Raw genomic sequence first — 56,782 nt, 5'->3', positions numbered from 1 at the left:
TCCGAAAGAAGAGTTTCAACAAGTTTTTGTAAAAGACTTAATGATTTCATCAGAAAAAGTAGCTCATGTTCAAATTAGAAATAGTTTGGAGCATGCTTTGCTTGTTTTGGTAAAATCCGGTTATTCGGCAATTCCAGTATTAGATCCGATGTACAAATTGCATGGATTAGTAAGTACAGCAATGATTTTGGACGGTATTTTAGGGCTAGAGCGTATTGAGTTTGAAAAATTAGAGGATATGAAAGTAGAAAGTGTAATGAAGGGTGACATTCCACGTCTGAAGTTACAGGATTCATTTTCAAAAGCACTAGAGGTGACGATTGATCATCCGTTTGTATGTGTTGAGAACGATGAAGGATATTTTGAAGGGATTTTGACGCGCCGGGCAATTTTAAAATTACTAAATAAAACAGTAAGACGATTTAATCGATAATGTTGGAAAAGGCGACTTCAATTGAAAGAAGAAGTCGCTTTTATCGTTCAGTTGTAACGAAAGAAGGGGAAAACATTGCAAATTGATGATTTTCAGATGATGGTTATCTTAGCACAAGAGTTAAATATGCGAAAGGCTTCTGAGCGTTTATTTGTATCACAACCAGCGCTTAGTCAAAGGCTTCAATCGATGGAAAAACAATGGGGGATGAAGTTTTTTATTCGCTCTCAAAAAGGACTAACGATTACACCTGAAGGCGAGAAGGTGGCGAATTATGCTAAAGATATGTTGCAAAGAGAGGAAGCAATTAAGAGCGAATTAGCAACTTTTCAAACAGAAACATACGGTACGTTAAAGATTGCTGTTGCCTCTGTCATTGGACAATATTGGTTGCCGCCAGTTTTAAAAATGTTTGTACAAAAGTATCCATTTGTAAAAATTTCTCTCTTCACAGGCTGGAGCAGTGAAGTACAAAATCATTTTTACGAAGGTGATGTTCATGTTGCAATTTTGCGAGGGACACAAGAATATAAAGGATATAAACAACAATTGTTTGAAGATGAGTTGTATTTAGTTGATACGGAAATTAAGGATATTTCCATGTTAAAAGACACCAATAGACCGTTCATTCAATTTAAAAGTGATTCGACATATTATGGACAAATCCAAAATTGGTGGTATGGTTTATTTTCTAATCCCCCTAAACGTACGATTGTTGTCGATCAAATTGAAACATGTAAGCAACTTGTTTTAAATGGTATTGGTTATGCACTTTTGCCCTCTACTGTTTTAAAAGAAGTAAGGGAAAAGACATATAAAACTCCAGTACAACTGACGAGAGAAACGTGGTTATTAACAAGTGAATCGGCTCGACAATTAAAACAAGTGCAGGCGTTTTTAGATATTATTGAAGAAATTCAAGCGGAAAAATAAGATTATTTTCTTGCGAGGAGTCTTTTCGTTTGGTAGAGTAACAGTATAAATGGATTTAGGAGGCAACAAGCATGAAAATGATGGATGCAAACGAGATTATCTCGTTTATTCAAAAAAGTGAGAAGAAAACTCCTGTAAAGGTATACATAAAAGGGGATTTAAAAGAAATTACATTCCCAGAAACAGTACAAGCATTTGTAAATAAAAAATCAGGCGTATTATTTGGAGAATGGTCTGAAATTAAGACAATCCTTGAAGAAAATAAAAAACATGTTGTAGATTACGTTGTAGAAAATGATCGTCGTAACTCGGCAATTCCAATGCTTGACTTAAAAGGTATTAAGGCACGTATTGAACCAGGTGCTATTATTCGTGACCAAGTTGAAATTGGTGATAATGCAGTTATTATGATGAACGCAACAATTAACATTGGTGCTGTAATTGGTGAAGGTTCAATGATTGATATGAATGCAGTGCTTGGTGGGCGTGCAACGGTAGGTAAGAACTGTCACGTTGGAGCTGGTGCTGTACTTGCAGGCGTTATCGAGCCACCTTCTGCAAAACCAGTTATCGTTGAAGATGATGTTGTAATTGGTGCAAACGTAGTAGTTCTAGAAGGTGTTACAGTAGGTAAAGGTGCAGTTGTTGCAGCTGGTGCAGTTGTAACAGAAGATGTACCACCATACACAGTTGTTGCAGGAACGCCAGCGCGTGTTATTAAAGAAATTGACGAAAAAACTAAAGCAAAAACAGAAATTAAACAAGAGCTTCGTCAACTGAATCCAGAAGAATAAAAAAGAAAGCGTAAGGGCTTGTAGGCTCTTACGCTTTTTATCAATGGTGGTGAAACGATGATGATAAATAAATTTATTCAAATGCGCAGAGATTTACATCAAATTCCAGAGCTTGGTTTTCAAGAATGGAAAACACAGCAATATATTTTAAACTATATAAATACCCTTCCGAGTGAGTATATGGAAGTAAAGACATGGAAAACAGGTGTCATTGTAAAAGTACATGGCCGTAATCCAGAAAAAACAATTGGTTATCGTGCTGATATTGACGGACTTCCAATTACGGAAGAGACAGGATATGAATTTGCCTCATTACATGAAGGGATGATGCACGCATGCGGGCATGATATGCATACAACAATTGGTCTTGGGTTATTAACAGCTTTTGTTACAGAGCGAATTGATGATGATCTTGTTTTTATTTTTCAACCAGCTGAGGAAGGGCCGGGTGGTGCTCTTCCACTATTACAAAGTGAAGAGTTAGAAGCATGGAAACCAGATATGATTCTTGGGCTTCATATTGCACCAGAATATCCAGTTGGATCAATTGCGACAAAAGAGGGATTGCTTTTTGCGAATACATCCGAGTTATACATTGATTTGAAAGGGAAAGGTGGACATGCAGCATATCCGCATACAGCAAACGATATGATTGTTGCCGCAAGCCATCTTGTCACACAGCTACAATCTGTTATTAGTCGCAATGTGAATCCGCTAGATAGTGCAGTTATTACAATCGGAAAAATTACTGGTGGAACAGTACAGAATATTATTGCAGAAAAGGCTCGTTTAGAAGGAACGATTCGTACATTATCTGTTGAATCTATGAAACGAGTAAAGGGACGAATTGAAGCAATTGTTACTGGAATCGAAACGTCTTTTGAGTGTACAGCGCATATTGATTACGGAGCGATGTATCACCAAGTATATAACGATGAAACGTTAACGAAGGAATTTATGGGGTTTACGGACGAACATACAGATATGAATGTTATCACTTGCACAGAAGCGATGACAGGAGAAGATTTCGGATATATGCTGCGTGAGATTCCAGGTTTTATGTTTTGGCTCGGTGTCGAATCTGAGTATGGTCTACATCATGCGAAAATACAGCCGGATGAATCAGCAATTGAAAAAGCGATTCTATTTTTAACAACATACGTAAAATGGAAAGGGAACAGGGTGTAATGCCTGTTCCTTTTTTGTATAATAAAATTTTCGTGGTCTATATATACCCATTTTAATTTTTCGACATCTTTGTCTAGCTCTGCCTTCTAGAACCTTAGCCAACGGGCCTAAACAGTCGGCTTCGCCTTTCTTTATGATCCAGCTCCAGCGGCTAGAACAGTCGGTGGCTTCGCGTCTTCCGCCGAGGCAAAAAGCACCTCTATGTCAGAAGCTCCATCCCCCTCTTGTTCTGAGCGATCCGCTTCCGCTTTTCTTTATAAGTCGCTGCTATGCAGAATACAACATACATGCCCGTTACTTGCTTTCTCCTTTTGTTTTAAACCTTGCATGTGGCAGAAAAAGGCCCTGACCGCTTCTATGCATGGCCAGATGCTCTCGCCCACCTAAAAAGAAAGAGGGTTTTATGTCGATTTTTTAATTTGTATTTATATAGTACATTTTTTTTGTAATTCTAGCACAATACTTTATAATGGTAGGTGGGGAAAAGAGTTAATAGTTAGTTATTTTATAATGATTATTAAATGATATTGACTAAAAACTAATTTTTCCTATATAATACAATATATGACTAAAAAATTAACGGAGGTTGGTACATATGGCAGAACGTATGATAGCAAAACAAGCTCCACGCTTTGAGATGGACGCTGTTATGCCAAACAAAGAATTCGGTAAAGTAAGCCTTGAAGAAGTTATGAAACAAGACAAATGGACAGTGCTTTTCTTCTATCCAATGGATTTCACTTTCGTATGTCCGACAGAAATTATCGCTCTTTCTGATCGTTATGATGAGTTCGAAGATTTAGATGCAGAAGTAATTGGTGTATCAACTGACACAATCCATACTCATTTAGCGTGGATTAACACTGATCGTACGAAAAACGGTTTAGGTGAGTTAAAATATCCATTAGCTGCTGATACAAATCATGTAGTATCTCGTGAATATGGCGTATTACTTGAAGAAGAAGGGATCGCACTTCGTGGTCTATTCATCATTAGCCCAGAAGGCGAATTAATGTATCAAGTTGTACATCATAATAACATTGGACGTGAAGTTGACGAAGTAATCCGTGTTCTTCAAGCGCTTCAAACTGGCGGACTTTGCCCAGCAAACTGGAAACCAGGTCAAGCGACTTTAAACGTTTAATTTTTGAATGAGTGAACAAGGTCTAGCAAATTGTTGTTAGACCTTTCTCTACATATATAAGGGGGAAATGTTATGAAATTACGTGAACCAATGCCTTCCTTAGAAGGAGCAACGACTGTACTAAATGGAGAAGTAGTCAAGGAAGCGCTAATTGGCGATAAACCAACATTGATTCATTTTTGGTCTGTTAGCTGTCATTTATGTAAAGAAGCAATGCCGAGTATTAATGAATTCCGTGATAACTATAAAGATAAATTAAATGTAATTGCTGTACATATGCCGCGTTCAGAAGAAGATTTAGATCTTGAAAAAGTGAAAGCGGTGGCAGAGGAGCACGGTATTGTACAGCCCATTTTGGTAGACAATAAGCATGCGATTACAGACTCTTTTGAGAATCAATATGTACCAGCATATTACGTGTTTGATAAAAACGGTGTATTGCGCCATTTCCAAGCGGGCGGTAGTGGTATGCAAATGTTAACAAAACGAGTAAATCGCGTTCTTGATGAAGCTGAAAAAACAGCTGAATAAAGGAAAACCTCCCTTGTAACAGGGGGGTTTTTAGTTTACATTTTATATGAAAATTGTGTAAAATCAATATGGTACATAGAGAAAAAGGTAGGGGATAGTGTGCAAATCGGAAGTACTATACTATGTTTCTTTTTATATACATATGTAATTGTAGCAGCAATTTATTTTGGTGTTAGTTTTTATACATATTGTATAGCGAAAAAAGAAAACTATACGAACACATATGAGTGGGTGAGAGAGTATTTATCACCTGTAGCAGAAATTATGAATGCATTCGCTCTATTCTTATTTGTTGGATTAATCGCTTTTTCAACGAGTTTAGTAGGAAATAAAATGACTTTATTTATCCTTGGGGCCATTATTTTTATGTTATTAGGAATTCGAATTGGTAATATGGTGTTTTGGAATAAGGCATTGGTGGAAGGGTATACTGGCATATGTATTCCAGGGTTGTTAGCTGCAATTGTTACGAATATAGAGCATGAGTATTATCAGCTTCATTTTTGGTTAATTATTATTCTAACAATTGTATCGGTCTTATACATAAGCGCTACTTTTTTAACGTACTGCGCACATAAACGAGAAGACAGGAATGCGGTATTATTCTTTCGAAAGTGGGCTCTATTTTGGAGCGTTCCAACTATGGTTGTTATAGGAGCGATTGCTATTGTTGTGAACGGGTATGAGATAGTAGGGTGGCAAAAGATGATTGAAATGTGGTGGGTGTTCATTGTTTCTTTTGTTGGCTTTTTAGGAGCGACCCATTATTTATTTCATCAGCACCACTATCAGTTTGCGATATTATTTGCTTTTATAAATTTACTATTTGCTTTTTTTGGACAAGAAACTTTAATATTTGTATTTCAAACGTTCAGTTCATTTGGAAATATATTTATCTTTGGTATGTTAGTATGTATGCTTACTTTTTATTTACAGCAATTTTTTTATATTCAAAAGCAGAAATAAGAATGGAGAGGCAATCAATATAGCATTTGTACCGAGGATGACCCTTACCTCAAGAGTGTGAGGAATTTGAAGAAGATAGATATAACTGCTGGTGTGTGCCTGTTTGATGAGAGCTTTCCTTTTCATCATTGGAAATAAAAAACAGCGATATAAGTTTCACTTTATAAAATATGCTACAATGATAGTTGTTCCTGATGTAAAGAGAGCAAAACCTTCACATCGCGTTTTTGAAAAGTTAAAGAGGATAGGTGGGAGATAAAGAAATTCCACCGATAAAAGTTTTATTTGATACGATTTGATATTACTGGAGGAATTTGTGTGAGTACGAAAGAAAAAGAATTTGCTGTTATTGGTCTTGGACGATTTGGTGGTAGTATTTGCCGGGAATTAGCGCAATTAGGAATGGAAGTTATGGCGATTGATATGGATGAAGAGCGTATAAATGAGTTTGCAAATATTGCATCTCATGCTGTAATTGCGGATTCTACAGATGAGATGGTATTAAAAAGTCTTGGTATTCGAAACTTTGATCATGTAGTTATTGCAATTGGAGATAATATTCAATCAAGTATTTTAACAACGCTTATTTTGAAAGAACTAGGTGTAAAAAATATTACTGTAAAAGCACAAAATGATTATCATGAAAAAGTTCTTCGAAAAATTGGAGCAGATCAAATTGTTCACCCTGAGCGCGATATGGGAAAAAGAATCGCCAATAATATTGCCTCAAGTAGCGTTTTGGACTATTTAGAACTTTCAGATGAACATAGTATTGTTGAGATTATTGCAAGCGAAAAGATTAATGGTCATTCATTGATCGAATTAGATATTCGTGCGAAGTTTGGATTGAACATTGTAGCAATTAAGCGTGGGAAGGAAGTTCTTGTTTCACCGCGTGCGACAGAAAATATTCAAATGGGAGATATTTTAATCGTTATCGGTCACGATAATGATGTAGATCGCTTCGAAATGTTTTTAGCGAAATGATAAAAAGGACAATGCCCATCGCAGCATTGTCCTTTTTATTTAAATTTCCATAATGATTGGTAAAATCATTGGTCGACGTTTTGTTTTTTCGTATAAGAATGGAGCCAATGTATCTGTAATTTCATTTTTGATCTCAGACCATTGTGTCGTTTTGCGCTCCATTACTTTTTCTAAATGATTTGTAATTAATGTTTGTGCATCGTTAATTAAATCGCTACTTTCACGCATATAAACGAATCCACGAGAAATGATATCTGGTCCAGCCGCTACTTTGAAATCCTTCATATCGATGCTAACAACAACGATAACAAGTCCCTCTTCCGAAAGAATACGACGATCGCGAAGTACGATGTTACCGATATCACCAATACCATTTCCGTCGATATAGACAGAACCAGAAGGAATTTTTCCTGCGATTGTTGCTTCATCTTCACGAAGTGCAAGTACATCTCCATTATCAATTATGAAGCAATTTTCTTCTGGGATACCACAATCATTTGCTAATTTTGCATGCATACGTTGCATACGATATTCGCCGTGAATTGGCATAAAATATTTTGGTTTAATGAGACGTAACATTAGTTTCTGTTCTTCTTGTCCACCGTGTCCGCTTGTATGAATGTCAGTCAATGGTCCATGAATGACTTCAGCACCTGCACGATATAGCATGTTAATTGTGCGGCTTACACTTACTGTGTTTCCAGGGATTGGAGAAGAAGAGAATACAACAGTATCACCAGGAATAATTTGAATTTGACGGTGTGTACCGTTAGCGATGCGAGATAATGCAGCCATTGGTTCACCTTGACTTCCTGTACATAAAATCACAACTTGATTTGCTGGTATGCGATTTAGTTGTGATGGTTCAATAATTGTATCTTTCGGACAGCGAATATAGCCAAGATTTTGTCCGATTTCCATTGCTGCTTCCATGCTTCGACCAAAAACCGCGATCTTTCGATTGTTTGCTACTGCTGCTTCTACAACTTGTTGCAGCCTGTGAATATTAGAAGCAAATGTTGCGAATATAATGCGGCCTTCTACTTTACGGAAAATATCCTGGATGCTGTCACCTACGCGGCGCTCAGACATCGTAAAGTGAGGGACTTCGCTATTTGTGCTATCAGATAGCAAGCAAAGGACACCTTCTTTTCCGATTTCAGCCATCTTTGTTAAATTTGCCGGCTCACCAACTGGTGTAAAATCAAATTTGAAATCTCCTGTATGCACAACCGGTCCTTGTGGTGTCTTCACAACGATACCGTATGAATCTGGAATGCTATGTGTTGTGCGGAAGAAGGAAACGGATGTTTTTTTGAATTTAATCACATCGTCTTCTTTAATCTCATGCAATTGTGCTTTTCGTAGTAATCCGTGCTCTTCTAACTTATTTTTAATCAGTCCGAGCGCTAGTTTCCCACCGTAAATTGGAATGTTTACTTGGCGCAATAAATAAGGAATTCCACCAATATGATCTTCATGACCATGTGTAATAAAGAGTCCTTTAATTTTTTCTTCATTACGTACGAGATACGTGTAGTCAGGGATGACATAATCAATCCCAAGAAGTTCGTCTTCTGGAAATTTGATTCCAGCATCAATAATAATAATTTCATCTTGAAATTGAACAGCATATGTATTTTTGCCGATTTCACCGAGTCCGCCAAGCGCGAAAACAGCAGTTTGGTCATTTTTTAAGAATTTCATAAATTAAACTTTCTCCGCTAATTTAAAATCTGCATATTGCTTTTCATATTCAAGATGAGCACCAGTAACAGGCTGGATAAACTCAATATTATATGCGAACTTGTGTAATTTTGTGCGAACTTCTCTTTCAGACTCAGCTTCTAGATAAAGCACCTTAGTATTTTCACGTACAGGTACTTCTAGCATTTTCTCTTGATAAAATACTTTAAAAATCATTAAAACAATCTCTCCTTGTCTATGTTTTAGGTTATCTTTTACCTATTATAAAGCAAATGGTTATGATTTTCATGTTTTTTCGAATAAGAGTGAAGAAAAAAGCCCGAAATGGGCATGATTTAAGCAATTGTTTTTTTACGAAGCAAATCGTTCCAATATACTTTTAATTTTTTCTTCAGTTTCTTTAGCACGGTTGTCCCTTCCTTTCTTCGCTCAAAACATGCATATAATCTTATTAGAATGCGTAAGAAGAATTAAGTTTTTAAAAATGAACTACTTGTAAGAAAATATTTCGTTCAAATTATAGTATGAGATAGAATAGAAAAGAAAATGCATATGTTGAACCGTAGTACCGTTTTTATTTCAGTATATGCATAGTTAGGCAGGAAGGTTAGATAAGAAGCACTTTATTCATCAATATGTTATACTTTTTTAGTATTTGAAAAAATATTTACAGTATAAAGCGATACGTTTGAATTGATGAAGTAGAAAGGGTTATGTAAATGAATGATAAAATTGTCTTTTTTGATATTGATGGAACGTTGCTAGATCATAACAAAGAAATACCAAAATCCACAAAAGAATCTGTACGTCGTTTGCAAGAAAAAGGTGTACATGTGGCAATTGCAACAGGACGAGCGCCATTTATGTTTGAAGATATTCGTAAAGAGCTAAATATTCATAACTATGTAAGTTTCAATGGACAGTATGTGGTGTTTGAAGATGAGGTTATACATAAAAATCCTCTACACCCTGATGCATTACATGATTTCACGGAATTTTCAGAGCAAGAAGGTTATCCGCTTGTATACTTGGATCATAAAGAAATGAAAGCAACAGTGCCATCACATCAGTATGTAGCAGAAAGCTTTGCTAGCCTTCATATGGATCATCCTGCGTTTGAACCTAGCTTTTATGAAGAACGTGACATTTATCAAACACTTTTATTTTGCAGGGCTGGAGAAGAAGAAAAATTTATTAACGACTATTCAAAGTTTCATTTTATTCGCTGGCATGCTTACTCTATGGATATTATTCCAATGGGAGGATCGAAAGCAAAAGGAATTGAAAAGTTTATTGAAAAGCTTGGCTTCACACGAGAACAAGTGTATGCATTTGGAGACGGGTTAAATGATTTAGAAATGATTGAAACTGTAGGTACAGGAATTGCTATGGGAAATGGACATGAAGATTTGAAAAAACTTGCGAATTATGTAACAAAAGATGTTGCAGAAGATGGTATTCTTCATGGATTGCAGTGGGCAGGGCTATTATAAAGTATAAATATGAGAACCATTTCAATAAAAAGAGTGAGTTTTTACCAACTTCAGTGAAAACTCACTCTTTTTATCTTGTTATTCATAAGTTGCGGGAAATTCCCAATTATGGAAATTTGTTTTATCTTTCTAAAGGTGCTGCATTTTCTGGAATCATAAATGGATTATCTTTATTAATATGGTCATAAAACATAACGCCATTTAAGTGATCAATTTCATGCTGGAATACAATTGCCGATAACCCTTTTAAACGTAGTTTGACTTCTTCACCATCCACTGTGGTTCCTTTTATAGTAATGCGAGTGTAACGTGGTACATAGCCAGGAACTTCGCGGTCCACTGATAGGCATCCTTCGCCCCCTTGTAAGTATGTACGTTCTACAGAGTGACTAATAATTTTTGGATTAAATAAAGCGTAGCTATATAATGTACCATCTTGATCTGTGACATGGACAGCAATCATTCTTTTAGAAACACCGATTTGCGGCGCGGCTAAACCAATTCCGGGGCGTAAATTATATTTTTCAACCATTTCGGGGTTTTGACTGTTAATCACAAATTCGATCATCTTTTGTAACATATGAACATCTTCTTCGCTTGCTGGCAGAGCTATTTCTTCAGCCACTGCTCGTAAAATGGGATTTCCTTCACGAATCACATCGTCCATTGTAAGCATATGCAATCTCTCCTTTCATCTTTAGTCTACCAAAGGTCATGAAAAAAGTCATGACAAAGAACAAGACGAAAAACGCCTTGTTCTTTTATAATTGTTTCATTTTACATTAACAGATGCAAGCGGCACCGACGATAATTAAAAGAATAAACAATACAACGATTAAAGCAAAGCCGTGTCCAAAGCCGCCGCAACCACCATAGCCATACGTAGGATATGCGCCAGTTGAGGGGTAACAAAAAGTGTATCCGTACATGGTGTGACCTCCTTTACCATTTCCGCGAATGCTGCGGTTAGTATAATGTATGGAAGAAAGGAGAGAAATGTATAGTTATTTGCCTAAAAAGAAGGCAGATGCTGTATATTTTTATTAGGATGGGACAAAAGATAAGAGTGAAGTGAAACGTTTACATATTATTCTACGAGCAAAATATCTATGAAAAGGGGACAATATAACAGGAGGTTTTTGTTCACTAATACAGATAGTATTTTGAAAACTTGTATTTGTTAAGAAAATCTTTCTAACCTTTGAAAAAAATCGAAATCAAAGTGATTGACATCATGATTAGAATAGTTGTAAACTTAAAAACGTGATCAAGATTGTATTAATTTGTTTAAAAGAAAACATTAGTACAGATTGTTAGGTACACAAATTATTCAATAACTGACGAATGATGCGTCAGTTTACAAACTTATGCTTTCATTTTAGTGAAGTGCTAATGAAAGCGTTTAAGAATATGGTTCAAGAGAGGAAGAGGTGAACGGAATGGGTACTAAAACAAAAAAGGCCCTATTTAATGTTGATGAGCAAATGAAAGCTATCGCAGCTCAATTTGAAACATTACAAATTTTAAATGAAAAAGGCGAAGTTGTGAATGAAGCAGCTATGCCAAAATTAACTGATGAGCAATTAAAAGAATTAATGCGTCGTATGGTATATACTCGCGTATTAGATCAACGTTCTATTTCTTTAAACCGTCAAGGTCGCTTAGGTTTCTATGCGCCAACAGCTGGACAAGAAGCTTCTCAATTAGCAAGTCATTTTGCTCTTGAAAAAGAAGACTTCATCTTACCAGGATACCGTGATGTTCCACAATTAGTATGGCACGGCTTACCATTATATCAAGCATTCCTATTCTCTCGTGGACATTTCATGGGTAACCAAATGCCTGCAGATGTAAATGCACTTTCTCCACAAATCATTATCGGTGCACAAATCATCCAAACGGCTGGTGTTGCATTAGGTATGAAACTACGTGGTAAAAAATCTGTTGCAATTACTTACACTGGTGACGGCGGAGCGTCTCAAGGTGACTTCTACGAAGGTATGAACTTTGCAGGTGCATTTAAAGCTCCAGCAATCTTCGTTGTTCAAAACAACCGTTATGCAATTTCTACTCCAGTAGAAAAACAATCTGCAGCAAAAACTGTAGCACAAAAAGCAGTTGCAGCTGGTATTTACGGTATTCAAGTAGACGGTATGGATCCATTAGCTGTATATGCAGCAACTGCTTTCGCTCGTGAGCGCGCAGTAAACGGTGAAGGTCCTACTTTAATTGAAACTTTAACATTCCGTTATGGTCCACATACAATGGCTGGTGATGATCCAACTCGTTACCGTACAAAAGATATCGAAAATGAATGGGAACAAAAAGATCCAATCGTACGTTTCCGTGCATTCTTAGAAAACAAAGGCATTTGGTCTCAAGAAGAAGAAGAAAAAGTAATCGAACAAGCTAAAGAAGATATTAAAGAAGCGATTGCTAAAGCTGACCAAGCTCCAAAACAAAAAGTAACTGATTTAATGGAAATCATGTACGAAACAATGCCTTACAACTTAGCTGAACAATATGAAATTTATAAAGAAAAGGAGTCGAAGTAAGCCATGGCTCAAATGACAATGATTCAAGCAATCACTGATGCTTTACGCGTTGAAATGAAAAACGATCCTAACGTACTTGTATTTGGTGAAGACGTTGGTGTAAACGGCGGTGTATTCCGTGCTACTGAAGGATTACAAGCTGAATTCGGTGAAGACCGTGTAATGGATACTCCACTTGCAGAGTCTGGTATCGGTGGACTTGCAATCGGTTTAGCATTAGAAGGCTTTCGTCCAGTTCCTGAAATCCAATTCTTCGGTTTCGTATTCGAAGTAATTGATTCTATTTCTGGTCAAATAGCTCGTATGCGTTACCGTTCTGGCGGACGTTGGACTGCTCCAGTTACAATTCGTTCTCCATTCGGCGGCGGTGTTCATACACCAGAATTACATGCTGACAGCTTAGAAGGATTAATGACACAACAACCAGGTTTAAAAGTTATCATTCCATCTACTCCATACGATGCGAAAGGTCTTTTAATTTCTGCAATTCGTGATAACGATCCAGTTGTTTACTTAGAGCATATGAAATTATACCGTTCTTTCCGTCAAGAAGTACCAGAAGGCGAATACACAATTGAAATTGGTAAAGCTGATGTGAAACGTGAAGGTACAGATGTATCTGTTATCACTTATGGTGCAATGGTACATGCTGCATTAAAGGCTGCTGAAGAACTAGAAAAAGAAGGTATCTCTTTAGAGGTTGTGGACTTACGTACAGTTCAACCATTAGATATTGAAACAATTATCGCTTCTGTTGAAAAAACAGGCCGCGTTGTTGTAGTTCAAGAAGCTCAAAAACAAGCTGGTATTGCAGCTAACGTTGTAGCGGAAATCAATGACCGTGCAATTTTAAACTTAGAAGCTCCAGTTGTACGTGTTGCAGCTGCTGATACAATATTCCCATTCTCTCAAGCTGAGAGCGTATGGTTACCAAACCACAAAGATATTGTTGAAGCTGTTAACAAAGTAATGAACTTCTAATTGTAATTTCATGTGCAAAAGAAGTCAGCACATGCTGATTTCTTTTGCAATTTCTAATAATAATGATATGAATCAGGGGGCTGAATTCCGTGGCATTTGAATTTAAACTACCAGATATCGGTGAAGGTATCCACGAAGGTGAAATCGTAAAATGGTTTATTAAACCAGGCGATGAAGTAAACGAAGACGATGTACTTCTTGAAGTACAAAATGATAAAGCAGTTGTAGAAATTCCTTCTCCTGTTAAAGGAAAAGTACTTGACATTCTTGTAGAAGAAGGTACAGTAGCAGTAGTAGGAGATGTTCTTGTTAAATTTGACGCTCCTGGCTATGAAAACCTTAAATTTAAAGGTGACGATCATGACGACGCTCCAAAAGCTGAAGAAGTAAAAGAAGAAGCTCCAGCAGCAGAGGCTACTCCAGCAGCAACTGAAGAAGTAGTTAATGAGCGCGTAATTGCTATGCCATCTGTTCGTAAATATGCACGTGAAAAAGGCGTAGACATTCGTTTAGTAACTGGTACTGGTAAAAACGGTCGTGTTGTAAAAACTGACATCGATGCATTTGCAAACGGTGGACAAGCAGCAGCAGCACAACCGGAAGCTCCAGCAGCGGCAGAAGCTCCAGCAGCAGCGAAAGAAGAAGCTCCAAAAGCACAACCAATTCCAGCTGGTGAATACCCAGAAACTCGTGAGAAAATGAGCGGTATTCGTAAAGCGATTGCAAAAGCAATGGTTAACTCTAAACATACAGCTCCTCACGTAACATTAATGGACGAAGTAGATGTAACAGAACTTGTTGCTCACCGTAAGAAGTTCAAAGCTGTTGCAGCTGAAAAAGGTATTAAATTAACTTACCTTCCATACGTTGTAAAAGCGTTAACATCTGCATTACGTGAATTCCCAATGCTGAACACTTCTTTAGATGATGCAAATCAAGAGATCGTTCACAAACATTACTTCAACATCGGTATTGCAGCTGATACAGACAAAGGTCTTTTAGTTCCAGTTGTAAAAGATGCTGAGCGTAAATCTATCTTCTCTATCTCTAATGAGATCAATGAGCTTGCAACTAAAGCACGTGAAGGTCGCTTAGCTCCAGCAGAGATGAAGGGTGCTTCTTGCACAATTACAAACATTGGTTCTGCAGGTGGACAATGGTTCACTCCAGTTATTAACCACCCAGAAGTAGCAATCCTTGGTATTGGCCGTATTGCTGAGAAACCAGTTGTGAAAAACGGTGAAATCGTTGCAGCTCCAGTATTAGCATTATCTTTAAGCTTTGACCATCGCTTAATCGACGGTGCAACTGCTCAGAAAGCATTAAACCAAATTAAACGTCTATTAAACGACCCACAATTATTAGTAATGGAGGCGTAATAAACAATGGTAGTAGGAGATTTCCCAATTGAATTAGATACAGTCGTTGTTGGTGCAGGTCCTGGTGGATATGTTGCAGCAATTCGTGCAGCACAATTAGGACAAAAAGTAGCTATTATTGAAAAAGCTAACCTTGGTGGTGTATGCTTAAACGTTGGATGTATTCCTTCTAAAGCATTAATTAATGCAGGTCATCGTTATGAGAATGCAAAACATTCTGATGACATGGGGATTACTGCAGAAAACGTAACAGTTGACTTCACAAAAGTTCAAGAATGGAAAAACGGCGTAGTTAAGAAATTAACTGGCGGTGTAGAAGGCCTTCTAAAAGGTAACAAAGTTGAAATCATTCGTGGTGAAGCTTACTTTGTAGATGCAAACACATTACGCGTAATGACTGAAGAAGCAGCTCAAACGTACACGTTTAAAAATGCTGTTCTTGCAACTGGTTCTACACCAATTGAAATTCCTGGATTCAAATACTCTAAACGTGTTCTTAACTCAACTGGTGCTTTAAGCTTACCTGAAATTCCGAAAAAACTTGTTGTAATCGGCGGCGGTTACATCGGTATGGAATTAGGTACTGCATATGCAAACTTCGGTACAGAAGTTACTGTATTAGAAGCTGGCGATGAAATTTTAGCTGGTTTTGAAAAAGCAATGAGCCAAGTTGTAAAACGCGCTCTTCAGAAAAAAGGCAACGTAACAATCCATACAAAAGCTATGGCTAAAGGCGTTGAAGAAACTGAAAACGGTGTAACAGTTAGCTTCGAAGTAAAAGGTGAAGTACAAACTGTTGAAGCTGATTATGTATTAGTAACTGTAGGTCGTCGTCCAAATACTCAAGAAATCGGTCTTGAGCAAGTTGGAATTAAAATGACTGACCGTGGTCTAATCGAAATCGACGAACAATGCCGTACAAATGTATCAAACATCTATGCAATTGGTGATATTGTTCCTGGACCACCATTAGCTCATAAAGCTTCTTACGAAGGTAAAGTAGCTGTTGAAGCAATTAGCGGTCATGCATCAGCAATTGACTACATCGGAATTCCAGCAGTATGCTTCACTGATCCAGAATTAGCATCTGTTGGTTATACGAAAAAACAAGCAGAAGAAGCTGGAATGACAGTAGCAGTTTCTAAATTCCCATTTGCTGCTAACGGACGTGCATTATCGTTAAACAGCACAGATGGTTTCGTACAGCTTGTAACTCGTAAAGAAGATGGACTTATTGTAGGTGCACAAGTTGCAGGTGCAGGCGCTTCTGATATTATTTCTGAGCTTGGTTTAGCTATCGAAGCTGGAATGACAGCTGAAGATATCGCTCAAACAATCCATGCTCACCCAACATTAGGTGAAATCACAATGGAAGCAGCTGAAGTTGCTCTTGGAATGCCAATTCACATTGTAAAATAATATAAGATAAATAAAAGAACCGCCTCCTAGATATTAGGAGACGGTTCTTTTATTTATATAAATTCATTTTAATTTCTCGACATCTTTGTCTAGCTCCAGCGGCTAGAACAGTCGGTGGCTTCGCATCTTCCACCGAGGCAAAAAGCGCCTCTATGTCAGAAGCTCCATCCCCCTCTTGTTCTGAGCGAGCCGCTTCCGCTTTTCTTTATAAGTTGTTGCTATGCAGAATACAGCATGACCGCTTCTTGCTTTCTCCTTTTGTTTTAAACCCTGCATGTGGTAGAAAAAGGCCTCGACCGTTTCTATGCGCGGCCAGATACTCTCGCCCACCTAAAATGAAAGGGGTTTTTATGTCGTTTTTTTAGTAATTAGTACATACATCCAAATTACTGCCATACAAAATAAAAAATGTGATAATTAGCTAAAAAATAAATCACTTTGCTTCTTCTGCCTGTTTCCTCATATATATGTAATGATTTCTTTTAGCGCCCATATATTGTAATACAATAGGACGTGCGAAAGGAGGCAACGACATGAAAATGACTTTTGTTGCTTTGTTTCATTTTATTATATGGGGCGGATTTTCCATTGTGTTATTATTATCAAGTCGCGATAAAGTACATTACAAAATATTGCTCTTTTTTGTGTTTTTTTATTTGGCTTATGTTATTGCTCATATTATGTTGCACTCCAGAAAAGAGGCAATTTTTTTCACTGTTACTAATAGTTTTCTCTTTTTTATGAGTAAGCTGCTCTTTTTTAGTTAACGTTTATAAAAGTACATTGTTCTTCCATTAAAAAGCTGTAATTCTCCTTCTAATTTTTTGGCTAAAAATCTGCAAAATTCATTAGCTTTTCCTTTATCTCCAAATGTTGCAGTAGACGGTAATGTAATTTGTACAAAAGATTGTTCATTTTCAATGCCTATTCCTACATAAATAGAATGATAGCGTTCATGATTAGATTTTAAATAGAGTGTTGTATCAGAAGTGTCAACCATTTCGTATGGAAAGGCAGTATTTGAGTATGAAAAGCCGAGTTGTTGACCTGTTTGAGCTGTAATTGTTTTATAATAATGAAATAGTTTTTTGACATCGTCTAGTGAAATAGCTTGCTGTTTTGAATTTGGGACGAGTTTAATGAATGCATCTTGCATAATAAACCTCCTAAGGGCATAATATATTACTATTTTAACATTGTTGTAAATTTTTTGACAATTAAAAGGAATCTGACTTTTTTTGTTTAATATGTACAATATGGATAAATCAAGAAGAAAGGAGAGGGACAATGTTTGAAAAATTATATGATGAACATGAAAAAGCAAAAGTCCGCTTTCTTGGTTTTATGACAAATGAGACACGGTATGATTTTGGTGTGGTGTACACAACTATGTTTTTTGGTAAACCTCTTGTTGTTTGTATGCAAACTGGTCGAGCAACTCTCCTTGGACAGGATGATATTGAAAATGTGCACCATTTACAAGATGTCTTTAAACTAAAAACGAGTGAAGAAGCAACAGATCTTGCGCAGTTTTTTAAATTTCTATTGCCACCTACTTCCGTGCATGCTGAATATGAGGAATAATTGTTTAAAAGCAGTCGTAATAATAAATATACGGCTGCTTATTATTTATAAATGTTTCATACTAATGAATTTTAAAAAATAATTAATATGTCACAATTAAAAACTATTGACGAAAAAAGTATAACATATTAAAATAAAGACAGAAAGTTAAGCGGTTACAAAAAATTCTTAGGAATTACAATATTAGGGGGAATTTAAAAATGGGAACTATCGTATGTCAAATTTGTGAGAACACAATTGCGCATTTTGAGGATGAAAAAGTAACAGTATTATACGGAAAATGCGCTTCTAAATGTGAGTGTGAGCATAAAGAGCATACTAAAGCCCAATAAATAAGGAAACGCCTGTATATGCAGGCGTTTTTTAGTGAATTGAAGTTGTGTGACCAATCGTTGCAATAATTGCATCATCTCGAATGGGAATGAGGTCGATTTCTGTTTGCATTTTCTTTGTAGAGGAAAATTGACTCATCATACGACTATCTATACGTGTTAGAAAATCTGTTAAATATGCTGATAAAAAAGCGAAAGGAATACGCCGTTGATTGAGTACATCAATAATTTGATTTTCAGTTTTTACACCGACACCATGCCCATAAAAGAAGAAATTTCCTAAGTAAATTGCATTTTCTCCTTGCCATTCAATTGTTGCTGGGTTTACTTGTGGGTTTTTAAAATAAACAAGGTCGCCAGGAACAACTTCTCCTCCTGTTTTTGTAATTAGTTTCAAATCCTTATCATAGTCCCATGTATATAAGTGAAGATTTGCAAATAAACGATTAAACGTTTCTTCGTCATATAATGCTAACAGTGATTTATAGAAGAGAATAATCATTGCAGTTGCACATTCTGTTCCGTATTTTTTGCCGTTTAGAAAAATATCACGAATAGCAAAAGAGGGTAACACATTAGGTCGAAGTTGAAAGCCACCTAAATGAGTTCTTTCCCAAAATTCAGGATTACAGTAAGATTGCTTAAAGGTACGAAATTGTAATCCGCTATGGAATAACTCTAAAGCGGAAGTAATAATATGAACACGGATATTTATATCGAAACTTAATTCTTGTAATGATTGGAAGTTATATACTTCTTGGTTTCCGGTCATAATTTCTAAAATTTGTTGTTTTTCCGAAAAGAAAGGTTCGTTTTCGTTTTTTATATATGGGTGTACAATGGAACGGCCAATTACAATCATAAAATCCCACCTATATGTTTACATTCTTTTGATTTTGAATTAAAGGGCGGTGAGGCTCTCAGCTTAAATTTTAGAGGAAATTAAGAAAAATACTGCTGAGCTGTATCTAATTGATTCTCACCTACTAATGGAGCTATACACTAATGGATAGTAGCTTTTCATGATAGCAAGGAGAGAACGCGATTCGTAAGAGCCCAATTGGGAAGGGTTTCCGCCTGATGGAAGTTTCACATTATATCGTATGAATAGGCGAATAAAGGGTGCATAGGAAAAATAATATGAAGGCTAGAAGAGGGAAAGAATGAAAAAATCCCACCTCAATGATATGAGGTGGGAAGGAAGTTATTCGCTAATTGCTTTATATTCTTTAATGACACGTAAAGTTTGTAATGTCATGTCTTCAGGACCTTGTACTGGTAATCCTGCTTCTAAATTCTTTTGAATATAGTCTAAATTTTCTTTTGTAATAATTTCACCAGGAGTAAAAATTGGAATACCTGGTGGATAGACCATAACGAAATCTGCTATAATGCGGCCAGCAGCTTCTGCAAAAGGAACAACCTCTGTTTCAGAATAAAAGGCATCGCGTGGAGATAGCGCAAGTACAGGGATTTCCGGAATATCCACTTGTACTTGAACACCTTTTTCTGCTCGATGTTTAAAGGTAGCTGATAAATCATGCAGAGCGTGCACTAGTAAATTTGTTTCTTCTTCCGTATCTCCAAGTGTAACAAGGCAAAGAATGTTATATAAATCGGAAAGCTCAACCTCTATATTATAATGCTGTCTTAACCATAACTCTACATCGTGTCCTGTAATTCCTAATTCTTTTACAGAAATAATGAGCTTTGTTGGATCATAACCAAAAGTTGCATCTGTTCCTAGCAGCTCTTTACCAGGACAATAGAGGTGTTCAATCTCATTTACTTGCTTTCGAACATCTTCTGCTAATTGAATCGTTTTCGTAATAAGTTCTCGTCCTTCTGTTGCAAGACGCTTTCTTGCAACGTCAAGTGAAGCTAATAAAATATAAGATGTTGAAGTTGTTGTAAGCATACTAATAATCGATTGAACATGCTTTACGTTTACAAGCCCTTCTTTTACATTCAAAATAGAGCTTTGTGTTAATGAGCCACCTAGTTTGTGAACACTTGTTGCAGCCATATCGGCACCAGCCTGCATCGCTGACTTTGGCATTTCGTCATGAAAATGAATATGAACACCATGGGCTTCATCCACTAGTACCGGTATATTGTATGAATGTACTAACTTTACAATTTGCTCTAAGTCAGCTGCAAAACCAAAATATGTTGGATTAATAACAAGGAGCCCTTTTGCATCTGGATGTTCTTCAAGCGCTTTTTTTACAGAAGGAATTGTAATTCCGTGTGAAATTCCTAATGTTGGATCAATTTCTGGATGAATAAAAATTGGTTTTGCGCCTGAGAAAATAATCGCTGACATAACAGATTTATGAACATTACGCGGTACAAGGATTTTATCTCCAGGACCACAAACGCTCATCACCATTGTCATAATTGCTCCGCTGGTTCCTTGGACAGAAAAAAATGTATGATCAGCGTCGAAAGCTTTGGCTGCTAAATCTTGTGCTTGCTTAATCATACCTTTTGGATGATGTAAATCATCGAGCGGTGCAATATTAATTAAATCAATTGATAATGCATTATGCCCAATAAATTCGCGGAATTCAGGATCCATTCCTTGTCCTTTTTTATGACCTGGGATATGAAATTGGACTGGATTTCGCTTGCTGTGCTCTTTTAAAGCAGTAAACAATGGTGTTTCGTATTGGGACAATTTATACACCCCTTCTTTTTGGTTAATATTTATTAATTTTGTTTTATGTTTATTCTGTTACACTAATCAATAGCAGAAGAAAAATTCTCACTACTATTTGAAGTATCCCTTTATGTTCTATAAAACAAAAGCATTATATCACCTATAGAAGAAGATGTATAGAAAAATAATAATGGTAATTATCGTTTTTTTATGCAGAAGGAATTATACGTAAAAAATAAAAAGTAGTATAAAATAAAGAATGGTTGTTATGAAAAGGAATTTATGTAGGAAATGTTTAATAGCTGGATTTAGAGATAGAGTATCAACGAACAAAATATGATTAAGAAAAGTGACGGGAAGAGTGGAAGACATCCTGATTAACGGATGATATCTTTACCAATCCAAAATATTATTGGTAAGATTTTGGATCGGTAAAGAAAACGATTAGTGACTAAGCATACGGGTGGAAGTTTCACTTTATCTCGCGTATGATAATGAAGGAGAACAAATTAGAGTGAACTGGAATAGATGAGGTGTTATTATGGAATATCAATATCCAATTAATTATGATTGGTCAACAGAAGAAATGGTTGCAGTAATTAAATTTTATGAAGCGATTGAACAAGCTTATGAAAAAGGGCTGAAAAGAGAAAGTCTGATGAGTTTGTATCGTCATTTTAAAGAAATTGTGCCAGGAAAAGCAGAAGAAAAGAAAATCGACAAAGAATTTCAAGAAGTGAGTGGTTATTCCATTTATCGTACAATTCAAAAGGCGAAAAATTTACAAGAAGAAGATACTGTTAAAATGTAAAAATTTTTTGAAAAATAAAAAATGAAGTGTTATAATGGGATAACAACTAAAAACGGACAATACATGTATTGTCCGTTTTGCTTTATCGATTACAAATTTTATATAAAGGAAGGAGTGAGTGCATCGTTGCTTCAATTTTTTGGATGAACTGTTCATCAGTAAGATTTACAAATTCTTCTGGAGAAATATGAATTCCTACTAATAATTCTGCTTTTTTAACAGTGCCTAACCGCTCAATCATTTCTTGTAGCTCTTCTAATTGAAGAGTATTATGTAATTTTACATCAGGCTTAGTATGGTCAATGGACCAAACGAAATCATTTGGTAAATTTGTTTTTAAATCATTTAAATGTTTTAAAAAGGCATGAGCCGCTTCCATTTTTTGTGGGCACTCATAAATTAAACCAAAGTATATAAAAGCATGTGACCCCCATAGTCCAATTTGAAAATGTGGTAGCATTTTATATCCGCGTTTATTTGTTGAAAATGCAACCCAAGTATCGTTTGGTGGATTGACTTTACGACGTGCATGTTTCGCTACATGATAGAAAAAAGGTTCACCAGTTTCATTTGTTAAGAAATGAGAAATTTGTTCGCCGAGAGCTTCTAACTTCGGATGAATGTTCGTTTTAATTGCAGCCATCCGTTCTTCTAGACCATCTACAGAGAACACAGTGAAGTCCTTTTCTTTGAAAGTTATTGATGTCATGGTTGTTCCTCCAACTCCTAGTTTGTTTTTATTCTAACATAGCTTGTAAAATTCATAAAAAAAGACGCTTATAAAAAAATTTTAGATAAAAATGCAAATTAGTTGCATAGATGATTTATCCCACATAATATAGTATAAAACAAAAAATCAGAAAATTGAGTAAATTCAAGGCCAAGGGCAAACGAATATTGGGAGGAGGCAAACGAATATGAGACAGGTAATTAACGCATTAAAAAGAACAGATGCGGAGAAGAGAATTCCGGTGTTACGTTTAGAATTAGATTATGAATTAGCAACGCTATATGATGCAATGATGGAAAATGACAACATGAAAAAAGAAGAGTGTATGAAAAAATTAGAAGTGTTAAGACTTGAAATGATTCGGTTAGAGGCGTAATAATAGTGTATGTATAAAAAATTAGTTGGTGCGAACCTTATAAAGGGTTCGTTTTTTCTGTGAACTGTACAGATCGGAGTGTTTAAACATGCAAGAGGTATGGGAAGAAATTGATGTATACGCAAAACAATGGATAAAAGAAGCGGGGCAGCACCTTGTTTCATCAATGAAGCAGTCTCTTATTATTGAAACGAAGTCAAATGCCTCTGATTTAGTAACAAATATGGATCGGGAAATTGAACAGTTTTTTATCGGGAAAATTAAAGAGAAATTTCCTAAACACTATATTCTCGGAGAAGAAGGATATGGGGATGAGTTAGCTTCAACGGATGGGGTTTTGTGGTTAATTGATCCGATTGACGGCACGATGAATTTTGTTCATCAAAAGCGAAATTTTGCAATTTCAATTGGCATATATGAGAATGGTATTGGGAAAATTGGTCTCGTGTATGATCCAGTTCATGGTGAGTTATATCATGCGAAAAAGGGTGTTGGAGCATTTTGTAATGATAAAAAAATTCCATCATTACAGCCGAGTGAAGTGTCTTCAGGAGTTATTGCTGTAAATGCTACGTGGCTTACTGATAATCCTCGTCTTGATATGAGGAAAATGGCACAACTTGTAAAAAGAGCAAGAGGCACACGTTCGTATGGATGTGCAGCACTTGAAATGGTATATGTAGCAACAGGACGATTAGATGCGTATGTGACGCCCCGCTTGTCTCCATGGGATTTTGGCGGAGGGAAGATTATTGTAGAAGAGGTTGGAGGAAAAGTAACGACTTTTACTGGAGAGCCGCTTCGAATTATTGAGAAGAGCAGTGTTCTCGTTGCAAGACCAGGTGTGTATGAAGAGATGCTACAATATGTACAGTAGGTGTATAAAATTCATAGAATAAACAAAAAAGTAAGAGGCATAGAAAATCGCTTCTTACTTTTTGCTGTTATTGTAGTTTACGCATTTTTCTCTTTGTCATAAATCCGTATCCGATTGTAAAAATCGTACCGACAATACAAATAATAACACCGATTGGGCTATTCTCAGCAATCATAATTCCAATACCAATCATAAAAATAACGCCAATGATAGCTGTTAATAAAAAACGATATTGAATCTGTTCCATATATTTCACCCTCCAATTTCATTGTACTTTCACAAAAGTGAGAATACAACTATATTTTCATTCTTGATTTTATTTTGATTGCTATTGGATCCCCTTCGCTCTTATAATAGAGAAGGATTAAAAAGACACTAGGAGTTGGACATGTTGAAAAAACGAGAAGATTTACGAAATATAGCAATTATCGCCCACGTTGACCATGGTAAAACAACACTTGTTGACCAATTGTTACGTCAAGCGGGGACGTTCCGTGCAAATGAGCACGTTGAAGAACGTGCGATGGATTCGAATGATTTAGAAAGAGAACGCGGTATTACTATTTTAGCAAAAAATACAGCGATTCATTATGAAGATAAACGAATTAATATTTTAGATACACCTGGACACGCTGACTTCGGTGGTGAAGTAGAGCGTATTATGAAAATGGTTGATGGTGTGTTACTTGTTGTTGATGCATATGAAGGTTGTATGCCACAAACACGATTTGTTTTAAAGAAAGCACTTGAGCAAAATTTAACTCCAATCGTTGTTGTGAATAAAATTGACCGTGACTTTGCTCGTCCAGATGAAGTGGTTGATGAAGTAGTTGATTTATTCATCGAACTTGGGGCAAACGAAGATCAGTTAGAATTCCCTGTTGTATTTGCATCAGCAATGAACGGAACAGCAAGCTTAGATTCAAACCCAGCAAATCAAGAAGAGAATATGAAATCATTGTTTGACACAGTTATTGAACATATTCCAGCACCAGTTGATAATAGTGAAGAGCCACTTCAATTCCAAGTAGCACTTCTTGATTACAATGATTATGTTGGTCGTATCGGAGTTGGACGTGTATTCCGCGGTACAATGAAAGTAGGGCAACAAGTTGCGTTAATGAAAGTTGATGGAAGTGTAAAACAATTCCGTGTAACGAAATTATTTGGTTATATCGGATTAAAACGTCAAGAAATTGAAGAAGCAAAAGCTGGAGACCTAGTAGCTGTTTCTGGTATGGAAGACATTAACGTTGGTGAAACGGTATGTCCAGTTGAATATCAAGAGGCATTGCCATTATTACGTATTGATGAACCAACACTACAAATGACATTCCTTGTAAATAACAGCCCATTTGCAGGTCGCGAAGGTAAATATATTACATCTCGTAAAATCGAAGAGCGTCTTCGTTCACAGCTAGAAACGGATGTAAGTTTACGTGTAGACAATACAGAATCTCCGGATGCATGGATTGTATCTGGACGTGGAGAGTTACATTTATCAATCTTGATTGAGAATATGCGTCGTGAAGGATATGAATTACAAGTATCTAAACCAGAAGTAATCATTAAAGAGGTTGACGGCGTAAGATGTGAGCCGGTAGAACGTGTACAAATTGACGTGCCAGAAGAATATACTGGTTCTATTATGGAATCAATGGGGGCACGTAAAGGTGAAATGTTAGACATGGTCAATAACGGAAACGGCCAAGTTCGTCTTACATTTATGGTTCCAGCACGTGGACTAATTGGTTACACAACTGAATTCTTAACTTTAACTCGTGGTTACGGTATTTTAAACCATACATTTGATAGCTATCAACCAGTACATGCAGGTCAAGTTGGTGGACGTCGTCAAGGTGTTCTAGTTTCACTTGAAACAGGAAAAGCATCACAGTATGGTATTATGCAAGTTGAAGACCGTGGTGTAATCTTCGTTGAACCAGGTACGGAAGTATATGCAGGTATGATTGTTGGGGAACATACACGTGAAAATGATTTAACAGTTAATGTTGTGAAAATGAAGCAACAAACTAACATTCGTTCTGCAACAAAAGACCAAACATCAACGATGAAAAAACCGCGTATTATGACTTTAGAAGAGTCATTAGAATACTTAAATGATGATGAATACTGTGAAGTAACACCAGAATCAATTCGTCTTCGTAAAAAGATTCTTGATAAGAGCGAACGTGAAAGATCTGCAAAGAAAAAGAAATTCGCTGAGTGATAAACAAAAAAGAAGCTACCTCATCTGAGGTAGTTTCTTTTTTGTTTATTGAGGTTTGAATTTTCGGAATTTTTTATAGACAATGTGTATATAGCACGCTACTCTTATAGTAGAGCATAATAGAAAGTATAACTGGGGAAAAGGGGAGTGCCAGAAAATGTCGGAAGTGATAGAAAGAATGTCATTTTTTGCGAAATTATACAATGTAGATACGAACCCTGAATTAGGAATGTGGCTTCTTTACGGTACGATTATTATATTTAGTATTATTGTTTATAATTTAGGGTTTGCTAGAAAGTTATCTTTGTTAAAGAATGTAGTAATCTATACTGTACTAATACTTGGTTGCACTATTTTAACCTTTTTTGCTGTTTTCCTGCCTGTAGGAGAAGGGCTTGTTGTAGCAATTATTATACTGGGTATATATAAATTACGTTTACGGCAAGCAAAATATTCAAAGGCAGGCTAAAAGGGGGAAGGAAAGATGCGTTCTGTGCAAGATGCACTATATAATTGGTTAACCATTAAAATTGTTGCAGAAGCCCGTCCATATGATGAAGCTGCTCAGGAAACATATATGCTTTTTCATAATATGTTACATGAAGACCATCAGTTAAAACATGTTACGGTAGAAAAAAAGGAAGATATGTATTTTGTTACATATGAAAGAGAAGGGGAAAAGAAATCAGTTCGGTTTCCACTTGAGCTGATTGATTGTTTTTTAGAACAGATAAACCGTGAGCCGGAGAAATATAAATAAGCCTTTATCCTGTTCGATAAGGGCTTATTTATACGCTACAATTATGTATATCATATAGACGATTGGATTTACTATATATATAAATCCAAGTTAAAAAACCGACATAAAACCATTCTTTTTTTCGATGGGCGAGAGCATCTGGCCATGCATAGAAGCGGTCAGGCCCTTTCCTGCCACATGCAAGATAAAACAAAGGGAGAAAGCAAGCGTAGGCTCCGTTTGTTTCTATAGCCGCAATCTATATGTCGAAAAATTAAAATGGATTCATATAGTAATGTTTATTTGATTCCTTTCAGCGTTCAAATAGACGATATTCCTATTAACAGATTACCATTCATCTTCAACTGTTTTATCACGATATAATCGGAAATTGCCTGTTGTGTGTCGTTCTAAAGTACGTTCTGTAATTCGATCTGTACATTGTTTACACATAAATGTATGAATAGGACGATTGCGAAGCCGCTTCGCAACTGGATTTTCGTCATTTAAATCTTCTTTTTTATCGCAAAGAATACATTTGACTCTCATTTTGTCACCTCGGCACAAGTTCTATCTTACTTTAGTATATCATGGACCGTAGAAGTTTTTGAACTATAGGAGAAAAAATAAATATTTTCGCAATTCAAAAAATAGGTTATTATATAAGTGAAACTATTATTAACATTGAATGTACATTTTTGTTGATGATTAGTTGAATCATGTGGGCAGGTTTCTTTTCTTCGTTTGTTGCAGTCTCGCGGTAGGAAGTGCCTGTTAGAGCGAAATCAATATAGATGTTTATGGAGGTGGAAACATGGCAAATATAGTTGAACTAACATTAACGGATGCTTTAGTGAAAGCGTTACGTGAAGAGCGTATTGTAACAATTGCAACAACTGATTTTGAGAAAGGTGTTCCAAATGTAAGCGCGATTTCATGGGTATATGCAATGGGTGAAAAAGTTATTCGTTTTGCAGTGGATCAACGTTCTCGTATTGTAGAGAATTTGCGCCATCACGCAGGGCTTGTTCTTACTGTAATGGCAAATGAATCCGTATATTCTATAAGTGGTAAAGCGATTATAAAGACAGAGCGGATGGAAGGTGTTCCGCTGAAATTAACTTTAATTGAAGTTTCTGTGCAAGAAGTACGTGACGTAATGTTTTACGGTGCGAAACTTGCCATTGAACCGAAATATGAAAAAACATACGATCTTCGCGCTGCAGAAAAATTAGACAACCAAGTTTTATCAGCGATGAGGGATGCGTGAAAAAGGATGGGCAGCAAGGAAAGTTGTTCATCCTTTTTCTTTATATTTCAAGTGATTTCTATTCTATCTCGTTTGTACAGTACATATAATTATAACAATGGTTCGTCCATACTCATGGATGAAACCCTTGTTCTACAAATTTCATGGTGGAGTCAGGGGGTAACAGGTTGAGTAAAATTTATGTGCTAGATACGAATGTGCTTTTGCAGGATCCGTTATCTATTTTTTCTTTTGAAAATAATGATGTAGTCATTCCAGCTGTTGTGTTAGAGGAAGTAGATTCAAAGAAACGTTATATGGATGAAGTTGGAAGGAATGCGCGTTATGTATCAAAACTAATAGATAAATTTCGTGAACTTGGGAAATTGCATGACAGTATTCCTCTCGAGAATGGAGGGACGTTTCGAATTGAGCTAAATCATCGTTCATTCGTTCAATTACAAGATATTTTTGTAGAGAAAACAAATGATAATCGTATTTTAGCTGTGGCCAAAAATTTATCATTAGAAGAGCAAGAAAAAGAAAATGGGAAATCTGTCATTCTTGTGAGTAAGGATGTACTTGTTCGAGTAAAAGCTGATGCTTTAGGATTACAAGCCGAAGATTATTTGAGTGATCGTGTTACGGAAGTCGAAAACATATATACAGGCTTCTTAGAGTATTACATACAAAAAGAGATTTTAAACCGTTTTTATGAAAAAGGGGAGCTTTCTCTTTCTGAAATTGCTAACCATCCATTTTATCCAAATCAATTTATTGTAATGAAGGATGCTTTAGGGGGATCGAGTTCGGCTCTCGGGATCGTTGATCATTCTGGGAAAAAGATAAAAAAGCTTATTTTTCCAAACGAGCAGATTTGGGGAATTCGTCCTCGAAATGTACAACAAATTATGGGGATGGAATTGTTGTTACGTGAAGACATTCCTCTTGTAACATTGACTGGTAAAGCTGGGACGGGGAAAACATTATTAGCATTAGCTGCGGGACTTATGCAAACTGAAGATTTGGGAATGTATAAAAAATTGCTCGTGGCAAGACCTATTGTTCCAGTGGGAAAAGATATTGGATATTTACCAGGAGAGAAAGAAGAAAAGTTAAGACCTTGGATGCAACCGATTTATGATAATTTAGAATATTTGTTTAATACAAAAAAACCTGGGGAATTAGATGCAATTTTAGCGGGAATGGGTTCTATTGAAGTAGAAGCTTTAACATATATTCGCGGACGTAGTATTCCAGAGCAGTTTATTATTATTGATGAAGCACAAAATTTAACAAAACATGAAGTGAAGACAATTTTAACGCGTGTTGGAGAGAGGAGCAAAATTGTTTTAATGGGAGATCCACAGCAAATTGATCATCCATATTTAGATGAATATAATAATGGCTTAACATATGTTGTAGAGAAGTTTAAAGAACAAAAAATTAGTGGACATGTGAAGTTTGTAAAAGGTGAGCGATCTAATTTAGCGCAACTAGCAGCGGATTTATTGTAGGAAAGAGTGGCGAAAAGCCACTCTTATTTGCTTGTCCTCTGTGAATGTAAAGTAAACTTTTTCGCTACCGAAAGTTTCACTTTACACGATAGTAAACTTTCGAATATATCGAACAGGATTATTGACATTAGAGCCATCTCCGAAATAAAGGTGAACAGGACCGTCTTCTTTTAGTGGTTTTCCTTTAATAGAAAAACCGAGAATAGCATCCTTTGCTTCCTTTATTGAAATCGTTGTAATACCGAATTCAGTATGAATTTCTACATGTGCAGCGTCGCTAGAAATCTCTGCGTTTTCTAAAAAAGGTAAAAATGGTATGCCGAATGTTCCTGTAATAATTTTCTCTTTTTCAAATCTTGCAACGCTTTTATTGACAGGTGGAAAAATAGCTCCTTCTCTAATTTCGCGATCCCAATGTTTAGATGCTTCTTCAGTATACTGTGCTAATTCACTTGTTATTTCTTTTGGAGTTGTAAAGTATGTTGTTAAGTCGACTTTTCGATCATCAAAAATCCAAACACTTGGATCGATTGTAATTGGAAAGCGGACATTTCCATTAATAAATAAGATTTCAGTCATTGTTGTTCCCCCATTTGTCTTATACTCCCACTTTTCAGTATAATAGGACTAGGAACAATTGTCACAGAAAATGTTTCTATTGCAATTTATGAAAACTATCGCTAATATTAATAGATAGGATAGAGGAGTAGGACGGAAACGGAGGGAACCAATTTGGCGTCTGAGACAGTAACAAATCATCAGGAAAAGGCACTTGCCCTTCTACAAGCTGATGCAGAGAAAATATTAAAACTTATTAAGGTGCAAATGGACCACCTTACGATGCCGCAGTGTCCATTATACGAAGAGGTACTTGATACACAAATGTTTGGCTTATCCCGTGAAGTTGATTTTGCGGTTCGTCTTGGTCTCATTGCGGAAGAGCAAGGTAAAGAAATTTTAGGAGAATTAGAACGCGAGCTATCGGCGTTGCATGATGCTTTTACAAACAAACAATAATAGCTGGTTCAAATAAGATGCTCAAACTGAATCAGTTTGAGCTTTTTTTATGAAAAAAACGATTTTTCCTGAAAAGCAGGAAGAAAGCAAATACATATGGAATACAACTGTAAAAAAGAAGAGAGAAAGAGGATTTTGAATGAAAAGAGTCTGGAAGTCCATAGATTATTCTTTAGTGCTTCCTCTTGTTATCGTATGTGTGCTCGGCGTTATTATGGTATATAGTGCCAGTTCTATTGTTGCAATTACAAAATATTATCCGAAATACGGATGGACGAGCGATCACTTTTTTCTATCACAGTTAAAAGCGTTGTTCGTTGGAACGATTGGATTGTTTATTGCTATGTTTGTTCCCTTTCAAGTATGGCGAAAGCGTATTATTACTGTTTTAATCGTTGTTGTTAGCATTGGAATGCTGCTAATTGTTTTAAAATGGGGAACTGTTGTGAATAATGCGAAATCGTGGGTGTTTGGTGTACAGCCGTCGGAGTTTGTTAAATTAGGGATTATCATTGTATTAGCTCGTTTTTATGCAAAAAAGCACGCGACAGATGGACCGATTTGGCATGGTGCCGGCCGAGTGTTTATTTTTTTATTCACTACAATTTGTTTAATTTTAAAACAGCCTGATTTAGGAACAACATTATTAATTGTGTCAACGATTGGGATTATGACGTTCTGTTCAGGGATACCCCTTCAAGTTTGGCTAAAACGAATTGCTCTTACATCTATTATATGGATTCCGCTCGGATATTTTATAGGAAAAAATGTTTTAACACCTGTTCAAATTGCGCGGTTCACTACGTTTTGGAATCCGTTTGGAGATGCGCAAGGGAAGGGATTTCAATTGATCAATTCGTTTGTTGGAATTGCTTCTGGTGGTGTAGGTGGTAGAGGACTAGGAAATAGTATTCAAAAGTATGGATATTTACCAGAACCACATACAGACTTCATTATGGCAATTATATCTGAGGAACTAGGGTTTGTTGGGGTGGCGATTATCTTAATAGGTTTACTAGTCATTGTCGTTCGTGCTTTTCGAATTGCGCAAAAATGTAAAGATCCTTTTGGGAGTTTACTTGCAATTGGAATTGGCAGTATGATTGGAGTGCAATCTATTGTAAACTTAGGCGGAATTACAGGGGTTATGCCACTTACTGGTGTGCCTTTACCATTTGTTAGTTATGGCGGTACTTCTTTAGTGGTAACCTTAGCAGCTATGGGAATTTTATTAAATGTAGCTAGTTTTGTGAAACAGCAAGAAAAAAGAGAACAGAAAGAGCAGGAACAACAACAACCTAAACAAGAGAGACATCTTGTTGTTGTAAAATAAAAGAAGCTTTGTACACGTGTACGAAGCTTCTTTTATTTGCATAGCTTCAGAAAAAAGATGATTATTTTATGATCTTGCAACAAACAGTATGTCACTTTTATCAAATGTGTTCTACAAAAAGGATGGTTGCTTCCTTCGTTTTATGCTATACTAATTTTGTGAGATGAATTGGACAGAATGCTTATCATTTGTCAAAAAATAAGGTATGATGAATAAAAATAAGGTGAAGCTTGCACGCAGTGAAAAAATACTGCTGGAAGTGAAATACTTACTCCCACTAAAGCGGGACAAATTTATGGTGTTATGAATGGTAGGAAAATAGAGGGGGAAAATCATGAAAAAGCTGCAACGTATTCAAAAAGTATTAGTAGCTAACCGCGGAGAAATTGCGATTCGTGTGTTTCGTGCTTGTACAGAATTAGGACTACGCACAGTTGCGATTTACTCGAAAGAAGATAGCGGTTCATATCATCGCTATAAAGCAGATGAAGCGTATTTGGTAGGAGAAGGAAAAAAACCAATTGAGGCATATCTCGATATTGAAGGTATTATTGAAATTGCCAAAAGTAATCATGTTGATGCAATTCATCCAGGATACGGATTCTTGTCAGAAAATATCCAATTCGCAAAACGTTGCGAAGACGAGGGGATTATTTTTATTGGTCCAAAGAGTAAGCATTTAGACATGTTTGGGGATAAAGTAAAGGCAAGAACGCAAGCTCAATTGGCAAATATCCCGGTTATTCCTGGTAGTGATGGCCCTATACAAGAGATTGACGAAGTAGCCAATTTTGCAAAAAAGTATGATTACCCAATTATCATTAAAGCAGCTCTTGGTGGTGGCGGCCGCGGGATGCGGATTGTACGCAGTGCAGAAGAACTAAAGGAAGCGTATGACCGTGCGAAATCCGAGGCGAAAGCTGCATTTGGGAACGATGAAGTTTATGTAGAAAAATTTGTTGAAAATCCAAAACATATAGAAGTACAAATATTAGCAGATGAACATGGAGATACTGTTCATCTATATGAGCGTGATTGTTCTGTACAGCGCAGGCATCAAAAAGTTGTAGAAGTAGCACCAAGTGTGTCTCTTCCAGCTGAACTGCGCAATCGTATTTGTGAGGCTGCAGTTCAATTAACGAAAAATGTTAATTATGTAAATGCAGGGACAGTTGAGTTTCTTGTAAAAGGAAATGAATTCTATTTCATTGAAGTGAATCCGCGTGTCCAAGTGGAACACACAATTACAGAAATGATTACAGGCATTGATATCGTTCAATCACAAATTTTAATTGCTGATGGATATGCTTTACATAGTGAAAAAGTAAGTATTCCAAAACAAGAAGATATCATTACGCATGGATTTGCAATTCAATCTCGTGTGACGACAGAAGATCCGCTAAATAATTTCATGCCAGATACCGGAAAAATTATGACGTATCGTTCTGGTGGTGGCTTTGGGGTGCGTTTAGATACAGGAAATAGCTTCCAAGGTGCAGTTATTACACCATATTATGACTCATTACTTGTAAAAGTAACAACTTGGGCATTAACATTTGAACAAGCAGCAGCTAAAATGGAACGTAACTTAAAAGAATTCCGTATTCGCGGCATTAAAACAAATATTCCATTTTTGGGAAATGTTGTAAAGCACCAAAACTTTTTATCAGGAGAATATGATACATCTTTTATCGATTCCTCGCCGGAACTATTCGTATTTCCAAAACGAAAAGACCGTGGTACAAAAATGCTATCATACATTAGTACGGTAACGGTAAATGGATTCCCAGGAGTAGGAAAACAAGAAAAACCGATTTTTGCAGAAGCACGCATTCCGAATATAAAATATTCTGAACCAATCAAAGCTGGTACGAAGCAAATTTTAGATAAGCGCGGAGCTGATGGATTAGTAAAATGGGTTCAGGAACAAAAACAAGTTTTATTAACCGATACTACATTCCGTGATGCACATCAGTCGTTATTAGCAACGCGTATTCGTACAAAAGAGTTGAAACAAATTGCTGAACCAACAGCAAGAATGTTACCGAATTTATTTTCGGCAGAAATGTGGGGCGGAGCAACATTCGATGTCGCGTATCGTTTCTTAAAAGAAGATCCATGGGAACGCTTATTACAATTACGTGAGAGTATGCCAAATGTATTATTCCAAATGCTTCTTCGTGCATCGAATGCAGTAGGATATAAAAACTATCCAGATAACTTAATTCAACAGTTTGTAGAGTGTTCTGCGCAGGCTGGCATTGATGTATTCCGTATTTTTGATAGTTTAAACTGGATAGAAGGTATGCGCGTTGCAATTGATGCTGTGCGTCAAAGCGGTAAAATTGCAGAGGCAACAATGTGTTACACAGGTGATATCCATGATCCAATGCGCAGTAAATATGATTTAAATTACTACAAAAACTTGGCAAAAGAGTTAGAAGCATCTGGTGCTCATATTTTAGGGATTAAAGATATGGCAGGCTTATTAAAACCAAACGCAGCTTACGATTTAGTATCCGCATTAAAAGAGACGGTATCGATTCCGGTGCATCTTCATACGCATGATACGAGTGGAAACGGTGTATTAACATATGCAAAAGCAATTGAGGCTGGAGTTGATATTGTAGACGTTGCGGTAAGCTCTATGGCAGGTTTAACATCTCAGCCGAGCGCTAATACATTGTTCTATGCATTAGAAGGAAATGAAAGACAGCCGAATGTGGATGTGAATTCTTTAGAGAAGCTCTCACATTATTGGGAAGATGTTCGTAAATATTATTCTTCTTTTGAAAGTGGAATGAATGCACCGCATACAGAAGTGTACATGCATGAAATGCCAGGCGGCCAATACAGTAACCTACAGCAACAAGCAAAAGCTGTCGGATTAGGAGATCGATTTGATGAAGTAAAAGTGATGTATCGTCGCGTTAATGATATGTTCGGCGATATCGTGAAAGTAACTCCATCATCAAAAGTAGTCGGTGATATGGCTCTATTTATGGTACAAAATCATTTAACAGAGAAAGATATTTATGAACGTGGTCATGCATTAGATTTCCCAGGATCAGTTGTCGAAATGTTCTCTGGTGACCTTGGACAACCGTATGGTGGTTTTCCTAAAAAGCTACAAGAGATTATTCTAAAAGGAAAAGAGCCTTTAACAGTAAGACCAGGTGAATTGCTAGAACCGATCGATTTTGAAGCATTAAAAAAAGAGTTATTCCATAAGCTTGGTCGTGAAGTAACGATGTTTGATATTGTAGCGTATGCATTATATCCGAAAGTATTTATGGATTATCAAAAAGTTGCAGGACAATATGGAAATATTTCTGTCCTTGACACACCGACATTCTTCTATGGAATGAGACTTGGTGAGGAAATTGGTGTGGAAATCGAACGTGGTAAAACGTTAATTGTGAAATTAATTTCGATTGGAGAACCACAATTAGATGGTACACGTGTTATCTACTTTGAATTTAATGGACAGCCTCGTGAAATTGTTGTAAAAGATGAAAGTGTGAAAGCAACAGTTTCGCAACGAGTGAAAGGGAATCGTGAAAATCCAAATCATATTAATGCAACAATGCCGGGTACTGTAATTAAAGTAGTGGTAAAAGAAGGAGAGCAAGTGAAAAAAGGTGATTCCATGGCAATTACAGAAGCGATGAAAATGGAAACAACTGTACAAGCTCCATTTACTGGAACGGTGAAAAAAGTGTATGTGAAAGACGGCGAGGCAATTCAAACAGGTGATTTGCTGATTGAGTTAGAGCAATAAAACAAGGTTATCACTCGAATTTTGAAAATAAAAAAGAGCTGCTTTTGTGCAGCTCTTTTGTTTTTAAAAAATAATAACTTGTCAGAAGAGACATGTTATTATGATAGTTTCGTTTGCTTAGTAGTATGATTTATTTCTGTTTTTTTCATGTTTGTTTTACTGCGTGTTCCTAGCATAACTAAATAGCATAATACGGCAAATAAGCATGATATAAAGAGTGAATGCAGAAGTGACATTGTTAAACTTGCTTCTGTATATACAACTAAAATACCAGCGATTGCTTGACATGTGACAAGAATGAAAGCTGTAATCCATCCATAACATATAACAGGTTGTTGCTTATAGTGCTTGATAGCTATAAGCATTGCATATAAAATCCAAGCGAAAATTAATAGAGCAGCAATTCGGTGTCCCATCTGTACCCATTCATGAAACTGTATTGGAAGAGGGCTGTTTTTACTGCATAAAGGGAAACTCGGACATGCTAAACTCGCATGCTCATGACGCACTAACGCTCCTGTATAGACAACAAGGTAACTGTAAATTGTTACACCATAAATGTGAAATTTCATCTTCTTATCAATAACAAGTGAATGAGCATCAAATTTCTTATCAATTTCAAAGATAAGAAGTGTTAATAAAATAACAGCAGCAAACGAAATAAGGGAAATACCGAAATGAATTGCTAATACAGCCGGAACTTGCCCCCATACAACCGCAGCAGCGCCCATGAGTGCTTGCGCTATTAAAAACGCGAAAGATAGGATGGCAAGTGCTTTTGTTTCACGAACTTGTCCATAGTATTTCCAAGATAAGATACATAGTAGTGTAACTAGAATTCCTGCAGAACCTGAAGTAAGACGATGACTCAGTTCGATAATTGTTTCCATTGATAAATTCGAAGGAACAAGTTCTCCATTACACAGCGGCCAAGATTTACCACAGCCTTGTCCAGATCCAGTTTTAGTAACTAACGCTCCACCAAGTAGAACAAATAATAAATCAAGACTTGTAATGACTGCTAACCATTTTATAAAGCGTTGCAATCCTTTTCACCAGCTTTCAATTTCAAAGTTATTGTGCAATATTTTAATAAAATAAAGTAGAACTTCCCTCGGTGTTGTTTTTAATCCTCACTAAGGGTTAGTTAAACGACTTCGGCGCATACTAGCAGTTACCTAACCTATATTCTCTACGTCTTCAGAATCTTGAGGTGGAGGTTTTACTACTTGTAAATAGCCGGAAAGGTTATAGAAACAGAAATGCACTACAGTCCTATGATATATAAAATCTGATAAAATAGCAAAGGGGAGAGAGCGGAAGAAGATAAGGAAAATAAATTGCTGATTTTTAACAAAAAATAGTGAGTTTTATAAAGAAATATACGGAAATGCATGCGGAATTTGACAAAATAGTTTATTATAAAAGATAATTACGTTCTATAATTGATGAAGTAATAGGAAAACTTTTTAAGTCATAGACACAAAAAGTTCATGTTTTCTTCACAATTTTTTCATGAAATATGTTTTAATATATTCGAGCGAGAAGTGTATATTAATAACAAAACCAAAAAACAACATTTCTACTGTAATAATATTGCTATATAAAAGCGATATTTTATTTTAAGTAAATGGGCAAAAGAAAGATGGAAGTTTTAAGAGGGGGTTAAAGTGATGAACCATGCAACAAGTGAACTGCATGATGAGTCAGCTATAGCAAATGTACCGGAAACAACACGTGTACAAGATTTATTAGCGCTCGTTAAGATGGGGATTGTAAATTCAAATACACTTACTGTATTTACAGGATTTTGGTTAGCTCTACATTTCAATGGATTGAATGTTTTGGACCATCTAGATAAAATGTTTTTTACAATCATCGGCTCTGCATTAATTATGGCGGGAGCATGTAGCTTAAATAATTATATTGACCGAGATATTGATCATTTAATGGAACGAACAAAAAATCGTCCAACAGTAACAGGAAAATATAAACCTGGATTCGCATTAACATTAGGTATTACAATTACGCTTTTAGGCTTTGTATTTTTGCTATTTACAACACCGATGGCAGCATTTATTGGTTTTATTGGTTTCTTTACGTATGTTGTTCTGTATTCATTATGGACAAAGCGAAAATATACGTTAAATACAGTAGTAGGGAGTGTATCAGGTGCAGTTCCGCCTTTAATCGGTTGGGCAGCTATTGATCCAAGCTTGAATCACCCTATTGCTTGGATGCTATTCTTAATTATGTTTATTTGGCAAATTCCACATTTCCTCGCACTTGCGATGAAACGTGTTGAAGAATATCGCAATGCAGGCATTCCAATGCTTCCTGTAGCGCATGGATTTGATATTACAAAACGTCAAATTATGATTTGGACAGTATGCTTATTACCACTGCCATTTTATATGAGTGCACTTGGAGTAACATTTATGGTAATTGCAACATTGCTTAACATCGGTTGGATCGTGTTAGGGTTTTATGGCTTCCACAAGAAAGACGACATCAAATGGTCCGTGCAAATGTTTGTATACTCCTTAAATTACTTAACAATCTTATTTATTTTAATGATTGTTGTAACTTTCTTCTAAGACAACGACATGAGGGGATTTCTTTACGTTGAGGTTTACTTTACTTACTATAAAGTACAATCTAATTAACAAAGAAAGTGGGGGTTGTTTGCATGAAGAAACAGTGGCGATTGCTTTCGCTCGTTTCACTAGTGGCTTTACTGTTAGGGGGATGCGGTAAAGCCTTTCAATCTACTTTGATTCCACAAGGTGAAGTAGCAAAAATGCAATATGATTTATTGTTATTAGCCAGTGCAATCATGATTGGTGTTGTTCTTGTTGTTACGATTATTTTCTTGTATGTAATTGTACGTTTCCGTCAAAGGAAGGGACAGGAAAACTATATTCCGAAGCAAGTTGAAGGAAATCACAAGCTAGAAATTATATGGACAGTCATTCCGATTTTACTTTTATTGGTGTTGGCTGTCCCTACTGTTACATATACGTTTAAACTTGCTGACGTTAGTGCAATGGAGAAAAAGAATATTGATAAAGATACAATCGTTGTTGATGTAACAGCGAATCTTTATTGGTGGGAATTTTCTTATAAAAATGAAAAAATAGTAACTTCGCAAGATTTAGTCATCCCTACAGGTAAAAAAGTGTATTTAAATTTAAAGGGTGCCGATATTAAACACTCATTTTGGGTTCCCTCTTTAGCTGGAAAAATGGATACAAATACAGATAATGTGAACAAGATGTGGATTAAAGCAGATAAGGCCGACACATATAATGGATTTTGTACAGAATTTTGCGGACCGTCTCATTCTTTAATGCAGTTTAAAGTGAAAGCGGTTAATGAAAGCGAGTACAAAAAGTGGATTGCTAGTATGAAAGAATTAGATGGTAAAAAGGCTGTTGCTTCTTCGAAAGAACAAGAAGGTAAACAAATCTTTGAAAAGAGCTGTATCGGTTGTCATGCTACTGGATCAAATGATAGCAGACCACCTTCTGCACGTATTGCACCAAACTTAGCAAACTTTGCAGACCGTGACATGGTTGCGGGAATTGCTAAAAATAATGATGAAAATGTAGAAAAATGGTTAAAAGACCCTGAAAGCATGAAACCAGGAAACAAAATGACTGGAAAATACGGTAATCTTACTGAAGATCAAGTAGAGGCATTAAATGCTTACTTGAAAACATTAAAAGTTGAAAAGTAACGAGAAACTATTTGCGAAGGGGAGGTTGAAAACGTGAGTTCTGTAGCAAAAAAACAGGGAGTGGGCTCTGTGATTTGGGATTATTTAACGACAGTAGACCATAAAAAAATAGCCATTCTCTATTTAATTGCAGGTGGGTTGTTTTTTATCATCGGTGGAATAGAAGCGTTATTTATTCGATATCAGCTAGCGTTTCCAAACAATGATTTTCTGGTTGGGGATGCATACAACCAAGTATTAACAATGCACGGAACAACAATGATTTTCTTAGCAGCAATGCCGCTTGTGTTTGCCATGATGAATGCAGCTGTACCACTTCAAATTGGTGCACGAGATGTTGCGTTTCCATTTTTAAACTCGCTTGGATTTTGGCTATTTTTCTTTGGAGGCGTATTTTTAAATTTAAGTTGGTTTTTGGGAGGAGCACCTGATGCAGGATGGACATCATATGCATCGTTATCACTCGCATCAAAAGGACACGGCATCGATTTTTATGTTCTCGGATTGCAAATTTCAGGTATTGGAACATTAATAGGTGGAATTAACTTCCTCGTTACCATTATTAATATGCGTGCACCTGGAATGACATATATGCGTATGCCGATGTTTACATGGACGACGTTTGTAACATCTGCACTTATTTTATTTGCATTTCCGCCGCTTACAGTAGGTTTAGCTTTATTAATGTTAGACCGTTTATTTGGAACAAGTTTTTTTAACCCTGCTTTAGGAGGAAATACGATTATATGGGAGCATTTATTTTGGATTTTCGGTCATCCAGAAGTGTACATTCTTATACTCCCAGTTTTCGGAATATTCTCAGAAATATTCGCGACATTCTCTAAAAAACGATTATTCGGATATTCATCTATGGTATTTGCAACGGTATTAATTGGATTTTTAGGATTCATGGTATGGGCACATCATATGTTCACAGTGGGTCTTGGACCAGTAGCAAATGCCATTTTTTCTGTAGCTACAATGGCAATTGCTGTTCCGACAGGTATTAAAATTTTTAACTGGCTCTTTACAATGTGGGGCGGTAGTATTCGTTTTACAACGCCAATGATGTGGGCCGTTGGTTTCATTCCATCATTTGTTATGGGTGGTGTGACAGGGGTTATGCTTGCATCTGCTCCTGCTGATTATCAATTTCATGATAATTACTTCGTTGTAGCTCACTTCCATTACGTAATTGTTGGTGGAGTTGTATTTGGATTATTTGCGGGGGCTCATTATTATTGGCCGCTTATGTTTAATAAAATCTTAGATGAGACACTTGGTAAAATTACGTTTTGGTTGTTCTTTATTGGTTTCCATTTAACGTTCTTTATTCAGCACTTCCTTGGTTTAATCGGTATGCCGCGCCGATATTTTACGTATTTGCCAGGACAAGGATTAGAAACTGGTAATTTAATTAGTTCAATAGGCGCAGTATTTATGGCACTTGGAACAATTGTGCTTTTGGTTAATGTTGTAAAAACATCTTTTTCAAAAAAACAAGCTGGTCGCGATCCGTGGGATGGTCGTACTTTAGAATGGGCAATTCCTGCGCCGACACCTGAATATAACTTCAAGCAATTACCGTTTGTGCGTGGATTAGATCCACTATGGATTGAAAAACGTGAAGGGAAAAATGAGATGACGCCAGCAGAGCCGATTGGTGATATTCATATGCCAAACTCATCTTTCTTACCGTTTGTTATCTCTTTAGGCTTATTTATCGCGGCATTTGGAGCGATGTATATGCATGGTGGGAAAGAGAAAATGTGGTTAGTGATAGCGATCGTTGGTCTTATTATTACGTTTGGAGCAATGTTCTTCCGATCTGTAATTGATGATCATGGATACCACATTCATAAAGAAGATTTAGATGATAAAGGGGGTAAGGCGTAATGCATGTAGAGGAAAAATTAACAAATGAAACCTTTCCAGCAGAGCCTGAAAAAGCAACCCTCGAAGGAAAGAATAAATTCATTGGATTTTGGTTATTTTTAGGAGGGGAAACTGTACTGTTTGCTTCCTTGTTTGGAACATACTTGGCATTGAAAAATTCAACAAACGGTGGGCCGACGTCACAAGAAATGTTTCAAATGCCGCTTGTGTTTATTATGACAATGCTTCTTTTAACAAGTAGTTTAACGAGTGTATATGCAATGTATCATATGAAGAATTTTAATTTTAAACAAATGCAGTTTTGGCTTATTATTACGATCTTGCTTGGGATTGGCTTTTTAGGCTTTGAGATTTATGAGTTTAATCATTATACTCATGAATTTAAGCATACGATGAAAAGTAGTGCATTTGGTTCTGCATTTTATGCGTTAGTTGGTACGCATGGGTTACACGTTTTATTTGGATTACTTTGGATTTTAACTCTAGTGCTCCGTAATGCGAAGCGTGGTTTAAATTTATATAATGCTCCGAAGTTTTACGTTGCATCAATTTACTGGCATTTTATTGACGTAGTTTGGGTGTTTATTTTCACTGTAGTATACTTAATGGGAATGGTGGGATAAACAATGGCGATAAAACAAACAAATATAAACAATCCTAAAGTGGATCTTGCTTATCGCAGAAAAAAAAGTGCGGAAGAAATGAAACATCAAGTCATTACGTTCGGATTAATGATTTTTTTAACAATGATTGCATTTGTAGCAGTCGCATATCCGAAAACATTTAGTCCGCTTTTTTCGGTACCATTTATTTTATTGTTAGCTGCCATACAAGTTATTTTTCAATTGTATTATTTTATGCATATGAGCCATAAAGGGCATGAGGCTCCAGCATTTTTCTTGTATGCTGGTTTGCTAGTTGGATTAGTAACGATTTTAACTTTTACGACAATCGTTTGGGTTTAAAATAGAAAGGGGGATTGAATGTTTCATCAATCCCCTTTTACTTATGAAAGGGTGGGTGAAAGAAAAGTGAACAACTTATGGATATTTGGTTTTGAAGCACTGTGGAGCCCAATCTTTTTTCTTTTTATATTAGCTATTGTGATTGGTTATTTTTTAATTATTGGAAAGTATAGACATCGCTTTCCGAATGGGGAAGAAGTAAGTAAACGAAAAATCTTTTATTTTACAAGTGGGATGTTCCTTTTATATTTAGTTAAAGGGGGTCCTATCGATTTACTTGGACATATTGTGTTTAGTGCGCATATGTTAGAAATGGCAATCATGTACATTGCTGTACCGCCATTATTACTACTGGGGCTACCAATCTGTTTTTTTGAGTATATAACATCATTTCGATTTATTCGTATAATGTTACGCATATGGGCAAATCCTATTATCGCATTATTTGTTTTTAACGGGTTATTTTCGATGTATCATTTACCATTTGTGTTTGATACGGTAAAGCAAAGCCAAATTGGACATCCAATTGTTCTTGCTATCTTGTTTTTTATGGCAATTATGCTATGGTGGCCGATATTTAATCCGTTAGCACAATATCAAACATTAAGTGATATTAAAAAGATTGGTTATATGTTTGCTAATGGGATGCTATTAACACCGGCTTGTGCACTTATTATTTTTGCGAATGAGCCGTTGTTTGTGACATATACAGATCCAAATTCATGGATGAAGGCGATGGAGCTTTGTGTACCAGCTGGAACATTATCTAATTTAAATATTACAGGTCCGGATTTCTTACATTGGATTCCTGTTTTAGAGGATCAGAAAACAGGAGGTATTGTAATGAAGATTATACAAGAAATTGTATATGGCACAGTCATTGGGTATGTTTTCTTCTCGTGGGTGCGTAAAGAACGGAAAAAGGATGCGGAACAGATACATGCATTACCCCCGTATTTGCAATCTCAATCATCTGTCACTGATAGCAAGCTCTCACCAAGATAAAGTGAAACTTCTCTCAGTAGGAAGGCCTACTATCCATGAATAGCGAGGTAAATTTACTAAATCAAAAGAAGGTGTACCATCGTGTACACCTTCTTTTGATTTTTCGACATCTTTGTCTAGCTCCAGCGGCTAGAACAGTCAGTGGCTTCGCGTCTTCCGCCGAGGCAAAAAGCGCCTCTATGTCAGAAGATCCATCCCCCTCTTGTTCTGAGCGAGCCGCTTCCGCCTTTCTTTATAAGTAGCTGCTATGCAGAATACAATATACCGCTACTTGCTTGCTTTAAACCTCGCATATGGCAGGAAAAGGCTCTGACCGCTTCTATGCACGGCCAGACGCTCTCGTCCCTCTAAAAGGACAGAGGTTTTATGTCGTTTTTTAACTTGTATATAGCGAAACTCGTAGAAAGTTTTCTTTATTCTATAATCGCTAAATCTTGCAACTCTTTTTCGATATTTTGAAGTAACTGTTCGCTTTTTTGAAGAACATTTTTTGGGAATTTTTCGTTCTCTCCATACTCCACACCGTGTGGATAATAATGTTTACCAAGAAGAGGTTGTAATAATTTAATATGGGCATGTCGCCGGCCAATATCTCCTTCTAGCGCAAAACCTTGTATACGTAAATAATACACATCTTTCAGCATTTCAAATTTATAGTCGTATGTAACTCGCTCGTAATCCCATTGCCCAGCTAGTACAAAGTGATGATTGTCCATTACCTCAGTAAGAAGTGTGAAGTCAACAACTACGCCTTCAAGTTTCGTATTTGTAAATTGCATGAAATAGCCTCCTTATTATAAACGTAAAACCACTTGAATTTATAATAGTACGAATAGTGAGAAAACGCAATTCATATAGAGAGAAAAGGGAGAATGTCTGATTTTATGAAAGAAATATGATATAGTGAACATAGTGTGGTACACACAAAATGGAGAAAACAGTTTTGTTTGTGTATACCTCAATTTCATGGTTATTCAGGAGGTATATAATTTGAAAAAGTTGTTCCGCATTATAGTAATTACTATTCTTATTTTAGCAATTGATCTATACGGGAAATTACTCGTTTCTCAATATATATTTCAATCTCCTCATTTAAAAAAAGAGCATAAAATTGTGAAAACCAAAAAAGAAAAAGAGATTAAAGGAGTACCCGAAACTATTCCAGAGTTACTTGGTAGTGATTCTGAAATTTTATTAGCAAATTGGGATGAACCAGCGCGAATTGAACCATCTGCATATGGTTATGAATGGTGGATATATAATAAAAACTTAACACAATATGTGCAGTTTGGGATTAAAGAGCATAAAATTGTTACGATTTATGTTGGTGGAGAGAAAGTAAATATTTCGCCATTTCATATTGGGGAAACATATGAAGATATTTATAAGAAAAATCCGTTTTCACATGAAATTTCACTTAAAATGGGAAAAAATAGCTATCAATTCGAATTATCTGATGTTGAACTAACAGAACAACCACTCGTTGCTATAGAAGATGGATGGGCGCAATTATATTTTGATCATTTTACACATAAACTTGTTGGTGTTCGTTATATGGATGATGAAACGTTAATCAGCCAAAGACCGTATCAGATTGTTTTTTCTGGAGAATTAACGAATCCACAGCCATTATCACAAGAACAAATAAAACAAGTTGAACAAGGGAATGCACAGCAAATTTTAGATTTGACAAATGTAATTCGAAGTCGTAACCATCTTCCATTATTAGTATGGGATCAGCAAGCAGCAGCAGTAGCATATGAACATAGTAAAGATATGAAAGATAACAACTATTTTTCACATGATTCACCTTCGTTTGGAACATTAGGAGATCGTTTACAAAAAGGGAATGTATCATTTCAGCTAGCGGGGGAAAACATTGCAGCGCAGCATAGTGATGGAATTGCAGCGGTTCAAGGATGGTTAAATAGTGAAGGACATCGAAAGAATTTGCTAAATGAACAATTCACTGGTTTAGGAATTGGAGTGTATGATAAATTTTATACGCAAAATTTTATTCAAAAGTAAGGTGTATGGATTGCCTAAAAATAGGCGAACCATGCGCCTTTTTTTTCTTACAATATAGTAAAAGATACATCTGGTGGGGTGATTGTAATGACGACGGTGAAAGGAGATTTACATCCTTCTATTCAAAAGTTCAAAGAGTTTGTACGTCAGCATCCAAAGATGGTTCATGACGTTCGAAATGGAAAGAAATCATGGCAACAGTTTTACGAAGAATGGTATTTACTTGGAGAACAAGATGGTGTATGGAATCGCTACAAAGTAAATGGAGAGATAGTTCCTCCACCTGTACAAGAAGAGAGCGAAGAAAAGCTTGGTGATTTTATGGGACAAATGGTATCGTTTTTTAAAAAAATAGATGTAGAACAGGTGCAGCAACATTTAGCGAATATGACGACTGCCATTGGAAGTGTGCAGCAGGTTATTCAACAGTTTCAAGGGGATCAGACAACAAAGCAACAGCGTAATTCCGAAAATAATCCGTTTTTCTTTCAAAAAGATTAGGAGGAAAGGTGATGAGAACTGAACTCATCGAATTTGTAAGGTCGAATGAAGATTTACAGAAATATATTCGAGAGCAACCATATTGGTATCGGAAACTTTCTAGAAATCCAAGTGAAAAAGAAGCATTTGAATTAGCAGCCATGCAATATTTTAAAAAGACAATCCCAGACAAGGTAGCTAAGTTTCAAAATCAATTATCCGTTGCTTCTCTTATGATAGACATGTTTCAATATATGAAACAGCAAAACGTTAATTAATTAGAAGTAAAAAATGTGTCCGTCATGCGAAACTTTTGTTACAATAAAAATGGATTATAGAAAAAGGAGTTATAGCATGACGGAAATTTGTTTAGTACGACATGGACAAACTGATTGGAATTTTCAAGAGATTATTCAAGGAAGAGAAGATATTCCTTTAAATGAAATTGGAAAAAAGCAAGCAAGTCAAAGTGCAGTAGCTTTAAAAGCTGAATCATGGGATATCATCGTTAGTAGTCCACTAGTAAGAGCATATGAAACAGCGCAAGCTATTGCTAATGCGGTGAAAATAGACACAATTCATCTTGATGAACGTTTTATGGAACGAAATTTTGGAGTAGCATCCGGAAAGCCAGTTGCTGAAGTTAGACAGTTTATTGCAGATGGTAACGTGGAAGGAATGGAAACGGATCAAGAAATTGTTGAGCGGTGTTTTGTAGCATTAAAAGATGTTGCTCAAAAATATATGGGAAAACGTATTATTATTGTTGCACATTCCCATGCAATTAAAGCGATGTTACATGCTATTTCTCCGGAAGAAATTACGTTTCAAACACCACTACAAAATGCTTGTATCAGTTATGTGAGAGAAATAGAGGGAACGTGGGAAATTTTGAAGTACAATATCGCCGAACATATTTGTCTGTAATCTATATCTGAATAAAGTCATGGAATTAGTAGTTCTGCTGTAAATGTGATATGATTAATATTCGGAGGTGTCTCTCATGATTGCAGCGACGCTAGAGAGCGTAATGATTTTAGACAAGGCTGAACAACTTGCAAAGGCAGTTGTTCTTTCAGATATAGCAGAGCAATACCGCAAGTGCTACTATGCATTGCAGCAAGATTCGGAAGTACAAACGCTAATTCGACAATTTACAGAAATGAAAGAGCGTTATGAAGAAGTGCAGCGCTTTGGAAAATATCATCCGGACTATACATCTGTATCGAAACAAATGCGGGAGTTAAAACGAGCAGTAGATTTACATGAAAAAATTGCTGCTTTTAAAAAGGCGGAAAATGATTTACAAAAGTTATTGGATGAGATTAGTGTAATTATGGGTGCTGAGATCTCTCCTGCTATTAAAGTTCCGACAGGCAACCCGTTTTTTGATGCAGGTGGTTGTGGAGGCGGTTGTGGTTCTGGAGGTAGTTGCGGGTGCAAAAAAACGGGGTAATCTGCCCCGTTTTTTAGAATATAGAAGAAAAAAGAATGTAAGAAATGGCTTCCGGTATTTTTAATATTTGAAAATCGATGATGAAGCCTTCATCAGTAGGGTACCCATTAATACAGGATAAATTTCTGTGGCTTATTATGAAATAAATGAATGATATTAAATAAAAGGAGAACATTATGTTTGGGCAACGACAAAGTATGATTGTCTATCTACATTCCTTAAAACATGCTAAAATTTTAAGGAAATATGGAAACATTCATTACATATCGAAACGGTTTAAATATGCTGTTGTGTATTGTGATATGGAGCAATTAGAACATATGATGCAAAAATTAAATAAGCTTCCGTTTGTAAAAAAAATAGAGCCATCTTATCGGCCGTTTTTAAAAACGGAGTTCGAAAATTCCAGACCAGATCGCGCAAAAGAATATGATTATAATAAGATAGATTAAAACCCCACCTAAATTCTGGTGGGGCTTTCTTGTATTCTTCACCTTATTGCATCGGTGGAATAAAATGATTCATTCGTAAAATACCGATGAGATGGTTGAAGTATAGTTCATTTTCTGGAAATGTAGTAGATGGTTTTACAGTAAAAGAAACCACTTTTTTTCCGATTTGTTCAGCTGTTTCTTCAAATAAAGTAATTCGTTTGCTTTTTTTATCTGTTAATACAGGGATCCCTTCTCGACATATGTATAAAGGCTGAAAATCGCCTACTGTCGTGGGGTGAAGAACAACGACAAGAGAGCATACAGCTTTGTCGTTTTTCGAAGTATTAAATTGAAGCATATGCGATACTCGATGTTTGTTTGCTTTTGCAATTTCGAGTAATTCGTATAAATCGGAGTATCCTTCTCCTAGTTCAATAAAACGTTGAATCATGTCTTTTCCTCCTCTTTCTTTTACTGTATCATTTCAGTTTCAAAATGAAAAGGAGACAAAGAAAAAACCCTGCCGAAGCAGGGCCCTTCTTATACTAGCATGACTAGCAAGAAGGCAAAGGGAGAGGAGAAACCGGAGGAAGAACTTATGGGGAAACGTAAGTCTTCTCCGCGGTTGGCAACAACATCGAAGGTGATGTTGTTATACTTATTTATCCCCAAACTGTATGAAGATATACATTATAAAATTAAATTTTCTCTTTTCCTTTTTATTTTTCTTTCGCATGTTTTATGATAGGATAAAAAAGGTGAATATACATAAAGTGAAACTTTCATCAGTGGAGGTATTATTGCCCACGAATAGCGGGATGAAGTTGAGCTTATACAAGAATGATTTATATGAACATTTGTTATATGAATCCATTTTGATTTTTCGACATATAGATTGCTGTTATGTAAAAACAAAGGAGCCTGCACTTGCCTTCTTCCTTTGTTTGAACTTCGCATGTGGCAGAAAAAGGCTCTGACCGCTTCTATGCATAGCCAGATGCCCTCGCCCACCTAATAAGAATGGTTTTATGTCGTTTTTTAATTTGGATTTATATAGAAAGAGATAAAGGTAGTGAAAAATTATGAGAGTAGTTTCGGGAAAGTGTAAAGGTCATCCTTTAAAAGCTGTACCAGGTAATACAACACGGCCGACAACAGATAAGGTGAAAGAAGCGATTTTTAATATTATCGGTCCTTATTTTGACGGTGGTTTAGCTCTTGATTTGTTTGGCGGGAGCGGTGGGCTTGGTATTGAGGCTCTTAGTAGAGGGATAGATAAGGCTATTTTTGTTGATCGTGATGGAAAAGCGATAAAGGTTATCCATCAAAATTTAGAAAGTTGCAAGTTAGAAGCGCAAGCTGAAGTATATAGAAATGATGCAGAACGTGCTGTAAAAGCGCTTATGAAACGTGAGTTATTGTTCGATCTTGTACTATTAGATCCGCCGTATAAAGATCAAAAGATTGTTTCTTTAATAAGTATAATGGATCAACATGGTCTATTGAAAGAAGATGGAATCGTTATGGCTGAACATGGGGTAGATGTAGAACTACCTGAAACTATTGGTAGACTTGTGAAGGTAAGAGCTGAAAACTATGGTATTATAGCGATTTCGATTTATAAGTATGAAGGTGAGGGGACCGAATGGCAAGCATAGCAATTTCTTCGGGAAGTTTTGATCCGATTACGCTTGGACATTTAGATATTATTAAAAGGGGTGCAAAAGTTTTTGATGAAGTATATGTTGTGGTTTTAAATAATTCATCAAAAAAACCGCTTTTTACGGTAGAGGAGCGTTTAGAATTAATTCGTGAGGCGACAAAAGACATTCCGAATGTAAAGGTTGATTCGCATAGTGGGTTATTAGTTGAATATGCGAGGATGCGTAATGCGAATGCGATTTTACGCGGTTTACGTGCGGTATCTGACTTTGAATATGAAATGCAAATTACATCCATGAATCGTAAATTGGAAGAGAATGTAGAAACGTTTTTTATTATGACGAATAACCAATATTCCTTTTTAAGTTCAAGTATTGTAAAAGAGGTAGCTCGTTATGGTGGTAATGTTTCTGGGCTTGTTCCACCAATTGTAGAACGTGCTTTAAAAGAGAAGTTTCAAACCCCGTTATGATGAACGGGGTTTTTTGTTATGAATGAGACGTAAAAAGAGTAACGTAACATATAAATATAAACAAAATAGTGTGAAAGTCGGACCGTACATAATAAGTGAGGTCCATCCTTTTGCAAACACGGTAGATTGTTCAGATAAAAAGACTGGAATGTCGTATTGAGTAGGTGAAAAAGAATGTAATTTTTCATAAAGTGGTCCCCAAAATATGTATGTATAGATTGGAGCAAGGAAACTTTGAATAATACGTGCAATAAAGTATGGTTTAAAGCGAATATCTGTTTCTGCTAAAATGCTGGCAACTTGAGCTTGGATGGAAAGACCGCTAAATGCTAAAACAAAACTTGTCATCATGGCTTGTTGTAAAAGAGAAGTGTGTTCTGTTTGGCTAATCATTTGACTCCCGAGTGTCATTTCAAAAAGGCCTGACAAAATAGGGAAACTAAAATAAGGCGAAAGTTGAAATGCAACTAATATTTGTTTCATAATAAAAGCAAGGAAAGTTGTAATATGAAACACAGTTAACATTTTATTTAAAACAGAGAATAAAATAATAAACCCGCCAATCATAAGTAATGTTTGAACAGAAGAATTAATCGCATCACCAATTAATTTGCCAATGGGACGTTTTTCTTGTAAGCGAGTTTTATGAAGAACAGAAAAAGCTTGCCGCAATGGGATTGGCGGTGCATGCCTCTTTGCTTTTGGTTGCTCGCGATTATCTTGGTAAAAGCGCATGAGTAGTCCAACTGTGAAATTACTAACATAATGGGAGGCTGCTAAAATAAGTCCTAGTTTTGGGTTGTCAAAGAAACCGATCGCTACAGCACCAAAAATAAATAATGGATTAGAAGAGTTTGTGAAAGATACTAGACGTTCTGCTTCAATTTGTGTAAGTTGGTTTTCTTGGCGTAACCGAGCACTTAATTTTGCGCCTGCAGGGAAACCCGAGGCCATCCCCATTGCCCATACAAAGCCTCCGATACCAGGTACACGAAAGAGTGGACGCATCAAGGGCTCTAATAGCACACCGATAAACTTTACAACTCCTAGCCCGATTAGAAGTTCTGCAATAATAAAAAAAGGTAGCAATGAAGGAAATACAACTTCCCACCATATATTTAAGCCTCGAATAGATGATTGTAGTGCTGCTTGGGGATGGAGTACGAGAGAAATTGTAATAAAAGAAACCGATATGGTGAGAAAGCTTGTTTTCCATTTTTCGTACATTTTGTATCCCCCTTTGTCCCAAATGTTCATTTCAGTATACGAGGATACATGGTGAAATTAGACCATAAGTATAAAAAGAGAGTGAAAAATTTTTGAGGGTGAAGAAGATGAGAGAACCGAAAATTGGATTAGCGCTTGGATCAGGCGGAGCAAAGGGATTTGCGCATGTTGGTGTTATTAAAGTGTTGCGAGACGCTGGTGTACCTATTCATATGATCGCAGGGAGCAGTATGGGGGCACTAATAGGTACGTTTTATGCAGCGGGATGTAATGTGGATCGTTTGTATCGTTTAGCGACAGTATTTAAGCGGAAGTACTATTTGGACTTTACTGTACCTAAAATGGGATTTATTACTGGAAAACGTGTAAAAGATATGATTAAAATGTTTACATATAATAAAAAATTAGAAGAGCTAGATATTCCAACAGCGGTTGTAGCAACTGATATTCTAAATGGTGAAAAGGTTGTCTTTACACAAGGTTCTATTGCAGATGCTGTTAGGGCAAGTATTTCTGTGCCCGGTATATTTGTTCCAGAGAAAATAAATGGAAGACTGCTCGTTGATGGAGGAGTGATTGATCGTATTCCAGTATCGGTAGTAAAAAAATTAGGAGCTGATATTGTGATTGCTGTTGATGTATCTCCTATTAAGGTTAATGGAGAAGTTACATCCATTTATGATGTCATTATGCAAAGCATTGAAATTATGCAACACGAACTTGTAGTAAATAGACAAATTGCATCAGATTTAATGATGCATCCAGCTGTAGAACAATTTAGTTCGCGAGCCTTTACGAATATAGAAGATATTATTCGTGTTGGTGAAGAAGAAGCAAAGCAGCATATTCAAACAATTTACACATTGATTGAGCAGTGGAAGGAGAAAAAGGATGTTTAAAAAGTTTCGGTATTTATATGCACTACTTATTGGAGTAATTATTGCAATGCTAATTGTATTTGTCCCTCTGCCATACTATATTACAAAGCCAGGTATGGCAGAGAAATTAGAGCCATATGTAAAGGTTGAAGGAGGGAATAAAGAGAAAGGGGATTTTATGCTCGTTACAGTTTCGATGGGACGAGCGAATGTTGTGAATTTTCTTTCTGCTAAATTTAACAAATATGAAGAAATTTTTAAGAAGGAAGAAATTTTAAGAAAAGGTGAAAGTGATGAAGAGTATCAATTTCGCCAAGTATATGCAATGAAAGAGTCACAAGATGCGGCTATTTATAATGCGTATAAACGAGCAAATGCTCCTGTTACGTTTGAAAATCAAGGTGTGCTTGTAGTTGGTATTGCAAATGATATGCCAGCTGCTGAAAAATTAAAGCTTGGAGATCGTATTCTTGCTGTTGATGGGCAATCATTGCAAACGGCAGAGCAGTTTATTGCATATATGAAAACAAAAAAACAAAATGATAAAGTAAGTGTTAAATATGTCCATGAAAATAAAGAAAAGGAAGAAAAATTTGTACTGAAGCCAATTCCAGAAGATAAAAGTCGCGCTGGTATTGGGGTTTCTATTATTACAGATAAGAAGCTTACAGTAAGTCCTAATGTGAAAATTGATGCGCATAAGATTGGGGGACCTTCTGCTGGTCTTATGTTTACGTTAGAAATTTATAATCAGCTCGTGAAAGAAGATATAACGAAAGGTCACGAAATAGCTGGAACTGGAACGATAAATGAAAAAGGAGAAGTCGGTCCAATTGGAGGTATTTCTCAAAAAGTAGTTGCAGCTCATAATGCAGGTGCAGAAGTATTCTTTGCTCCAAATGAGAATGGAAAAGAGAATTCAAATTATAAAGAGGCAGTGAAAACAGCTAAAGATATAAACACCAAAATGAAAATTATACCTGTAGATACGATAGATGATGCGTTAACGTATTTGAATAAAATGTCAGAAAAAAAGTAAATCCTCTCGTTTAAGAGAGGATTTTTTTATCATTCTATTTTCAGACAGCGAAAGATGAAGAAGGGAAAGCTGGAAGATTCACTTTATCCCGCTATTCGTGGGCAGTAAGACCCCCATCTTAAGGCTGAGAGAGGGGCGTTGTCTAGTCCCAATGGCTAGAATGTTCGGTTGCTTCGCTTCTTCTTACGAGGTAAAAAACGCCTCTACGTCAGAAGCTCCATCCCCCTCACTGCTGGAAGTTTCACTTTACAAAAATACATGTTGCACTTCGTTATATCGAATAGGGTGCTGCGTTATATCTCGCTTTATCATTTCACCACAAAGGGTTCCTTGTAAAATAGAGAAATAAGCAGCGCTTGCTTTTCGGTCTATATCTAGAAGAGGATGTTGTAACGTTTTTGTATGAGAAAGCAATGGAAGTGTTATTTGCTTTTTTTTTGCTGATATATACGCTTGTCCTTTTTGGGACATGCCGAGTAAACGAATATATTGTGCGTGTTGTTCTACATGGGCTTTGTGCATCTCTTCTTTTGTTGTGTTGGTTAAAATGTGTGTGCAAATGCGCTGTAGTCGTGTCCATGTGTAACGTTTTGTTTTTAATACTTCCATAAATTTTGTAAATGAAGTTGCTTCTTGGATAGAAGATAAAATCCGATGTTCCAACCCTTCCTCTACTTCATATATATTTTGTAATTGCGATGGTGACATGGTTAGGAGTTTATATTTTAGTAAGTGAAAATAATGCTCCCAATTATGTAATAGGTGATAGGAATGTTTATATTGCTCTAAAAGTAGGTTTGTTATTTTTGGAACAAAGGGAATAATTGTTGAAAAAGTTTCCGAATCATTAAATAATTGTTTGCGAATACTCGTTGCACTAGCAATTCGTTCATTTTGAAATGTTTCGTCATGATAGTGAGAAGCAAAACGCTTAATTGTACTTGCCTTCATTAAACTTTTTTGTTGGATAATGGCTTCTATGTAATGCATTCCTAAAATATTATTAGGCTCTGAAATGTCGATAGTAGCTATGTTTTTTTGTAAGGATGAAAATGCCTCAGAAGTTGCTTTCGCATAACTCATGCCTGTTTTTAAGTATCGCTGCACAAGGGAATGGAATGCCTCTTGCTCAGTTTGACGCAAAGTAACTGTATTGTAGAAATGTTCGATATTACCACTTTCACTCCCAAAACAAATCTCAGAGACACGAAGAGCATCTAATATTGAAATAGCACCGTTTGCAAATGTTTCAGCTTTTTGCGTTGCGAAGGCATATGGAAGTTCGGCGACAACGTCCACACCATTTGCTAATGCCATTTGTGTTCGCGCCCATTTTGAAACGAGAGCCGGTTCTCCGCGCTGTAAAAAGGGTCCGCTCATAACAGCAATAATAATATCTGCCTTTGTTAACTTTTTAGTTTGTTGCATATGATAAGCATGACCATTGTGAAATGGATTATATTCAACAACAATGCCGCTAGCTTTTATAAGAATCTCCCCTTTCAGTGTAGCATCTTTTTCTAAAACATGATAATCTATATATTATTTCCTATAATGACTTCATTATAGTGTAAAGAAAAAATATTGACAAATATACAATGGCTAGCTATAATTTTGTTTGTTGCCTTGAGGTGATATGAGTATGAAATGGTCGATTCATCAATTGAACAAATATCGACAAAAAGGACTAACGTTAGATGAGATGGTAGATGTTAGTGATCTGAATAATGTTGAGAAAGATGTTCGAGACGTTACTCCTGTTCATGTGACAGGTAGAGTTGATTTTGGCTCTAACAAATTTACGTTTCATCTACATATAACAGGAAGTATGGTATTACCATGCTCTAGAACGTTAGTAGATGTAACATTACCATTTGACATTGAAACAACTGAGGTGTTCTTAGTTTCGAAAGAAGATTATGAACCTGAAGCAGATTTTCATTACTTAGAAGGAGAAGTACTTGACTTACTCCCTGTAATTAAGGAAAATATACTATTGGAGATTCCAATGCAAATTTTCAGTGAGGATGTTTCAGAGGGAACACCGATGCAAGGTCGAGATTGGCAAGTGATTTCGGAAAAAAGCGAAGAAAAGCCTGTTGATCCAAGATTAGCAGGACTTGCGAAGTTTTTTGACAAATAATCAGAAGACCGTTTCGGGCCTTCGTATGAAAATAACTTTCTCTTTTAAGGAGGTGGGAAGAATGGCTGTACCTTTTAGAAGAACTTCTAAAACAGTAAAAAGAAAGCGTCGTACGCATTTCAAATTATCAGTACCTGGTATGGTAGAGTGCCCAAGCTGTGGTGAAGCGAAATTAGCTCACCGTGTATGTAAAGCATGCGGTACTTACAAAGGTAAAGAAGTAATCAGCAAGTAATTGCAAAAATAAACGCAGGAGGGAAACCTTCTGCGTTTATTTTTTTGCTTTTCTTTACATGTTATTCTTCTATCTTTTCTAGTAACTGCATATGTTTAATAAAAAATGCATAAGGAGGACTAGAGAGATGGCAACAACAAGACAAGATGCATGGACTGATGACGAAGATTTACTTCTGGCAGAAGTAGTGCTCCGGCATATTCGCGAAGGGGGAACGCAGCTTTCTGCCTTCAAAGAAGTAGGAAGACATTTATCGCGGACACCTGCTGCTTGTGGATTTCGTTGGAATTCTTACGTGCGTAAACAATATAAAGAACGCATTGAAGAAGCAAAGCAAATACGGAAAGCTGAAAATTATGAAGTGCAAGAACAAAAGAAGGAGAAAGTGAGCTCTCTTTCAATAACGTTAGAAGATGTAATTGTTTTTTTACAAAGTTATAAAAAAGAAGAAGAAGAAATGGAGTTATATAAAAAAATTGAGACGTTGCAAAAGGAAAAAGAAGGGCTGCTGCAGCAATTGTCTTTGTATGAAGAAGAATATCGTACTTTATTTGATTATATCGACCGAAAAAGAAACTCGATGGTATTAGAGCCTTCTGAAAGAGAAAGGAAACGAGAAAAAGGAATACTTGAAAAAACATCAAAATAAAAACAGCTGTCACGCAGCTGTTTTTATTTTTAAGCGGATTCACTTTTTGTAACCGCATTCAAATTTGCGTTTGGATACCAAATATAGAAATCACCATCATCAATGGTTACTTTTTCGAAGTGTAATTTCTCCCAAAAATCAGCAGATTGGACACGAGCAATCGTTTTGATAGGAAGATGCAATTGTTTTGCATAATCGACAAGCATCTTACCGAATCCTTGTTTTTGGAATATTGGTAACACTTCGAGTTTAAAAAGTTCTACATAAGGGCCAGAAAACAAATTGTTGCTGGACTGTTGTTTCGTATACAAGCTCATGCGTGCGATAAGAGAACCGCCGTAATAAATTCCATAAAAGGGGGATTCGCTATCGTTTTCGATGATATTTGCTTGTAAATCTTCCAGCATAGATAATTCTTCAGCGCCGCATCCTTTGAATTTTTTAAACTCTTCTAACGTTTTATAATTGATGAGCAAGCGCTCAACTTTCGGGAAATGCATAGAATCACATCCTTTTCTTGTTGTAAAATAAAGAAAAGTATAAATATTTACAATAATATTATAACGCATTTTTTTAATTTTATGAAGAAAAGAGATCATTCTTTCAGTATTTTTTTTAGAAGTTTGCTAAACTAATTTTATAAACTATATAAATACAAATTAAAAAATCGACATATAAACCCTCTTTCTTTTTAGGGGGCGAGAGCATCTGGCCATGCATAGTAGC

The 56,782-nt window shown here is 36.2% G+C and carries 62 protein-coding genes and 1 pseudogene (1 of these 63 cut by a window edge); 46 read left to right on the top strand and 17 right to left on the bottom strand.

The window, feature by feature from the left end; genetic code table 11:
* The 8 genes from cbpB to WAZ07_RS17650 all read left to right on the top strand — a co-directional run.
* Window positions 1-433, top strand: partial view of a cyclic-di-AMP-binding protein CbpB gene (gene cbpB / locus WAZ07_RS17685; protein WP_090914266.1) — the 3' portion only. 11 nt of this gene lie to the left of the window's left edge; the window shows 433 of its 444 coding nt (coding positions 12-444); its start codon lies beyond the left edge, outside the window; the stop codon is at window positions 431-433.
* A 75-nt stretch (window positions 434-508) separates the two neighbouring features.
* Complete coding sequence (locus tag WAZ07_RS17680) at window positions 509-1,366, top strand: LysR family transcriptional regulator (protein WP_139207618.1); 858 nt, start codon at window positions 509-511, stop codon at window positions 1,364-1,366.
* A gap of 71 nt (window positions 1,367-1,437) precedes the next feature.
* Window positions 1,438-2,160 carry a 2,3,4,5-tetrahydropyridine-2,6-dicarboxylate N-acetyltransferase gene (dapD, locus tag WAZ07_RS17675; RefSeq protein ID WP_090914268.1) on the top strand — a complete coding sequence of 241 codons (723 nt, stop codon included), beginning with the start codon at window positions 1,438-1,440 and terminating at the stop codon, window positions 2,158-2,160.
* A gap of 57 nt (window positions 2,161-2,217) precedes the next feature.
* Window positions 2,218-3,348 carry an N-acetyldiaminopimelate deacetylase gene (locus WAZ07_RS17670; RefSeq protein WP_336473511.1) on the top strand — a complete coding sequence of 377 codons (1,131 nt, stop codon included), beginning with the start codon at window positions 2,218-2,220 and terminating at the stop codon, window positions 3,346-3,348.
* 595 nt (window positions 3,349-3,943) lie between these two features.
* The gene (locus tag WAZ07_RS17665; RefSeq protein ID WP_336473510.1) at window positions 3,944-4,492 is read left to right on the top strand and encodes a peroxiredoxin; all 549 of its coding nucleotides are present in this window, start codon (window positions 3,944-3,946) and stop codon (window positions 4,490-4,492) included.
* A gap of 72 nt (window positions 4,493-4,564) precedes the next feature.
* On the top strand, window positions 4,565-5,023 hold the full coding sequence (locus WAZ07_RS17660) for a TlpA disulfide reductase family protein (RefSeq protein WP_090914273.1): 459 nt from the start codon (window positions 4,565-4,567) through the stop codon (window positions 5,021-5,023).
* A gap of 99 nt (window positions 5,024-5,122) precedes the next feature.
* A complete protein-coding gene (locus WAZ07_RS17655; RefSeq protein ID WP_090914275.1) occupies window positions 5,123-5,989 on the top strand; it encodes a cytochrome C oxidase assembly protein in 867 nt (288 codons plus the stop codon).
* Window positions 5,990-6,307: 318 nt separating this feature from the next.
* Window positions 6,308-6,976, top strand: coding sequence for a potassium channel family protein (locus WAZ07_RS17650; protein ID WP_336473509.1), 669 nt, complete (start codon window positions 6,308-6,310; stop codon window positions 6,974-6,976).
* A 39-nt stretch (window positions 6,977-7,015) separates the two neighbouring features.
* Here WAZ07_RS17650 and rnjA read toward each other — a convergent pair whose 3' ends face one another.
* Window positions 7,016-8,683 carry a ribonuclease J1 gene (gene rnjA / locus WAZ07_RS17645; protein WP_336473508.1) on the bottom strand — a complete coding sequence of 556 codons (1,668 nt, stop codon included), beginning with the start codon at window positions 8,681-8,683 and terminating at the stop codon, window positions 7,016-7,018.
* 3 nt (window positions 8,684-8,686) lie between these two features.
* On the bottom strand, window positions 8,687-8,899 hold the full coding sequence (locus WAZ07_RS17640; RefSeq protein ID WP_090914281.1) for a DNA-dependent RNA polymerase subunit epsilon: 213 nt from the start codon (window positions 8,897-8,899) through the stop codon (window positions 8,687-8,689).
* A 503-nt stretch (window positions 8,900-9,402) separates the two neighbouring features.
* Between WAZ07_RS17640 and WAZ07_RS17635 the strand changes: the two genes are divergently transcribed.
* Window positions 9,403-10,176 carry a Cof-type HAD-IIB family hydrolase gene (locus WAZ07_RS17635; RefSeq protein ID WP_336473507.1) on the top strand — a complete coding sequence of 258 codons (774 nt, stop codon included), beginning with the start codon at window positions 9,403-9,405 and terminating at the stop codon, window positions 10,174-10,176.
* A 121-nt stretch (window positions 10,177-10,297) separates the two neighbouring features.
* Here WAZ07_RS17635 and def read toward each other — a convergent pair whose 3' ends face one another.
* Window positions 10,298-10,852, bottom strand: a complete 555-nt coding sequence (gene def / locus WAZ07_RS17630; RefSeq protein ID WP_336473506.1) for a peptide deformylase — start codon at window positions 10,850-10,852, stop codon at window positions 10,298-10,300.
* Between the two features lie 106 nt (window positions 10,853-10,958).
* Window positions 10,959-11,039: pseudogene (locus WAZ07_RS17625) on the bottom strand (YjcZ family sporulation protein); the annotation flags it as partial.
* Window positions 11,040-11,615: 576 nt separating this feature from the next.
* Here WAZ07_RS17625 and pdhA point away from each other — a divergent pair.
* From pdhA to WAZ07_RS17600, 5 genes are all read left to right on the top strand, one after another.
* Window positions 11,616-12,731, top strand: a complete 1,116-nt coding sequence (gene pdhA, locus WAZ07_RS17620; protein ID WP_336473505.1) for a pyruvate dehydrogenase E1 component subunit alpha — start codon at window positions 11,616-11,618, stop codon at window positions 12,729-12,731.
* Window positions 12,732-12,734: 3 nt separating this feature from the next.
* Window positions 12,735-13,712 carry a pyruvate dehydrogenase complex E1 component subunit beta gene (gene pdhB, locus WAZ07_RS17615; RefSeq protein ID WP_336473504.1) on the top strand — a complete coding sequence of 326 codons (978 nt, stop codon included), beginning with the start codon at window positions 12,735-12,737 and terminating at the stop codon, window positions 13,710-13,712.
* 89 nt (window positions 13,713-13,801) lie between these two features.
* Complete coding sequence (locus WAZ07_RS17610) at window positions 13,802-15,091, top strand: dihydrolipoamide acetyltransferase family protein (RefSeq protein ID WP_336473503.1); 1,290 nt, start codon at window positions 13,802-13,804, stop codon at window positions 15,089-15,091.
* A 6-nt stretch (window positions 15,092-15,097) separates the two neighbouring features.
* Window positions 15,098-16,510 (top strand): dihydrolipoyl dehydrogenase, encoded by a 1,413-nt coding sequence (lpdA, locus tag WAZ07_RS17605; RefSeq protein WP_336473502.1) that lies wholly within the window; start codon window positions 15,098-15,100, stop codon window positions 16,508-16,510.
* A gap of 533 nt (window positions 16,511-17,043) precedes the next feature.
* Complete coding sequence (locus tag WAZ07_RS17600) at window positions 17,044-17,277, top strand: hypothetical protein (protein WP_090914297.1); 234 nt, start codon at window positions 17,044-17,046, stop codon at window positions 17,275-17,277.
* Here the strand turns inward: WAZ07_RS17600 and WAZ07_RS17595 are convergent.
* A complete protein-coding gene (locus WAZ07_RS17595; protein ID WP_090914299.1) occupies window positions 17,274-17,666 on the bottom strand; it encodes a DUF1885 family protein in 393 nt (130 codons plus the stop codon). The genes WAZ07_RS17600 and WAZ07_RS17595 overlap by 4 nt on opposite strands.
* 131 nt (window positions 17,667-17,797) lie before the next feature.
* Here WAZ07_RS17595 and WAZ07_RS17590 point away from each other — a divergent pair, with 131 nt between their 5' ends.
* Both WAZ07_RS17590 and WAZ07_RS17585 read left to right on the top strand, forming a co-directional pair.
* Window positions 17,798-18,094 carry a DUF3055 domain-containing protein gene (locus WAZ07_RS17590; protein ID WP_090914301.1) on the top strand — a complete coding sequence of 99 codons (297 nt, stop codon included), beginning with the start codon at window positions 17,798-17,800 and terminating at the stop codon, window positions 18,092-18,094.
* Window positions 18,095-18,294: 200 nt separating this feature from the next.
* On the top strand, window positions 18,295-18,426 hold the full coding sequence (locus WAZ07_RS17585; protein WP_090914303.1) for a GapA-binding peptide SR1P: 132 nt from the start codon (window positions 18,295-18,297) through the stop codon (window positions 18,424-18,426).
* 31 nt (window positions 18,427-18,457) lie between these two features.
* On the opposite strand, the gene WAZ07_RS17580 is transcribed toward WAZ07_RS17585, so the two are convergent.
* The gene (locus WAZ07_RS17580) at window positions 18,458-19,288 is read right to left on the bottom strand and encodes a protein-glutamine gamma-glutamyltransferase (protein ID WP_336473501.1); all 831 of its coding nucleotides are present in this window, start codon (window positions 19,286-19,288) and stop codon (window positions 18,458-18,460) included.
* A 342-nt stretch (window positions 19,289-19,630) separates the two neighbouring features.
* Entirely contained in the window at window positions 19,631-21,106 is a 1,476-nt protein-coding gene (locus WAZ07_RS17575) for an aminotransferase class I/II-fold pyridoxal phosphate-dependent enzyme (protein ID WP_461781910.1), read from the bottom strand.
* A gap of 523 nt (window positions 21,107-21,629) precedes the next feature.
* On the opposite strand from WAZ07_RS17575, the gene WAZ07_RS17570 reads away from it, so the two are divergent.
* Window positions 21,630-21,899 carry a UPF0223 family protein gene (locus WAZ07_RS17570; RefSeq protein WP_336473499.1) on the top strand — a complete coding sequence of 90 codons (270 nt, stop codon included), beginning with the start codon at window positions 21,630-21,632 and terminating at the stop codon, window positions 21,897-21,899.
* An 82-nt stretch (window positions 21,900-21,981) separates the two neighbouring features.
* Here the strand turns inward: WAZ07_RS17570 and WAZ07_RS17565 are convergent, their stop codons facing one another.
* Entirely contained in the window at window positions 21,982-22,608 is a 627-nt protein-coding gene (locus WAZ07_RS17565; RefSeq protein WP_090914310.1) for a YktB family protein, read from the bottom strand.
* A 208-nt stretch (window positions 22,609-22,816) separates the two neighbouring features.
* Here WAZ07_RS17565 and WAZ07_RS17560 point away from each other — a divergent pair, with 208 nt between their 5' ends.
* Both WAZ07_RS17560 and WAZ07_RS17555 read left to right on the top strand, forming a co-directional pair.
* On the top strand, window positions 22,817-23,005 hold the full coding sequence (locus WAZ07_RS17560) for a hypothetical protein (protein WP_090914312.1): 189 nt from the start codon (window positions 22,817-22,819) through the stop codon (window positions 23,003-23,005).
* 88 nt (window positions 23,006-23,093) lie between these two features.
* On the top strand, window positions 23,094-23,882 hold the full coding sequence (locus tag WAZ07_RS17555; protein ID WP_336473498.1) for an inositol monophosphatase family protein: 789 nt from the start codon (window positions 23,094-23,096) through the stop codon (window positions 23,880-23,882).
* A gap of 67 nt (window positions 23,883-23,949) precedes the next feature.
* Here WAZ07_RS17555 and WAZ07_RS17550 read toward each other — a convergent pair whose 3' ends face one another.
* Complete coding sequence (locus WAZ07_RS17550; protein WP_090914316.1) at window positions 23,950-24,129, bottom strand: DUF5325 family protein; 180 nt, start codon at window positions 24,127-24,129, stop codon at window positions 23,950-23,952.
* A gap of 141 nt (window positions 24,130-24,270) precedes the next feature.
* On the opposite strand from WAZ07_RS17550, the gene typA reads away from it, so the two are divergent.
* From typA to WAZ07_RS17535, 3 genes are all read left to right on the top strand, one after another.
* Window positions 24,271-26,112, top strand: coding sequence for a translational GTPase TypA (gene typA / locus WAZ07_RS17545; RefSeq protein ID WP_336473497.1), 1,842 nt, complete (start codon window positions 24,271-24,273; stop codon window positions 26,110-26,112).
* 166 nt (window positions 26,113-26,278) lie between these two features.
* Window positions 26,279-26,581, top strand: a complete 303-nt coding sequence (locus WAZ07_RS17540; RefSeq protein WP_090914479.1) for a YlaH-like family protein — start codon at window positions 26,279-26,281, stop codon at window positions 26,579-26,581.
* A 15-nt stretch (window positions 26,582-26,596) separates the two neighbouring features.
* The gene (locus WAZ07_RS17535) at window positions 26,597-26,872 is read left to right on the top strand and encodes a hypothetical protein (protein ID WP_336473496.1); all 276 of its coding nucleotides are present in this window, start codon (window positions 26,597-26,599) and stop codon (window positions 26,870-26,872) included.
* Between the two features lie 327 nt (window positions 26,873-27,199).
* Here WAZ07_RS17535 and WAZ07_RS17530 read toward each other — a convergent pair whose 3' ends face one another.
* The gene (locus tag WAZ07_RS17530; protein ID WP_336473495.1) at window positions 27,200-27,400 is read right to left on the bottom strand and encodes a YlaI family protein; all 201 of its coding nucleotides are present in this window, start codon (window positions 27,398-27,400) and stop codon (window positions 27,200-27,202) included.
* A gap of 265 nt (window positions 27,401-27,665) precedes the next feature.
* On the opposite strand from WAZ07_RS17530, the gene WAZ07_RS17525 reads away from it, so the two are divergent.
* Window positions 27,666-28,121 (top strand): pyridoxamine 5'-phosphate oxidase family protein, encoded by a 456-nt coding sequence (locus WAZ07_RS17525; RefSeq protein WP_336473494.1) that lies wholly within the window; start codon window positions 27,666-27,668, stop codon window positions 28,119-28,121.
* Window positions 28,122-28,288: 167 nt separating this feature from the next.
* Window positions 28,289-29,617, top strand: a complete 1,329-nt coding sequence (locus WAZ07_RS17520; protein ID WP_090914323.1) for a PhoH family protein — start codon at window positions 28,289-28,291, stop codon at window positions 29,615-29,617.
* An 81-nt stretch (window positions 29,618-29,698) separates the two neighbouring features.
* On the opposite strand, the gene WAZ07_RS17515 is transcribed toward WAZ07_RS17520, so the two are convergent.
* Window positions 29,699-30,196 carry a molybdopterin-binding protein gene (locus WAZ07_RS17515; protein ID WP_090914326.1) on the bottom strand — a complete coding sequence of 166 codons (498 nt, stop codon included), beginning with the start codon at window positions 30,194-30,196 and terminating at the stop codon, window positions 29,699-29,701.
* 153 nt (window positions 30,197-30,349) lie between these two features.
* Between WAZ07_RS17515 and WAZ07_RS17510 the strand changes: the two genes are divergently transcribed.
* The 3 genes from WAZ07_RS17510 to pyc all read left to right on the top strand — a co-directional run bounded on the left by WAZ07_RS17510 (window position 30,350) and on the right by pyc (window position 35,748).
* Window positions 30,350-30,634, top strand: a complete 285-nt coding sequence (locus WAZ07_RS17510; protein ID WP_020059288.1) for an Fpa/YlaN family protein — start codon at window positions 30,350-30,352, stop codon at window positions 30,632-30,634.
* Window positions 30,635-30,773: 139 nt separating this feature from the next.
* A complete protein-coding gene (locus tag WAZ07_RS17505) occupies window positions 30,774-31,967 on the top strand; it encodes an FtsW/RodA/SpoVE family cell cycle protein (RefSeq protein WP_336473493.1) in 1,194 nt (397 codons plus the stop codon).
* 334 nt (window positions 31,968-32,301) lie between these two features.
* Entirely contained in the window at window positions 32,302-35,748 is a 3,447-nt protein-coding gene (gene pyc, locus WAZ07_RS17500) for a pyruvate carboxylase (RefSeq protein WP_336473492.1), read from the top strand.
* A 98-nt stretch (window positions 35,749-35,846) separates the two neighbouring features.
* On the opposite strand, the gene WAZ07_RS17495 is transcribed toward pyc, so the two are convergent.
* Window positions 35,847-36,794, bottom strand: a complete 948-nt coding sequence (locus WAZ07_RS17495) for a COX15/CtaA family protein (protein ID WP_336473491.1) — start codon at window positions 36,792-36,794, stop codon at window positions 35,847-35,849.
* Window positions 36,795-37,421: 627 nt separating this feature from the next.
* Between WAZ07_RS17495 and cyoE the strand changes: the two genes are divergently transcribed.
* The 6 genes from cyoE to ctaG all read left to right on the top strand — a co-directional run bounded on the left by cyoE (window position 37,422) and on the right by ctaG (window position 43,353).
* Complete coding sequence (cyoE, locus tag WAZ07_RS17490; RefSeq protein WP_336473490.1) at window positions 37,422-38,345, top strand: heme o synthase; 924 nt, start codon at window positions 37,422-37,424, stop codon at window positions 38,343-38,345.
* 92 nt (window positions 38,346-38,437) lie between these two features.
* Entirely contained in the window at window positions 38,438-39,487 is a 1,050-nt protein-coding gene (gene coxB / locus WAZ07_RS17485) for a cytochrome c oxidase subunit II (RefSeq protein WP_090914336.1), read from the top strand.
* A 33-nt stretch (window positions 39,488-39,520) separates the two neighbouring features.
* Entirely contained in the window at window positions 39,521-41,383 is a 1,863-nt protein-coding gene (gene ctaD / locus WAZ07_RS17480; RefSeq protein WP_336473489.1) for a cytochrome c oxidase subunit I, read from the top strand.
* Window positions 41,383-42,006, top strand: coding sequence for a cytochrome (ubi)quinol oxidase subunit III (locus WAZ07_RS17475; protein WP_090914340.1), 624 nt, complete (start codon window positions 41,383-41,385; stop codon window positions 42,004-42,006). Before ctaD ends, WAZ07_RS17475 begins: the two co-directional genes overlap by 1 nt.
* 3 nt (window positions 42,007-42,009) lie before the next feature.
* A complete protein-coding gene (ctaF, locus tag WAZ07_RS17470) occupies window positions 42,010-42,348 on the top strand; it encodes a cytochrome c oxidase subunit IVB (RefSeq protein ID WP_090914341.1) in 339 nt (112 codons plus the stop codon).
* 66 nt (window positions 42,349-42,414) lie between these two features.
* Window positions 42,415-43,353 carry a cytochrome c oxidase assembly factor CtaG gene (ctaG, locus tag WAZ07_RS17465; protein WP_090914483.1) on the top strand — a complete coding sequence of 313 codons (939 nt, stop codon included), beginning with the start codon at window positions 42,415-42,417 and terminating at the stop codon, window positions 43,351-43,353.
* A gap of 413 nt (window positions 43,354-43,766) precedes the next feature.
* Here the strand turns inward: ctaG and WAZ07_RS17460 are convergent, their stop codons facing one another.
* Window positions 43,767-44,132 carry a YugN family protein gene (locus tag WAZ07_RS17460; protein ID WP_090914342.1) on the bottom strand — a complete coding sequence of 122 codons (366 nt, stop codon included), beginning with the start codon at window positions 44,130-44,132 and terminating at the stop codon, window positions 43,767-43,769.
* Window positions 44,133-44,343: 211 nt separating this feature from the next.
* Here WAZ07_RS17460 and WAZ07_RS17455 point away from each other — a divergent pair, with 211 nt between their 5' ends.
* From WAZ07_RS17455 to WAZ07_RS17430, 6 genes are all read left to right on the top strand, one after another.
* Complete coding sequence (locus WAZ07_RS17455; protein ID WP_336473488.1) at window positions 44,344-45,381, top strand: CAP domain-containing protein; 1,038 nt, start codon at window positions 44,344-44,346, stop codon at window positions 45,379-45,381.
* Between the two features lie 87 nt (window positions 45,382-45,468).
* Window positions 45,469-45,882, top strand: a complete 414-nt coding sequence (gene ylbD, locus WAZ07_RS17450; protein WP_336473487.1) for a YlbD family protein — start codon at window positions 45,469-45,471, stop codon at window positions 45,880-45,882.
* Between the two features lie 11 nt (window positions 45,883-45,893).
* Complete coding sequence (locus tag WAZ07_RS17445) at window positions 45,894-46,139, top strand: YlbE-like family protein (protein ID WP_090914347.1); 246 nt, start codon at window positions 45,894-45,896, stop codon at window positions 46,137-46,139.
* A 76-nt stretch (window positions 46,140-46,215) separates the two neighbouring features.
* Window positions 46,216-46,788 carry a histidine phosphatase family protein gene (locus WAZ07_RS17440; protein ID WP_090914349.1) on the top strand — a complete coding sequence of 191 codons (573 nt, stop codon included), beginning with the start codon at window positions 46,216-46,218 and terminating at the stop codon, window positions 46,786-46,788.
* Window positions 46,789-46,864: 76 nt separating this feature from the next.
* Entirely contained in the window at window positions 46,865-47,317 is a 453-nt protein-coding gene (locus WAZ07_RS17435) for a YlbF/YmcA family competence regulator (RefSeq protein WP_336473486.1), read from the top strand.
* A 176-nt stretch (window positions 47,318-47,493) separates the two neighbouring features.
* Window positions 47,494-47,769 carry a YlbG family protein gene (locus WAZ07_RS17430; RefSeq protein ID WP_090914352.1) on the top strand — a complete coding sequence of 92 codons (276 nt, stop codon included), beginning with the start codon at window positions 47,494-47,496 and terminating at the stop codon, window positions 47,767-47,769.
* 43 nt (window positions 47,770-47,812) lie between these two features.
* Here WAZ07_RS17430 and WAZ07_RS17425 read toward each other — a convergent pair whose 3' ends face one another.
* The gene (locus WAZ07_RS17425; RefSeq protein ID WP_090914354.1) at window positions 47,813-48,202 is read right to left on the bottom strand and encodes a DUF7147 family protein; all 390 of its coding nucleotides are present in this window, start codon (window positions 48,200-48,202) and stop codon (window positions 47,813-47,815) included.
* 631 nt (window positions 48,203-48,833) lie between these two features.
* Here WAZ07_RS17425 and rsmD point away from each other — a divergent pair.
* Together rsmD and coaD are read left to right on the top strand one after the other, a co-directional pair.
* Complete coding sequence (gene rsmD, locus WAZ07_RS17420; protein WP_336473485.1) at window positions 48,834-49,409, top strand: 16S rRNA (guanine(966)-N(2))-methyltransferase RsmD; 576 nt, start codon at window positions 48,834-48,836, stop codon at window positions 49,407-49,409.
* Complete coding sequence (gene coaD, locus WAZ07_RS17415) at window positions 49,397-49,885, top strand: pantetheine-phosphate adenylyltransferase (protein ID WP_020059268.1); 489 nt, start codon at window positions 49,397-49,399, stop codon at window positions 49,883-49,885. The genes rsmD and coaD overlap by 13 nt, the downstream gene beginning before the upstream one ends.
* Here the strand turns inward: coaD and ylbJ are convergent.
* On the bottom strand, window positions 49,880-51,112 hold the full coding sequence (gene ylbJ, locus WAZ07_RS17410) for a sporulation integral membrane protein YlbJ (RefSeq protein ID WP_336473484.1): 1,233 nt from the start codon (window positions 51,110-51,112) through the stop codon (window positions 49,880-49,882). The genes coaD and ylbJ overlap by 6 nt on opposite strands.
* 107 nt (window positions 51,113-51,219) lie before the next feature.
* Between ylbJ and WAZ07_RS17405 the strand changes: the two genes are divergently transcribed.
* Together WAZ07_RS17405 and WAZ07_RS17400 are read left to right on the top strand one after the other, a co-directional pair.
* The gene (locus WAZ07_RS17405) at window positions 51,220-52,011 is read left to right on the top strand and encodes a patatin-like phospholipase family protein (RefSeq protein ID WP_336473483.1); all 792 of its coding nucleotides are present in this window, start codon (window positions 51,220-51,222) and stop codon (window positions 52,009-52,011) included.
* Window positions 52,004-53,029 (top strand): SepM family pheromone-processing serine protease, encoded by a 1,026-nt coding sequence (locus WAZ07_RS17400; protein WP_336473482.1) that lies wholly within the window; start codon window positions 52,004-52,006, stop codon window positions 53,027-53,029. Before WAZ07_RS17405 ends, WAZ07_RS17400 begins: the two co-directional genes overlap by 8 nt.
* 246 nt (window positions 53,030-53,275) lie before the next feature.
* On the opposite strand, the gene WAZ07_RS17395 is transcribed toward WAZ07_RS17400, so the two are convergent.
* On the bottom strand, window positions 53,276-54,517 hold the full coding sequence (locus tag WAZ07_RS17395; RefSeq protein ID WP_336473560.1) for a nucleotidyltransferase: 1,242 nt from the start codon (window positions 54,515-54,517) through the stop codon (window positions 53,276-53,278).
* Between the two features lie 154 nt (window positions 54,518-54,671).
* Here WAZ07_RS17395 and WAZ07_RS17390 point away from each other — a divergent pair, with 154 nt between their 5' ends.
* From WAZ07_RS17390 to WAZ07_RS17380, 3 genes are all read left to right on the top strand, one after another.
* Entirely contained in the window at window positions 54,672-55,172 is a 501-nt protein-coding gene (locus tag WAZ07_RS17390) for a YceD family protein (protein WP_336473481.1), read from the top strand.
* Between the two features lie 61 nt (window positions 55,173-55,233).
* On the top strand, window positions 55,234-55,407 hold the full coding sequence (rpmF, locus tag WAZ07_RS17385; protein ID WP_001984764.1) for a 50S ribosomal protein L32: 174 nt from the start codon (window positions 55,234-55,236) through the stop codon (window positions 55,405-55,407).
* Between the two features lie 127 nt (window positions 55,408-55,534).
* A complete protein-coding gene (locus WAZ07_RS17380; RefSeq protein ID WP_336473480.1) occupies window positions 55,535-56,056 on the top strand; it encodes an RsfA family transcriptional regulator in 522 nt (173 codons plus the stop codon).
* A 29-nt stretch (window positions 56,057-56,085) separates the two neighbouring features.
* Here the strand turns inward: WAZ07_RS17380 and WAZ07_RS17375 are convergent, their stop codons facing one another.
* Complete coding sequence (locus tag WAZ07_RS17375) at window positions 56,086-56,556, bottom strand: N-acetyltransferase (protein WP_336473479.1); 471 nt, start codon at window positions 56,554-56,556, stop codon at window positions 56,086-56,088.
* Window positions 56,557-56,782 lie beyond the last annotated feature (226 nt).

Source organism: Bacillus bruguierae (assembly GCF_037104725.1).
Taxonomy (GTDB): domain Bacteria; phylum Bacillota; class Bacilli; order Bacillales; family Bacillaceae_G; genus Bacillus_A; species Bacillus_A bruguierae.
This window is presented reverse-complemented; position numbering and strand designations above follow the sequence as displayed.

What these genes read in the sequence shown, in the direction of transcription:
- WAZ07_RS17640 (WP_090914281.1), bottom strand. Translation starts at nt 8,899, where the DNA reads ATGATTTTTAAAGTATTTTATCAAGAGAAAATGCTAGAAGTACCTGTA.
- lpdA (WP_336473502.1), top strand. Translation starts at nt 15,098, where the DNA reads ATGGTAGTAGGAGATTTCCCAATTGAATTAGATACAGTCGTTGTTGGT.
- WAZ07_RS17665 (WP_336473510.1), top strand. Translation starts at nt 3,944, where the DNA reads ATGGCAGAACGTATGATAGCAAAACAAGCTCCACGCTTTGAGATGGAC.
- rsmD (WP_336473485.1), top strand. Translation starts at nt 48,834, where the DNA reads ATGAGAGTAGTTTCGGGAAAGTGTAAAGGTCATCCTTTAAAAGCTGTA.
- WAZ07_RS17670 (WP_336473511.1), top strand. Translation starts at nt 2,218, where the DNA reads ATGATGATAAATAAATTTATTCAAATGCGCAGAGATTTACATCAAATT.
- WAZ07_RS17505 (WP_336473493.1), top strand. Translation starts at nt 30,774, where the DNA reads ATGAAAAGAGTCTGGAAGTCCATAGATTATTCTTTAGTGCTTCCTCTT.
- WAZ07_RS17425 (WP_090914354.1), bottom strand. Translation starts at nt 48,202, where the DNA reads ATGATTCAACGTTTTATTGAACTAGGAGAAGGATACTCCGATTTATAC.
- def (WP_336473506.1), bottom strand. Translation starts at nt 10,852, where the DNA reads ATGCTTACAATGGACGATGTGATTCGTGAAGGAAATCCCATTTTACGA.
- WAZ07_RS17595 (WP_090914299.1), bottom strand. Translation starts at nt 17,666, where the DNA reads ATGCAAGATGCATTCATTAAACTCGTCCCAAATTCAAAACAGCAAGCT.
- WAZ07_RS17570 (WP_336473499.1), top strand. Translation starts at nt 21,630, where the DNA reads ATGGAATATCAATATCCAATTAATTATGATTGGTCAACAGAAGAAATG.
- WAZ07_RS17525 (WP_336473494.1), top strand. Translation starts at nt 27,666, where the DNA reads ATGGCAAATATAGTTGAACTAACATTAACGGATGCTTTAGTGAAAGCG.
- WAZ07_RS17555 (WP_336473498.1), top strand. Translation starts at nt 23,094, where the DNA reads ATGCAAGAGGTATGGGAAGAAATTGATGTATACGCAAAACAATGGATA.
- WAZ07_RS17400 (WP_336473482.1), top strand. Translation starts at nt 52,004, where the DNA reads ATGTTTAAAAAGTTTCGGTATTTATATGCACTACTTATTGGAGTAATT.
- pyc (WP_336473492.1), top strand. Translation starts at nt 32,302, where the DNA reads ATGAAAAAGCTGCAACGTATTCAAAAAGTATTAGTAGCTAACCGCGGA.
- typA (WP_336473497.1), top strand. Translation starts at nt 24,271, where the DNA reads ATGTTGAAAAAACGAGAAGATTTACGAAATATAGCAATTATCGCCCAC.
- ylbJ (WP_336473484.1), bottom strand. Translation starts at nt 51,112, where the DNA reads ATGTACGAAAAATGGAAAACAAGCTTTCTCACCATATCGGTTTCTTTT.
- WAZ07_RS17565 (WP_090914310.1), bottom strand. Translation starts at nt 22,608, where the DNA reads ATGACATCAATAACTTTCAAAGAAAAGGACTTCACTGTGTTCTCTGTA.
- WAZ07_RS17515 (WP_090914326.1), bottom strand. Translation starts at nt 30,196, where the DNA reads ATGACTGAAATCTTATTTATTAATGGAAATGTCCGCTTTCCAATTACA.
- cyoE (WP_336473490.1), top strand. Translation starts at nt 37,422, where the DNA reads ATGAACCATGCAACAAGTGAACTGCATGATGAGTCAGCTATAGCAAAT.
- WAZ07_RS17440 (WP_090914349.1), top strand. Translation starts at nt 46,216, where the DNA reads ATGACGGAAATTTGTTTAGTACGACATGGACAAACTGATTGGAATTTT.
- WAZ07_RS17445 (WP_090914347.1), top strand. Translation starts at nt 45,894, where the DNA reads ATGAGAACTGAACTCATCGAATTTGTAAGGTCGAATGAAGATTTACAG.
- WAZ07_RS17475 (WP_090914340.1), top strand. Translation starts at nt 41,383, where the DNA reads ATGCATGTAGAGGAAAAATTAACAAATGAAACCTTTCCAGCAGAGCCT.
- pdhA (WP_336473505.1), top strand. Translation starts at nt 11,616, where the DNA reads ATGGGTACTAAAACAAAAAAGGCCCTATTTAATGTTGATGAGCAAATG.
- WAZ07_RS17460 (WP_090914342.1), bottom strand. Translation starts at nt 44,132, where the DNA reads ATGCAATTTACAAATACGAAACTTGAAGGCGTAGTTGTTGACTTCACA.
- rpmF (WP_001984764.1), top strand. Translation starts at nt 55,234, where the DNA reads ATGGCTGTACCTTTTAGAAGAACTTCTAAAACAGTAAAAAGAAAGCGT.
- WAZ07_RS17635 (WP_336473507.1), top strand. Translation starts at nt 9,403, where the DNA reads ATGAATGATAAAATTGTCTTTTTTGATATTGATGGAACGTTGCTAGAT.
- coxB (WP_090914336.1), top strand. Translation starts at nt 38,438, where the DNA reads ATGAAGAAACAGTGGCGATTGCTTTCGCTCGTTTCACTAGTGGCTTTA.
- ylbD (WP_336473487.1), top strand. Translation starts at nt 45,469, where the DNA reads ATGACGACGGTGAAAGGAGATTTACATCCTTCTATTCAAAAGTTCAAA.
- rnjA (WP_336473508.1), bottom strand. Translation starts at nt 8,683, where the DNA reads ATGAAATTCTTAAAAAATGACCAAACTGCTGTTTTCGCGCTTGGCGGA.
- WAZ07_RS17660 (WP_090914273.1), top strand. Translation starts at nt 4,565, where the DNA reads ATGAAATTACGTGAACCAATGCCTTCCTTAGAAGGAGCAACGACTGTA.
- WAZ07_RS17530 (WP_336473495.1), bottom strand. Translation starts at nt 27,400, where the DNA reads ATGAGAGTCAAATGTATTCTTTGCGATAAAAAAGAAGATTTAAATGAC.
- WAZ07_RS17585 (WP_090914303.1), top strand. Translation starts at nt 18,295, where the DNA reads ATGGGAACTATCGTATGTCAAATTTGTGAGAACACAATTGCGCATTTT.
- pdhB (WP_336473504.1), top strand. Translation starts at nt 12,735, where the DNA reads ATGGCTCAAATGACAATGATTCAAGCAATCACTGATGCTTTACGCGTT.
- dapD (WP_090914268.1), top strand. Translation starts at nt 1,438, where the DNA reads ATGAAAATGATGGATGCAAACGAGATTATCTCGTTTATTCAAAAAAGT.
- WAZ07_RS17550 (WP_090914316.1), bottom strand. Translation starts at nt 24,129, where the DNA reads ATGGAACAGATTCAATATCGTTTTTTATTAACAGCTATCATTGGCGTT.
- WAZ07_RS17405 (WP_336473483.1), top strand. Translation starts at nt 51,220, where the DNA reads ATGAGAGAACCGAAAATTGGATTAGCGCTTGGATCAGGCGGAGCAAAG.
- WAZ07_RS17375 (WP_336473479.1), bottom strand. Translation starts at nt 56,556, where the DNA reads ATGCATTTCCCGAAAGTTGAGCGCTTGCTCATCAATTATAAAACGTTA.
- WAZ07_RS17535 (WP_336473496.1), top strand. Translation starts at nt 26,597, where the DNA reads ATGCGTTCTGTGCAAGATGCACTATATAATTGGTTAACCATTAAAATT.
- WAZ07_RS17430 (WP_090914352.1), top strand. Translation starts at nt 47,494, where the DNA reads ATGTTTGGGCAACGACAAAGTATGATTGTCTATCTACATTCCTTAAAA.
- WAZ07_RS17600 (WP_090914297.1), top strand. Translation starts at nt 17,044, where the DNA reads ATGAAAATGACTTTTGTTGCTTTGTTTCATTTTATTATATGGGGCGGA.
- WAZ07_RS17435 (WP_336473486.1), top strand. Translation starts at nt 46,865, where the DNA reads ATGATTGCAGCGACGCTAGAGAGCGTAATGATTTTAGACAAGGCTGAA.
- WAZ07_RS17580 (WP_336473501.1), bottom strand. Translation starts at nt 19,288, where the DNA reads ATGATTGTAATTGGCCGTTCCATTGTACACCCATATATAAAAAACGAA.
- WAZ07_RS17390 (WP_336473481.1), top strand. Translation starts at nt 54,672, where the DNA reads ATGAAATGGTCGATTCATCAATTGAACAAATATCGACAAAAAGGACTA.
- coaD (WP_020059268.1), top strand. Translation starts at nt 49,397, where the DNA reads ATGGCAAGCATAGCAATTTCTTCGGGAAGTTTTGATCCGATTACGCTT.
- ctaF (WP_090914341.1), top strand. Translation starts at nt 42,010, where the DNA reads ATGGCGATAAAACAAACAAATATAAACAATCCTAAAGTGGATCTTGCT.
- WAZ07_RS17590 (WP_090914301.1), top strand. Translation starts at nt 17,798, where the DNA reads ATGTTTGAAAAATTATATGATGAACATGAAAAAGCAAAAGTCCGCTTT.
- WAZ07_RS17560 (WP_090914312.1), top strand. Translation starts at nt 22,817, where the DNA reads ATGAGACAGGTAATTAACGCATTAAAAAGAACAGATGCGGAGAAGAGA.
- WAZ07_RS17380 (WP_336473480.1), top strand. Translation starts at nt 55,535, where the DNA reads ATGGCAACAACAAGACAAGATGCATGGACTGATGACGAAGATTTACTT.